We start from the raw sequence: 54896 nt of genomic DNA on the forward strand, positions 1-54896 counted from the left end.
CCGGCTGGGCCCCCCCCCCCCCCCGGCCCCCCGCCGCGGGCGGCCCCGCTCCCCCCCCCCCCCCCCCCCGGGGCCCCCCCCCCGCGCGGGCCCCCGCCCCGGCGGAGCGATGAGTCGCTCAGGCGTCGGCCGAGTCCTCGGTCAGGTTCTTCACCAGGTTCGGGTCGACCGGAACGCCCGGGCCCATCGTGGTGGTGAGAATGACCTTGCGGAGGTACTTGCCCTTGGCCGCGGACGGCTTGGCCCGCAGCACCTCGTCGAGCACCGCGGCGTAGTTGTCCACCAGCTGGCTCTCCGAGAAGGAGGCCTTGCCGATGATCAGGTGCAGGTTGGAGTGCTTGTCCACCCGGAAGGTGATCTTGCCGCCCTTGATGTCCTGCACCGCCTTGGTGACGTCCATGGTCACCGTGCCGGTCTTCGGGTTCGGCATGAGACCGCGCGGGCCCAGGATCCGCGCGATCCGGCCGATCTTGGCCATCTGGTCCGGCGTGGCGATCGCCGCGTCGAAGTCGAGCCAACCACCCTGGATACGGGCGACCAGCTCGTCAGTGCCCACCTCGTCCGCACCCGCCGCGGCGGCCTCCTCGGCCTTCGCGCCGCTGGCGAAGACGATCACGCGGGCGGTCTTACCGGTGCCGTGCGGCAGGTTGACCACACCGCGGACCATCTGGTCCGCCTTGCGGGGGTCGACGCCGAGGCGCATGGCGACCTCGACCGTGGCGTCGAACTTGACGTTGGTGGTCTCCTTGGCCAGCTTCACGGCCTCGGCGGGGGTGTAGAGCTTCGACCGGTCGATGACGTCGGCGGCCTTGCGGTAGCTCTTGCTGCGCTGCATTGCTGATTACTCCTGTGGTCTCTGGCGGGCCGCTCGGCGCGAGCCCTCCCACGATCGGGTCGTCGGCGGAGGCCGACGTCAGTCGTTGACGGTGATGCCCATCGACCGGGCGGTGCCGGCGATGATCTTCTCGGCCTGGTCCAGGTCGTTGGCGTTGAGGTCGGCCATCTTCTTCTCGGCGATCTCACGCAGCTGGGCGCGGCTGACCGAGCCGACCTTGGTCGCCTGCGGAACGCCCGAGCCCTTCTGCACACCGGCGGCCTTGATCAGCAGCCGGGCGGCGGGCGGGGTCTTCAGAACAAAGGTGAAGGACCGGTCCTCGTACACGCTGATCTCGGCGGGGACGATGTCGCCCCGCTGGGACTCGGTCTGCGCGTTGTAGGACTTGCAGAACTCCATGATGTTCACGCCGTGCTGACCGAGCGCGGGGCCGACCGGCGGCGCCGGCGTGGCCTGGCCCGCCGGCAGCTGAAGCGTGAACGTCTTGACGAGCTTCTTCTTCGGAGGCATGTCACTTCCTGGGGCTTGGAGCTTGGGAAAATGCGGCCGTCGCCGCCGCGGCGGGGCGCGCACGGTCAGCGCGATGCGACAGCGGCGACGTTCAAGAGTAGCGCACGCCGCAGCCCGCTCGTCCGCCGAGGTCGAGCGGGAGGGCGTACGCCGACGTCGGCGGCGGGCTGGGCCCGCCGCCGACGACCATCAGATCTTGGCGACCTGGTTGAAGTTGAGCTCCACCGGGGTCTCCCGGCCGAAGATCGACACCAGCACCTTGAGCTTCTGCTGGTCGGCGTTGATCTCACTGATCGTGGCCGGCAGCGAGGCGAACGCGCCGTCGGTGACGGTGACCGAGTCGCCGACCTCGAAGTCGAGGACCTTGATCTCCGGCTTCGCCTTCTTCTGCTCGGTCTCGACGGCCGGCGCCAGCCACTTCAGCACCTCGTCGAGCGACAGCGGCGCGGGCCGGTCGGCCCGGTCGGTCGCGCCGACGAAGCCGGTCACGCCCGGGGTGTTGCGGACACACGAGTACGACTCGGCGGTCAGCTCCATCCGGACCAGGATGTAACCGGGGAAGACCTTGGCCTGGACCTGCGAACGCTTTCCGTTCTTGACCTCGACCTCTTCCCGGGTCGGCACCTCGACCTGGTAGATGAAGTCCTCCATGTCGAGGCTCGTGATCCGGGTCTCGAGGTTGGTCTTCACCTTGTTCTCGTAACCGGCGTACGAGTGCACCACGTACCAGTCGCCCGGCGCGTAACGCAGCTTCTGCCGCAGCTCGGCGACCGGGTCGTAGTCCTCGTCCGGCGCGGGCTCGGTGGTGGGGAACTCCGGCTCGCTGGCGGCCTCAACCGACTCGTCACCAGCCGCCGTCGCGACCGTGGACTGCTCGTCCACTTCTCCGGCGGTCTCGTCGTACTCAGGCACGCTCGCTCACTTCCGTCACTATCGGCTGGAGACAGCCGGTCAGTCCGAGTTGCCGAAGACGAACAACACGGCCTTGGCGAAGCCGTAGTCCAGCACGCCCACGATCGTCAGCATCACCGCGACGAACGTGACCACCACGGCGGTGTACGTCAGCAACTCCTTGCGGGTCGGCCAGATGACCTTACGCAGTTCGGCTACGACCTCGCGGAAGAACCGGGCGATGCGGCCGAACACGCCCACCCGACCGGTCTCCGACCTCGTGGTCGGCCGGCTGTCGGCCGATTCCGCCCGGGCGCGGGCCCGCGTCGCGGTGCCGCCCCGGGAGACCGGCTCGTCCGCGTCGTTGGCGTCGTCGTCGGCTACGTCGTCGACGATCTCATCGTCGAGACGATCGTCGCCGGCGTCCTCGCCGCGCCGCTTGTTGTCGGCCACTTCGCCCTCCGTCGCGGAATCTCGGGTCGCACGCCGGGCGGCGTACGCGGCGCTGGTCACGCCGGCCGGACCCAACCGTCCCGCGACGGGCCGCGGCCGGTGGTTCGACCGGGAGCCCCGATTGCCTCGGAGCCACCCCGCCGATGCCACCACCACGGGCCGGACGCCGCCTTGTCGGCGGCGCGACCCACGGGAACGGTCAGGCCTGAGGCGCAGGGGTGACAGGACTTGAACCTGCAGCCTGCGGTTTTGGAGACCGCTGCTCTGCCAATTGAGCTACACCCCTGTGCGGCAACACTCGCCCCACGCGGTCACAGACGACCGAGCAGGGGTCACTTGCCCCACGGCGGACCAGTGTACGGGTAGGCGCCCGACTTTCCCAACCGGTCTCCCCGCCACGCGTGGCGAAGCCGATCCAGCGCGCCGCGCGGCATCGGTTCAGCGAGCCGGGCCGCCTTGGTTTCGCGTGCGTCCGGCCTCGTTCAGCGCGCCGTGCGGATGACCGCGCGCGCCTGCGACAGCACCTTGTCGCCCAGGCAGGTCGCGGTCACGTCGAGCCGGGTGAGGCCGTCCTCGGTCACCTCGCGGACCCGCGCGGTCACCTCGATCTCGGTCCCCTGGTCGTCGTCGGGGACCACCACCGGCCGGGTGAACCGGACGCCGTACTCGACCACCGCGTCGGGCGCGCCGGCCCACTCGGTGACCGCCCGGCCGACCAGCGCCATCGTGAACATGCCGTGCGCGATGACCCCGGGCAGTCCCACCTTCGTGGCAACCCGGTCGCTCCAGTGGATCGGGTTGAAGTCGCCCGAGGCGCCGGCGTAGCGGATCAGGTCCGCCCGGGTCACCCGGAACGTCTTGGTTGGCAGTTCCATCTCAGGCCTCTCCACGGATGACGTACCGGGCCCAGACGGCGACCACCTGCTCCCCGGCGACGGTGCTCACGTCCGTGCGGGTGGTGAGGAGGCCGTGCCCGCCCCGGTTGCTGACCTCTTCGATGGTGTTGACGCAGACCAGCTCGTCGCCCGCGACCACCGGCCGGTCGTACGCGAACCGCTGGTCGCCGTGGACCAGCCGGCTGTAGTCGACGCCCAGGTCCGGGTCCTCGATGATCTGACGGGTCGCGGCCATGGTGACGATCACCGGGAAGGTCGGCGGGGCGACCACGTCCGGGTGGCCCAGGGCCTGCGCCGCGGCCGGGTCGTGGTGAGCCGCGTCCGTGGCGCCGATGGCCGTGGCGAACTCACGGATCTTTTCTCGGCCCACCTGGTAGGGGGCGGTCGGCGGGTACGTGCGGCCGACGAAGGAAGGGTCCAGGGACATGCCGCGAACCTACACGGAAAGCACAACCGCCGATCTGGTCGGCAGGCTGCGGCGACGCCGCGCCCGACCGGTCAGATCGGCGGTTGGAAAGGCTTCGACGACGGCCGGTGCGTGCCGGCCGGCGGTCAGCGGGTCTCGCGGTGAACCGTGTGCCGGCCGTCGCGCGGGCAGAACTTCTTCATCTCGATGCGATCGGGGTCGTTCCGGCGGTTCTTGCGCGTGATGTAGTTGCGCTCCTTGCACTCCACACACGCCAAAGTGATCTTCGGCCGGACATCGGTAGCCTTCGCCACGGCGGAGTGCCTTCCTCGCTAACGGAAACAACTACGACGCGTCAGCCTAGACGCTGACTGCGCGGACATGCAAAGTGGGCGCCAGTGGCGCCCATCTCAACGACCACCGGGAACCAGCCCGGAAGACGAGAGTAGCGGTGGCCGGACTTGAACCGGCGACACAGCGATTATGAGCCGCTTGCTCTGCCATCTGAGCTACACCGCCGCGGTGGGTCCAGCTGAACCCTCGAGCCCCCTTACGGAATCGAACCGTAGACCTTCTCCTTACCATGGAGACGCTCTGCCGACTGAGCTAAGGGGGCCTGCGCGATCTCCCCGTGGGGCGCGCAGAAGTAGAATACACGGCACGGGTCGGCAGGTGAAATCGGATCCCCAGCGGCCGGATCTGCCCAGCTCAGGGCACCACGCGCAGGCGTGGAAGCTCTCCTCCGGAGATCGTCTCCGGGTCCACCTGAGCGCCGAACCAGGCGGCCAGTCGCTCGTACGGCAGCGGCCGACTGAACAGGAAGCCCTGACCGATCTCGCACCCGATGTCCTGAAGAAGCTCCAGGGTCAGTTCGCTCTCCACACCCTCGGCGACCACGGCCAGGCCGAACTGCTGGGAGAGCGTCACCACCGCGTTGACGATCGCCAGGTCCCCCGGGTCGGTGGCCATGCCCTGCACGAAGGAGCGGTCCACCTTCACCTCGTGCACCGGCAACCGGCGCAGGTGGGCCAGCGAGGAGTCACCGGTGCCGAAGTCGTCCACCGACAGCCGGACGCCGAGGTCGCGGAGCCGACGCAGCGTCGGGATGGGCCGGTCCGTGCCGTCCAGCACCCCCGACTCGGTGATCTCCAGGGTGAGGCGTTGCGCCGGCACCCCGTACTCGGTCAGCAGCTCCTGCACCCGGTCCGGGAAGTGCTGGTCGGTGAGCGTGCGGGCGGCGAGGTTCACGGCGATGGGCAGAGGCTGGTCGGCCTCGGCCCAGTCCCGGCTGCGCCGCAGCCCCTCGCGGAGCACCACCTCGGTGAGCCGACTCAACTGGCCGGTGTGCGCGGCCACCGCCACGAAGTCCTCAGGAGCGACGGTGCCGTGCGTCGGATGCTCCCAGCGGGCCAGACACTCGACTCCGACCAGACGCCGGTCCCGCAAGGTCACCTTCGGCTGGAAGTAGACCTCCAGCTCGCCCTGGTCCAACGCCTGGCGCAGGTCGCCGGCGAGACCCAGCCGGCGCAACGACCGGGACTCCAGGCCCGGGTTGAACAACTGCACGCTGCCCGGCACCGATTTGGCGGCGTTCGCCGCCAGGTCGACCCGGAGCAGCAGGGTCGCGGCATCGCTGCCATGATCCGGGTGTACGGCCACACCCACGGCGGTGTTCACGTCGAGGGTGAGCGCGTCGAAGACCATCTCGTCACGGATCTGGTCGCGCAGCTGTTCGGCCAGTTCGAGTGCCGCCTCGGCGCTCTCCAACCGGAGGGTCACCAGGAACTCGTCGCCGCCCGCACGACCGACCAGAGCCGACGACGGAGCGCTCGCCCGCAGCCGGTTGGCGACCTCGACGAGCACCTTGTCCCCGGCAGCGTGGCCGAGGGACTCGTTGACCTGCTGCAACCCGTCGACGTCGAACAGCAGCAACGCCACCACCTCGTCGGGCGCGCCGATCTTGACCGACTCGTCCAGGGCGGCGGTGATGCGCCGTCGGTTGGGCAGCCGCGTCAGGGTGTCGTGGTACGCGTCGTGCCGCAGGCGGTCGACAAGTCGCGAATTCTCCAGCGCCACCGCCGCGTGCGCCGCCACCGTCTCGAAGATGGGGATGTCGCCGGGGGCGAAGTGCCCGATGTCGCTGAGCCGATTCGCCACCTCCAGGGTGCCGATCACGGCCTGGCCGGAGCGCAGCGGCACCACGATCACGTCTTTGATCTCGCTGGCGCTGATCTCGTGCCGGAGCGCCCCCTCGTCACCCAGCAGGCGCCCCATCGACAGGGTCTTCGCCAGGTCCCGCGCACGTTCGCGGAGGATCGACGGGGTCGGGGCGACGTCGAGCAGACCCGGCGTGTCGACCCGGGCCGTCAACAGCACCTCCGGATGCCGCCCCTGGGCGGGGAGCCAGAGCGTCGCGGACTCCGCCTGCATGAGAGCACGGACCCGGTCGAGCAGGACGTCGGCGAGCGCCCCGTCGGCGCCGCTCGTGGTGATCAACCGGGCCAGGTCGTACATCCCGGTCAGGGTGCGGTGCTGCCGGAAGAACTGGGCGTACGACCGGTAGACCAGGGCGAGCGCGGCGAACAGGGCCGCCAACAGCAGCGCCGACCACCAGGTCTTGCGCAACGCGATCAGCACGAGCAGACCGACGGAGGCGTTGATCGAGGTGGTGAGGAACACCGACGGGGTCGTCCGCAGCGCCTCCCGACCAGCCTGCCAGCCCTGGAGGAGGACGTGTACGCCGACCACCGAGACGAGACTGAACAGGGTGATGGCGTTGACCGCGAGGAAGAGACTGATCCACGTCCCGGGACCCACGTCGTGCAGCGGGGGCAGCCGCAGCAGGAGCAGGCCGGCCAGCGACGTGGCCGCCGCGGCCCGCGCGACGTTGAACCAGAACTTGGCGGGAGGGAAGCGCTGTCTGGCGCTGTAGACCAACGAGGCGAGCGTGTAGATCAGGACGACCGTCAACGGCGGCAGGAAGAACAGCGCCACCACGAGTGGGATCTCCGTGAGCGTCACGCCCACGGACTGCCGCCGGACGACGAAATTCAGCACCGGGATGCTGATCCCGGCCATCGCCAGGAAGATCAGGAATGCGAGCGCCCAGTTCCCGTAGGGACGGTCCGAGACGATGCTGATCGCGGTGCACGCGAGGATGGCGAACAGCACCATGGGGCCGGTGATGAGCCAAGCACGGTCCGTGGACTTACGCCGTTGGTCACGCTCGGCCATACCGCTCCCTCTGAAAGACGCCGCCCACTGGGGCTGCCCTCATGGGCTACGCCCGAGTCACCGTGCGGCCACACCCCACAGGACATCGCCCAGGCCGGCGCCCCAGATGACGTCGGACATCTGGACGTAGCTCCCACTCACGAGGGCGTCGGCGCCGATCAGTCCACCGAGGACAGCGGCGAGCACGAGGAGTGAGCCGAGTGACCGGCCCAGCCTTCGACCAGACATGTTGGCTCCTGTCGGGGAAGTGTCACAGGGATGGTGGAGGTTCCACGATCGTGCCACACGCAAGGTACGCAGGAAAGCGGTGATGTCCGTACCCGTCCGAGCGTTGGCGAGGTCGCGACCTTCGGCCTAGTGCGCCTCCACAAGCCGGGCCAGATCAGGGCCCCTTCCTGCGACATCAGCGCTTCACCCAGCGCTTGATGCGACCTACAGCACAATTCACCCAAGGGGTCGAAGGGGGGTCGCTGTCCAATCCCGTCCGGTCGCTCTCCGTGACGAATCCGATGGCCTGGAGGCGCACCGACGCGGCCCAGACATCGACCACCATACCTTCTTCCCGCAAAGACACAAGGAGGCTGGCGCGACCGATTCGCCCTCCTTCCGCCTCTGGTAGTAGTACCGCCCTTCGCCCGGGCGGCGAAGGTGCGGGATGAGCGCCGACGGCCAGCCGCTGCACCCCGGGACCGAGCACCGTCCTGGCCGGGTTCGCCTACTGAGGCGGAGGCGACGGCATGTCTGCCGGGCAGTCCTTGGCGTCGCAGGACCCCTTCGATGGCGGTATCGATCTGCTGCATTGTCGTACCGATCGCTTGGTGCAGATGCGACGGCCTCCTCTCGGCTCTGCCGACGACGGCAGCGCCGCTCCTCGACGTAGCGCGGCGCGACCCGTGCCACCAGCGACCCCCATCGCGAATCGAATGCGGTGGTCCCCAGTGCAGGTCCGTCGGTACTGTCCGGGCTCACCAGGAATCCGAGTGGCGAGGTCGACATGAACAGCGATGACGGTACGACGGTGCTGTGGCGCCCAACCGGGCCGCAGGAGCTGGATCTCGTCCGCGAGTCCGGATGGCGGACGTGGCCACCACGTCTGGCGGATCAGCCGATCTTCTATCCGGTCCTCAACGAGGACTACGCGGTCATGATCGCCCGGGACTGGAACGTCCCCGCGTCCGGCGTCGGCTACGTGACCCGCTTCCGCGTCGAGACGGAGTTCCTGAGCCGGTACCCGGTGCGCCAAGTCGGGGGGAAGACCATCCTGGAGCTGTGGGTGCCGGCTGAGGAGTTGGACGACTTCAACGCCCACATCGTCGGACTGATCGAGGTCGTGCACGAGTTCCGGTAGCCCTACCTCAACGACAACGGCCCCTGATCAGCATCTCTGCTGGTCAGGGGCCGTGTCTGCACCTGGTGGCGGGTAGAGGATTCGAACCTCTGTAGCTTTCGCGACGGATTTACAGGGCGTCAGCGATCTTGACCAGGCCACCCCCACTGACCTGCGGCATCCCGCTCAAGAGAGGGGACTGAAGTCGAGAGCGCCCACCATCTGCCCACGCCCCACGCCCCACGGCCAGGTCTAACGTTACACATCTAACCTTCGCCGTTTTTTTAAAAGCCGGCAGTCCCTTGGCCAGCGCGTCGACGACGGTCCGGATCCAAGTCGGCCCGACTTGGCCACGGGATTTTTTTAGGTTGGCGAGCTCTCCCTGCGCACCTGGCTCGAAGACCACCACCCCGGCTGCAAGAAGCGCGGCAACGGCAGTCATAGCCAGTTGAGACCGCGACGGCGCCTCAGCGAAGCCGGCAGACGCCGCTGTCCATGCGGCACCCCCAGTCAGGAGCGCCCTCACGCCCTTCCACACCCGTGGTCGATCGATTGGCACGAAGCGAGTGTGGCAGGCAGGTTCAACATCAGCGGAGAGCCTCGCCGATCTTGTCCGTTCATGGTGTCTCCCCCGTCGATGCAGTTGGCGCAGACGCGGAGCAGGACGGCGACGCCGTGGCCCAGGCGCCGGGCGACCTCGGTCGGCGGGACGCCGGCATTCAGCCACCGCGAGGCCGCCGCATGCCGCAGGTCGTACGGCCGGCACACGAGCCGCGGATAAGCCAGCGACAGCGGGGGCGCGCTGCCGGATCATGTAGCAATGCTCGGTCAGGCTGCCCTCGCTCGCCTCCAGGACGCCGCTGTCTTCTGGAGCGTCGGTTCTGGCACCGCAGCCCAGGTGATCGAAGCAGCCTGCGACTGCCTCATCTCGGGCATAGACAGCCCGACTCTCCAGATCCTCGCCGGCATCTCGCCGGTGAAGGGCGAGGAGAATGACGAGCTGCGGCGTTGGCTCGAAGGCGCACTGTCGGAACTCTCTCTGGTGTACTACGCCGAGGAAAGCCGAGAGAGTGAGGAGGAAGCCCTCCGAATCATGGCCCGGCGACTGCTCGCACAGACCATCGCGCCTCGTGATCTCACCTCTTGGGCATACCGATTCATCTCCTACGACGGCACTCCCCTGGCAGCCGAACTGATCGCATTGGACAACGCCTACGACGTCGTAGAGGCCGTCCACGACTGGCAGCCGCCGTACACCAGCACCGAGACCAGGGATATCGACGTGGACGTCGTCGGCGAAGCTCGGCGCCTTCTCGGTGACGCGGCGACCGCCCAGAAGGACTGAAGCACGGGCGCTCATCCGAGCGCGTCGCCGATCTTGTCGTTCATGGTGTCGTCGCCGCCGTCGATGCAGTTGGCGTAGACGCGGAGCAGGACGGCCACGCCGTGGCCCCGGCGTCGGGCGACCTCGGTCGGCGGGACACCGGCATTCAGCCAGAGCGAGGCCGCCGCGTGCCGCAGGTCGTAGGGCCGGCGGACGAGCGGCGAGGCAACCTGCGATTCGGTCAACGCCTGCTCGCGAGCGAGCTTCCACCATCGGTCGTAGACCGACTCGGAGAGCGGCCCACCGTGCAGGCCCCGGAAGAACCGACCGTCCGGGCCCACCCCGTGATTCTCGACGTGCGCGCACAGCAGCTCGACGAGCCGAGGCGGGATCGGGACCGTCCGAGTCTCGGCTCTCCCCCGGTGCTTGAGTCCCCGCCGCTCGTGGGAGCCGCCGTCATCGGTCCAGTGCGACCCGGCGCGCGGCGAGGTACCGGCGAGCACCAGGCGACCCCAGCGATATTCGATCTTCTCGTGCTCGCAGGACCGGGATGGCTTGACCGCCGCCAGGTCGTCGAAGTCGGCCCCGCAGTCGGCGCACCGGCCGGCAAGGTCGCAGTCCTCTCGCCGTAGGTCCGCGGCTTCCGAGGGACGCATCCCCGCGTAGTAGAGACAGCCGAAGAAGGCCGTGACCTTGTCGGCGCGTTTGCCGAGAGATTTCACCGCCTCCAGCAGCGTGGCGACCTGGGCCGGGTTCGCCACCACCCGCCGGTCGATGGACTGCGCGACCTCGGGAGCGGTCCACTGGACCCGGTCGACCGGGTTGGAGGCGATCAGCTCCAGCTCGACGGCATACCCGAGGACGTTGTAGAAGGTGGCCCGCTTCCGCTGGACGGTGGAGGCAGCCGCGGGCTTGCCGTCGAGGCGTACACACAGGCTGTCGAGGACCCGGCGGACCATCGCGGGCGAGTCCAGCTCGACGACCGGGAGGGACGCGGTTTCCAGCCAGGCGAGCGCCGCCGCGTGGTCGGCGGGGATCTCGTCGGACCAGCGGCGGGGGTTGAGGCCGTAGAGGTACAGCGCCTCACGGAGCACGAGGTCAGTCGGTCGGCCCCGCTTCGCCGGGCGGGTCAGTGTCACCGTGATCGAGGTCAGCGCTTCGACGATCGAGCGTCGGGTCTTGGCCGCCGCCCGGGGCCACTTCATCTCGACGTACGCGCGGCTGTGCGCGTACCAGGTGGTGGGGTTCTTGGTTCTGGCCTCGGAGACCGGGCGGCCGGTGGCCGGGTCGAAGGGCTCCCCCGCGTTGGCCGCCTGGACCAGCTCGGCGCGGAACGAGTGCGCCAGGGCCTTGGTACGGAACATGTCCTCGAAGCGTTGGCCGCTCACCGCCCAACGAACCCGCCACGGCCGAGCCTTCCGGTCGGCGCGCTTGGCGATCTCCCAGATCTGAACTTCGTAGCTCTTCATGCGGCGTCCTGCTCCAGGTCGCCGAGCCACCGACCGAGCGCCGACCGGCGGACCCGGAGCTGCCCGTTCGGGAGCTTGATCACCCGCGGTCCCTTGCCGGTCTGCCGCCAGTAGAACCAGGTCGAGCGCGGTACGCGCAGCTCGGCGAGCACTTCCGGCACGGTCAACAACTCCTCGTTCACTGCGTTTCCTCCCCGTCGTGCTGTGCGCTGTGCTGAGTTGCCGAAAGATCTGAGGGCCCCTGCGCGGCCCGGTCCTTGGCGGCGAGCAGTTCGGAGCGCCAGCGGGCGCGTTCGCTGATCGACCGCATGAGCCGGTGGGTCATCGGGCCGACGTCCGGGTCATCGGGCCGGGCCAACTCCCAGGCGTGCCGGACCCGTTCGGTGGTGGCGCCCTGGTCGTCGACGAGCTGCGTGCCGTCGGTGGTGACGCCGAGCAGCGCCCGCACCCAGGCCCGCGCGTCGTGCTTGTGGTCGGCGAGGGTCTTGCCGGACCAGTCGCGGGAGATGAGGATGCGCCGACCGCCGATGCCGAGGGTGTCGCGCTGGTGGACCTTGCCCTTGCAGCGGCCGGGCTTGAGCTTGGCGTGCGCCTTCTTGGGTTGAACCCCGTAGAGCAGCCAGTTGGCGCACCGCTCGGTGCAGGGGGTGAGTTGGAGTTGCTGCCAGAGCCGGTCGAGGTGCTTGCGTTGCCGGTCGGTGGTGGCCTTGTGGCAGTCGCCGGTGTGCTTGGTGATGTATTTCGTGACGTACCGGATGGTCCGTTCGGCGTCCTCGGTGCCGGGCATGACGCCGCGGGCGTCGACCTGGGCGCCGAAGCGGACGACGTGCACAGGATCGGCGTCCGGGTCGTCGTCGATGGCGTCGAGGGCTTCCGTCCAGGTGGTCAGCGGCTCCCGGGTGCCCGGGTCGACCCACGCCGCCGCCTGCTCGTCCCAGCTCGGCAGCCGGTCGAGGGTGTAGCGCTGGACGTCGACCGAGGGCCACCACACCTGGTGATAGGTGGCCGCCGCCACGGTGCGCAGCACGTCCCGAGGGATGGTGCCCCGGATGGCGAAGTGAGCGTGCGGGGCGAGACGGCGTTGCGGCTCGACGCAGCCGGCGTACTGGACGTTCCAGCCCTCGCACCGTCGGAGGTTCTGCCAGAACCGGTCGAGGAGCCGGGGGAAGTGCACGGCGTCCCAGGCGGCGCGGCGGTAGTCGTACCTGGCCGGGTTGACGGGGGTGCCGTCGGGACGGACCGGGCCGTACGAGTCGAGGGTTAGCGTGAGCCACATCGACGGTTGGTAGGTGGAGCCGTCCGGGGCGGTGTAGGTCTTACCGACGGTGCGCCGTTCGACCTTGCGCCGGGGCAGTTCGGGGGCATCCTGGCGTCGCTTGGTGGAGCGCTTGCGCCGTGGGCCGGGCTCGTCGTCCTGGTCCTCGTCGTCGCTGGCGTGCGGTGGTCCGACGCGCCCGCGTAGGCCCTCGGCGGCGATGGCTGCCTCTACCTCGCGGATTGCCTCGTCGAGGTCGGTCACTTGGTCCCACTGGGCCGCCCTCACCGCCTCGTCGCGGGAGAACTCCAGGTGTGCGCGGAACAGGATCAGTGACTTCTGTGCCTCGGTCGCGGGTTCCGGGCCGGGTAGGGGTTCGTCGTCGCGGTGCCAGCCCTCGCGGATCTGGGCCTGCCGCAGTCGGCGGTTCTTCTTGGCGCACGGCGGGCACTTGTCCTCGCGGGTCGCGCCGCAGGGCAGGTCGATGACTTCGGTCAGGCCAGTGTCGAGGTCGATGCGGCGCATGGCGAGCGGGCGGACGCAGACGCCGTACTCGATGGCGATGTCCTTCAGGACGTCGATCGAGCGGGGTAACGCCATGCGGGCCGCCCGCGACCCCGCCCGAGGAGCAGCCGGGGTCGCTGTGGGTTCGAGGCCGGGCAGGGTTGGTGCCGTCATCGGATGATCCCGACGACCTGCGGACGATTGGACGGGACGACAACGGCCGGAGGTAGCACCGGGACTGATGCCGGCGGCATCACCGGAGCCGGCGGCGCGGGTTCGACCGGCTGCGGCTCGTCGTACAAATCGGCCTGCGGCTGATCGGGCTCGGGTATCGGCGCGGCGGTCGGTGCACTGGACAGGACAACCTTCACCAGGGCGAGGAAGGCCAGCGACGGCACGGCCGCGACGATCCAGCCCCAGACGGAGGGTTCGGCTTCGGCGACCTGGGCGGCGAGGGAGAGCAGCGCGAACGCGATCAGGAGCACGCCGACCAGGCCGACGGGTCGACCATCACGGCGACGGGCGCGGATCTCCAGGCCGAGGTAGATGGCCATCAGCTCGACGGCTACGGCGTTGGCCCAGCCGATCCAGTCGGGTTGGCCGTGGGCGACGGTCAGGTCGTGGACGTGGGTGAAGGCGGCGGCGCCGGCCATGGCGCCGATGGCGAGCAGGATCAGCACGCGAATGCCCGACTCGGCTCGGTGGCGGATCACTCGAAGTCGCCTTCCGGGATGCGAACGGTGACGGTGATGCGGATGCGCTGCCCGTCGAGGTCACTGCGGCGGCGGACCATGTGCGCCAGGCCGTGCAGGGCAGCGGCGAGTCGATCCGGGGAGCCGTTGAGGTCGATGTGCAGGGGCTTGAGGCGATGGGTGCCGAGGAAGAAGCTCTTGAGGGACATCGGTTACCTCCGGGCCGGGGCGACGCGGGTACGGATGTGCTCGGGTGGCTCGCCGAGGGAGGCCACCGCTTCGGAGAGGCAGCGCCACAGCGCCCACGCCTCGTCGGGGGTCAGGTACATGCGGCGCCGGCCGCCGCCGACGGCGAGATAGACCGGGTACGGGTCGGGCCGGTCGGGGTCGACGCGGACGGACACCGCCGTACTGGTGGAGCCGTCGGTGCCCGGAGCGCGCAGCCGGTAGAAGGTCGGGGCGGTCACCGCGGCTCACCCCCGTCGGCGTCCCGGTCGAGGAAGTTCAGCAGCGAGTCGGGCAGCAGTGGTCCGCGACGTTGCCGGGGCAGGGGCGGCCGGGCCGGTTCGGTGGCGGTTTCCCGGCCGACCTGGGCGAGGATGTCCGCCGCGTCGGCCGGCGCCGGGTACTCGGCGGCCAACTTTCGGATGTGGTCGTCAGAGATGTAGGAGAAGCGGACCCGGGCCGGCTCGGGAGTGCCGTCGAGGATGACGTAGCCGACGCCCTTGGCCCAGCGCGGCATCTGGTCGGCAAGGGCGCCCCGGTTGCGGGCACCGTCGCCCAACACGAGGTCGACCTGAGCGGCCTCGGTCAGCCCGAGCGCGATTCGGGTCGGGAACAGGTCCCGGAACGGCAGCACCTCCTTCCGGGGGTCCTGCAACGCGGCCACCACCAGCACGCCGACACCGGCCCCCTGCGACAGCAGCAGCCCGAGGGATCCGGCGATGCGCTTACGCAGGTCGACGTCCTGGAGGTACGCGGTCAGTGCCGCCATCTCGTCGATGACCACCACGACCAGGGGGTCATCCAGGGTCGGAGTGTGGACCCGCACCGCGCCAGCAAGGCGGGTCTGCCGCTCCCGCATCACCGTCACGGCCTCGTCGAGCAAATCGGCCATGGCCTCGAACGACTTGCAGGCGAACCGGGCGAACAACGGCCGGCCCATGGCGAACTCCATGCCGCCCTTGGGATCAATCACCCACAGCCGAACCAGCCCGGAGGAGATCCCACCGGCCAGGACCCGGACCAGCGACCACAGCACGGAGCCCTTCCCGGAGCGGGTGGCGCCACCGATGAGGACGTGCGTGGCCAGCAGATGCAGGCACCAATGCCGCAGGTCTTCACGACGCGCCAGGGGCAGCGCGGTGAAGTCGGGCACCGACGGGACGTCGAACGGGTCGACCAGGGTGCGCAGCGCATCCGTGCGGACCACCACCAGGTAGACCACCGACGGCCGATCCCGGAACCGCAGCCGGTCCACCGCGCCCAGGACCAGCGCCCAGTAGCCCGACCGGATCGGCGGCTCATCGGGACGCTCGGAGTAGACCCGGGCGTGCCGCCGACCGAAGGCGTACCCGAGGTTTGCCGTCGCCTTCTGGAACTCCTCCGGTGTCTGGCCGCGGACCATGCGGATGGTCAGCACGTCGAGCGCCTGATCCGAGCGGACCCGCAGCAGCTCCGGTAGGACCGTGCGGTGGTCATACACCTTGGCCAGGCCGCAGAGGGTCATGGCCTCGCGCCAGGCCCGCCGGTAGACGAAGAGCTGACGGAACCGGCCGAGGATCGGACCGGCGAACCATGTCCACCAGGACGACTCGTGCCGCCACCGCCACAGCGCCGACACGGCAGCGGCCAGGACCACGGGCACGATCACGCCGACCCGGCCGAACTCGCGGTAGAGGCTCACCCCGGCCACGACCAAGCCGACGGCGACCGGATGGCGAAGACACCACCACAGACCCCGCCACAACCACCGCAGCACCAGGCCGAGCGCGATCAGCCAGACCGGCAACTCAAGACGGCGCGGCCGGATCACCATCAGATCCCCGGCGGTGGTCATCACGACCTCGCCGCGCGGCCGGCGCATCACCGCGCACCCGTCACAGTGGGCCGCCGCAGGACGGCAGACATACGCTTGGACATGTCACTACCTCTCTCGACAGAGCAGGGGAAAGAGACAGAGGGCGGGGCTGCCGTCCGCCAAGACCTGACAGCCCCGCCCCACCACATGCGGCTACTGCGCCGCCTTCGCAGCCACGCCCGCCGGGGCACGCATCCCGGTCGCCCGCAGCGAGTACGCCATCCGGTTGTTGTTGGTCACGTACGGCGTGACGGTCATGCCCTCGAACTCCACCGCCTCGAACGGGGCACCCGTCGGCGGGACCGGCTGGTAATCCGCCGAGATCTTCACCGTCGTCTCCCGCGACCGCTTCCCCAGCTCCGGATCCAGATCCATGACCCGGACCTGCCACACCCGCTGGCCGGTCACCTTGTCCTTCGCCGGGCTACGCCGACCGGTCTTCTCGTCGTAGTCCTCGACCTCGCCCAGAGACTCGGGCACCAACGCGCACCCCGCCGGGAACACGTCCTCACACCGCACCGCGAACCTCGTACCGCCGCGCAGAGCCATCGCTCAACCCCCAACTTGTTAACTTGTCTGCCAAGTTGTGGTCCAAGGTAGACGGCACTTGGCAGACAAGTCAACAAACTTCGAAGCCGAACGACTCTCACTTGCGCTAGCCGCCACCCAATGTCCGCGCCCTACCTGCAGGAAGAGGGGCGATTTCGTCGGAAAATGACGAAGCATCCAGGGTGTCCGCGCCCCAGCGTGGGGTAACGTGCACTCGTGCTCATCAGATTTGAGGCCAGCAACTACCGGTCGATCGCCAAGAGCGTTGAGTTGTCGATGGTGGCTGTTGACCGTGGGCGGGAGGCAGCTCGGGAGGCCCCTAACCTTGGGGAGAGCCTTCTGACATTAGGTGCGATCTACGGACCGAACGCCTCCGGCAAGTCGAACGTTGTCGGTGCACTCGCCTGGCTGCGCGACGCCGTGGAAGATTCGGTGCGCTTCTGGGAGGAAGAAATCCCACTAGAGCCCTTTGCGTTCGGCTCAGGACCAGCCAGACCTAGCGAATTCGTCGTCGAAGCCACGGTTGACGGCGTGCGTTTCGAGTACGTCCTCGAACTTGATGCTAGGCAGGTCCTTTATGAAGGACTTTTCCATTATCCGGAGAGAAAGCGCCGCAGAGTTTTTGAGCGCGAGGGCTCCGAACTGAAGCTTCAGCGCGGCTTGGGAGCATTGTCCGGCACCCGCGAACTAATGACGGAAAGAACGCTAGCACTATCCGCCGCACGGCGATTCGATGAGCCTCTAGTTTCGAATTTTGTCAGAGATCTCCTGCGCATTCAGGTCCTCGGTCACGTGCCCCGCCGAGGACGCTCGGGAGGTTTTTTCGGCAGGCAACGGCGCTATTCTCCGAGGGCGGATACGATGCGCTGGTTCGATAGTCCGGACAGCGATCAGCCCTCGCTCTTCTCCCTCGTAGAAGACGAGGGAAAGTGGTCCAATTTGAGCAGGCGCGAACAGGCGCTGGCAATGCTACGGCTTGCCGACCTAGGCATCGAGGACGTTGTTATCGATGAGCAGGAAGTTTCTTTTTCCAGCTCGGGCGGCGAGACCCGCACCCAGCGCCGACTAAGACTTGTTCACCGGTCAGGCGAAAGCTCGGCTCCACTCGATTTCTCGACCGAGTCAGAAGGGACGAGAACATGGTTCGGGCTAATTGGTGCAGTGCTGATAGCACTGCAGTCGGGGTCGATTGTCATCTTTGACGAGTTGGACGCCAGCCTCCATCCGACGCTGTCTGCGGAGTTGCTACGAGTCTTTCAAAGCCCAGTTACGAATCCGTACGGGGCACAACTCATCTTCACCTCACACGACACCAGCCTGCTCAACCATCTGAACCGAGATGAGGTATGGCTTACTGAGAAGCGACTCGACGGCTCCACTCGACTCGGCGGGCTAGCCGAATTCGCGGGCGAGCGGGTGCGCAAGTCACAGAACTTGGAGAATGCCTATCTGCATGGCCGATTCGGCGCACTCCCCCAAGTCGATCAGACTGAGTTCCTGCGAGCGCTCGGGCTGATCGGCTGACCGACGATGACACCACGCCGCCGCGGACCGAAGCCCCTCAAGCGCACGATCGCCCAGCGTCCAGAGCTACACACGGTCGTGGTCTTCTGCGAGGGCAGAAACTCCGAGCCCGACTACATCAACGGGTTAAAGAGGCTGCCCGAGATCGCTGCCAACACGGCCCTCAATCTCGAAATCCATCCCGAGCAAGGCGTACCACTGACCCTTGTGAAGATGGCCGTTGACCGGCTGGCCGATCCGGAGGTAGAGGAATGCTGGTGCATCTTCGATGTCGAATGGCCGAAAAACCATCCAAATCTCTTCGAAGCTAAGCAGCTTGCTCAGGCCAAGGGTGTCGGGTTAGTCATTTCGAATCCGTGCTTCGAAATTTGGCTAATCCTGCACCATCGCGACTTAACCAAGTTTCTCAGCACTGCCGAGGCGGAAAGCATGAGTCGCAAGCTCGACGGCCGAGCCGGAAAAAGCATCGACAGCGCCATCTACATGCCGCTACTGAAGCAGGCAGCTCGCCGAGCCGAACAATTGGAACAGCGCCACACACGTAACAGCACCGCCTTCCCTGATGACAATCCGTCATCGGGGATGCACCACCTACTGCGGGCACTCGGACAGCGGTAGGGGCCTGCCGCGCATCCACGAGAAGAACGGAAACAGGAGATAGACAATCACGGCACGCCAAGTCGACTTAACGGAACGAGAGGGTCTTGCAGATGGGCCTGCGGGGTGAGACTGATTCACTGGATGAGGAACACTCGCGACAGGCGGGTGTAAACGATGCGACCGTCGAGGCGTTGGGCGAGCTGAGCAAGGCGCTTGAGACGGTCCATCGGGTACGCGGTCACCTGTACTCGGCACACCAGCTCGTTGGCGGCGCAGATCTCACCCTTGACCGGGTCGTAAAGCTGCTCCGCGAGGCCGGGCACGACGAGATGGCCGACCGGGTCGAGCACGAGCTGTTGGGGCGCAACGTGCTACCCGGCCGGTGGACCTTCCAGATCGTCGAGGAGTTCGACGACGGCTACTACGCCGCGTTCCAGGAGATCGAGCGGGACGCGCGGGAGAAGCTGGCCGGCGGTCGGCGGCACATCTTCGAGGCGGAGATGAAGGAGCGGCGGCGCACCCACGGGATGCCGGGGCACGAAGCTACGCCGTAGTGCTGCCGCCGAAGCCGTTCGGGATCATCGAGGCCAGGGCGTTGGCGCGGGCCTCGATGATCCTCATCCGAGCCTGATACTCGGCCGGTTCCCGGTGCGCGGCCTGGCTGGTCACCTGGCCGGGCCACTTGCGGTAGAGCAGCCCGTACTCCCGGGTGAAGTAGCCGGCGCTGACCGCGTTGGCCGCGAGTAGAAGGCCGGTGTCCTCGGAGGCGGGAAGGGCCATCCAGCCGCCCAAGGCGAAGACGAGATCCCGCCGTAGACACAGCGTCGCCGGGTGCACCGATGCTCGGTAGTCGTTGGCTTGCCAGAACGACAGGACCGCACCGCGGTCGACGACCCCGCCGGCTGGATCCTTGTCCCATCCGGAGGTCGACCCGTCGGGGAGCAGATCGAGTACCCGCGAGGTAGTCCAGCCGATCTGCGGGTGCGCGTCGAACGCGGCGACGTCCCGGGCGAGCGCACCCGGGGTCAACTGGTCGTCAGCGTCCAGGACCTTGATGAGTTGCCCGGAGACCCGGGCAAGCGCGAGGGTACGGGCAACGCCAGGCCCGCCGGGACGGCCGGTGCCGAGACTGATCCGGGGATCGTCGGGCAGCACGTCGACCAGGGCACCGGTCTGCCCGTCCTCCTGGACCAGCCATTCCCAGTCCCAGCCGTCAGGCATCTCCTGATTGGCCAACGACTCGTAGGCCCCGGCCAGGTGCTCGATGCTAGGCGCGTGGACCGGGGTGATGACCGAGACGAGCTGCGTCAAGTTTTCCACCGCTGGAGTTTGTGGGAGTAGACAAGCTCGGTGCGATCGCCCGGCATCACCACTTCGGCGACCTCGACGACCCGGCCGGTGGTGTCGGTCGAGGTCTTCCGCACGGTGAGCACGGAGACTCCCGGGTCGATGTCCAGCAACTCGGCCTCATCCGGCGACGGCGGACGTGCCCGGATCTCGTCGTCAATCCGGTCCAGCTCGATGCCGAGCGTGTAGAGCTGATGCTGTGTGCCGCCGGGCCACGGTTCCTTGCTCTCGTCGAGCAGGTCCGGATTCGCGGCCACCAGGTCGTACGGCAGGTAGGAGTACGACATGGTCAGCGGCGCGTTCTCGTGCTTGGAGGACGTCCAGTAGACCCGGCGCAGCAGCGGCGTACCCGGCTCGACCTGCAAGGCCGCCGCCATCTCCGCATCAGCTTCCACCCGGGAGTACTCGGCGTGGAACTTGAGGTCATCGACGGTCAGGCCGGTGTCATGTTCGGTGGCGCCGGTCTTGAGCCGCTCGTCCTCGTCGAGCAGGACGCGTTCCTTCTCCCACTGGTACCGCTCGGTGTTGCGGCGGCGTACCCGTTGGCGGGGTGCCCGCACGTAGGTGCCGCGCCCCTGCTCCGCGCGGACCAGGCCCCATTCCCGGAGCTGCCGGATGGCGTTGCGGACGCTCGTGCGCGACAGGCCCGAGGTCTCGGCCAACTCGGTCTCGCTCGGCATCAGCGTGCCGGGTGCCAGCTCACCGCCCATGATCTTTGCCCGCAACTCCTCCGCGAGTTGCAGGTAGCGAGGGCGCCAGTCCCGGCCATGCACACCGGTCACCGTACCCCCTAGACGTTCCAACGTCTGCCAGGCGGTACCGCCGGCCGGCCGCTCCGGCACGGGAGGCACGACGACCGCCGGTCGCGGTTGTCGCCCAGGGCGTGACCCGGGGGTACGAGGTAGAGCCACACCCGGACGTCTGTTGGTGTTCACCGCGTCTCCCCCGCCTGCTGGCCTCCATCAGCCCGGGTCAGCATCTCCAGGCGGGCGTGCGTCAGCTCGTCAATGAGCCGGTCCACCTGCGCGGCGGACAGAAGCGCGGTCTGCGTCGCGCCGTAACGGGTCACGTCGAGCTTCACGGCCAGGTCCCGGCGGGCGAACCGGTCCACGAGCAGTTGAACAGAGACCCACCCGCTGCGCTCGCGTCCGATCGTGGCGAGGAGCCCGCGGTGCATCGGGTCGCTTGGTCCGCAGCCCCGACACCACACCGGGCAGACGACCGCAGCGGTCAACGACGACGGTTGGTCCTCCATCAGCGGGGCGCCTTCACTCATCGTCGGCCCTCGACTCCCCGAGTACCTGCTTCACGAGAGCATTAAGTTGCTCGGCCAGTTCGATTGTCTGTAGCAACGACAACTCGGCCCAGGCGATCCCGCTACGGCATGTCACGTGAACACCGACCAGGGCACCACCCGAAGCCTCAGCAGCGATGAGGTACGTGACGACCAGGCCAGCCGCGCGGCCGTCGCCAACTCGCTGCATCGGGCCGCGATGACGGCGGGCCATGTGTGCCATCACCGGCGGCACCAAGTAGCCGCAGCGTTCCGGGTCGCACCAGTCCGGGTGGCTTGTGACCTCAGATGGCTTGTTCGTGCGGCTCACCGCGGCCACCGCCCGCCGTTGCCTCGGTGGAACTGCGCCCGGGTCATCAGCGGCGCAAACCGGAGCACGGGCAACTCACGGGTTACCCCAATTGACCACCGCGGCGAGATCGTCGCGGTAGCCGTGCGTGGACCTGGCGGCTGATTGCTGCTAGCACTCAAGGCAGATGGTCGCCTCCAGAGCTGCCAGGACGAGAACCAGCGGCTCCGGCGATGAGAACCAGACATCGCACCTCCACAGGTAGACGGGGACCGGTGGCCGACCACGGGGGAATGCAGCCGGCCACCGGCCCGGATGAAGGCACGGCGCACCGTCCGACGCCGGACGGGTCGGGTATCGCCGAGCCAACTTGTACGCGCGGCTACCGCAACCGGTCCGACAGGACGCCGCGCATCGGGTGCGACCAGGGCCGGCGCGAGGCCACCCCTGACACGAGCCGTCACCCCAGCCGCACATCATGAAACGTATCTACAAGTGGACGAGTTGTCTAGACGTCGAAACGGGTCACTTGGTTGGCACTTGGTAAGACAAGTGCCAGGTACGGTGAGCAGGTGCCCACCCCGCACTACGGCCAGCCCCGCTACCACGTCATCGCCGACGCGCTGAGAGAGCGCATCGAAAGCGGCGTCATCCCACCAGGCACGCTGCTGCCGACCGAAAGTGCACTGACCGCCGAGTTCCGAGCAGCTCGCGGCACTATTCGCCAAGCAATTGGGTTACTCCGCGAGACAGGTTGGGTGTCAACCGAGCACGGCCGAGGCACATATGCGAATCTTGGCCCATTTGGCAGCCCGCCGAGCGAGACCTCTGAATTAAGGCGGCGGCGTCGTGTAGTCCCCGATCGCGAGCTTGCAACTCTCTTTGCGGTTGACGAAGGCGCGACTCTACTCGAAGAGCAATTCGTCACAAAGGTGGATGGAAACGTGCGCGAAGTCGTCAGGAGATATCGCCTGACACCGCCAGCGTTGTAGTACAGGAAGTTCGCCAAATGGATAATAGCCGCCGGTGGACGACTAACAATCATAACGGCTAACTGGGAAAAGGTGCCTAAGCGATACGCATCAAGAAACCCATGCGCCTACACGATTCGAGGAGACCGACAAGTCATCTACCCTTAACCCATGACTGAAAAGCATGAACTCACGCCCAACTTTTTGCGTCTGCGCCGTATGCGAAATGCTATACCTCAAGCATCGATGCAGGGGGTACAAATTCCGCACGCGCTCATCGACGTCATAGGTCAAGATCCAGGGCTGCCGGGTTTTAGTGAGTGCGCTAGCGACCTTTTCGTGATCCTCCCATGAATGAGAACTCATGTAGAGCTCCTCACCCTTAACGAGGTAAGGCGGATCGACGTAGAGAAGTGTTGATGCCCTTCGGCGAGAGCAAGATGCAATAAAATCCAGCGCGGGTTTCTGCGAGACGGTGATACGTGAAGCGAGGCCTTTAATGTGCCGGATTCGTGCGACCAGTCCAACTCGGTTGAAGCGAGCGTCGATCTTCCAGTTTCCCGTTTGAGCGAGGCCACCAATAGGTCGAGCCGTCAAGATGCCCGACCTATTACACCTATTGAGGAAGAATGTCGAGAACCCGAGATCGAGGTCATCCCTTCCGTCCGGACTGAGATAACGAGCCCTATGCTGATGCCATGCATCCAGCGAGATATCCTCCCGCTCGATGCGTTCGACAAACTCTTCCGTGCGATTGATAATTGCGCGCCAAAAGGCAGCTATCCCAGGATTCAGATCATTAATCAGCAATTGCTCGATGTGGCCTTCCGACAACAGAAAGAGGCCTGCGCCAGCGCCTCCAGCATACGGCTCGGCGTAGGCGGTTATCGGGGCCGGCTGACTTGCGAGAATCCGGGCAAAGAAGGGCCCAAGCTTCGCTTTGCCCCCAGGATACCTGAGCGGGGAAATGAAAGCGGTTTTCACAGAGCATTATCCAGGCGCTCAAGCAGAGGTCGATACGCGGCGCTATACCGTCGGGCAAGATGAGGGTCAGGAATTACATCCGGGTTGTGCACGAAGCCATTTAGGTACTCCATGCCCAAGCCGGAAGCATCTAGGTAGGCCTGCTCCAAAGTTTTGTCCCTCTTCCTTGCATCCTCAATGTTAGGATCAAGGAATTTTAGCATAGCGATGATCTTCTTTTTCAGTGAGTCCCGCTCCTGCACGCCGGAAAGTCTTAGAGCTTCGGGGGTAGAAAGAGCAAGCTCGACAGTGATCCGCACCATAACGCATACGACACTAGACATATCGTCAATTTCAAGTAGACGACATTCCTTCAACAGCTTCTGGATGCGTCCCGGATGATTTGGAAGCCTGAGCCCTTGGAACATGTACTTCTCGGGCTTAGCCTCGTTGCGACCCCGCGTTCGTGCATTTGTGCTGTTTGTTCCAGACGAAGCCTCTCCGTTGCCGCCGGCAGTCGAGGAATTCTCAGGACCAGTCGACGTTCCGCCGCCACCGTCGGTACTTGCACCCGGTCCGCTATGGCTCGCCTCGCCTGACGGAGCCTGTCCATCGGTTGCAGTACTTCCGTCAGCGGAGGCATTTTCGGATCGGCCCCCCTCGGCTAGCCGGAAGGGATGCGCGGTCGCATCAGAATCAAGTGGAAGCAGGTTGGCAACAGACAGCAGCGCGGTCTTCCTAATGGCCTTGTTCTTGTATGCGTCGACAGGCTTCTCCAAGATGAGAGAGAATGCCCACCAGAAGAATGGACGCAGCGTGTCGCGGTCATGATGCACCCAGAGACTTCGCTCACGTGAACTGCCATCTCCGTCCGCCCGCAACGAGAAGTGAAGCCGGTCTAGGACATCAGGCGAGAAGAATCGGCCGATATTCGTAAGCTTGCTATTCCGGGTCTTGACGACTAGATCAACCAAGTCCGGGTCCGTTGAATATGCTTCCACGAGTTCGTCGGCCATCGCCATTGAGCGAATGGTGCCCGAGTCCACGGACTTGTTGTTTCGGCGCCTGTGGGTTGCTGACTGAGCAGCACTCCATCGCTTTATACCACGGCCGTTATTCTCGCCTGTATGCCTCAACACAATCCAGTAGTCGGCCTCTTCCCTACTGTCCGCTATCAGGGTAAAGACACTCTTGGGGGGTGCACCTAGGGCTGCTGCGCGACGAAACGCTTTCTGATGCACCTCGTCGTCAGCAAGAATAGGATCAGCTAGCAATTTCAAGGCGGCGAAACGGCGGTTGCCCTCTAAAACGAGATACTTCGACTTGTCTTTAATTACGATAGGCAGCTCGGCAGGGTTTGTTTGGCCAGACTTTGCCATGTCACGAGCCAGAGCGATGAGGTCGTCGGCGTCATCGTCAAGAAGACGGTTGATCGCCTCCCGGTCACTGGTAGTACCGTCCGGGAGTCGGGGATTCTCGGGGTCAAGTACCACCTGTGACGGCCGCAGAGACAAATACTTGTGGGCCATCATCCGCTCCCTCGTTAGCATTTTCACCAGACGGTATCGACAGTCTGTAATCCGCGCAACACCCGATGCCCGGATTACTCACACGAGTACCCATGCTGCGACGTGAAGATACCAATAGAGGGCTGGGCAAGCCAGACTCCGTTCGGACCAGTTGGGCGTCCCCCTTGCCGTTGGGCAATCTCGACCGATGTCGCCGCCTGCCGACGTAGGCCCAGGATTTGCACGGCATGCGCCGCTGCTATGTACCACCCGCCTAGGCAATAGATCAGTCAGAATTCGGACACGCCGATGCTTGTTCATGCTCGTCACGAGAGACAACACCTCTTGCAACAGGGCATTGCCGATTCTCTCTGTTCTGAATCAAGGCGCCGCGCTCCGCACGGCGCGAGGCGGTAACCCGGCCGGCGGCAAGCCGCCCCGGCCGCCTTCGGCGCCGGGGCGGAGAGCCACCGACTGCCGCCGGACCGCCGCCCCGAGTCTGCTGATCCGGCCAGCGTCACGATCACGGCCAGGCGGAACGGAAGCCAACCGGTCGGCCTCGTCGACGGTCAGGGCTTCCGACTGCCGCGCCAGTCCAACCCCGGGACTGGCTTGCCCCCGGTCCCTCTCCCGCAGCCGGCGACACCTCACCGCGGACCCTCAGCCGTTCCCCACACGCACGGACTCCGCCAGACCGGACCCCAGAGCACCTACCCCAGCGCTCGCAGCCCCAGAAGGTCACTCAACGGGCAAGATCGACCTGCCCACCATCTGCCCACAACCAGTCGTCAACGGCTGGACTCAGCCGGACTCGGCTAGATCAACGACAACGGCCCCCGATCAGCATCTCTGCTGGTCAGGGGCCGTGTCTGCACCTGGTGGCGGGTAGAGGATTCGAACCTCTGTAGCTTTCGCGACGGATTTACAGTCCGCTCCCATTGGCCGCTCGGGCAACCCGCCAGGGCACCCCACCGCGTCGCAACGCGGCGGCGGAAGCAAGGATAGCGGCTCGCCCCGGGACCGGCGCAACCGGGTACCGTCAGGGGGTCGTGCCGCTGGTCGGCGGCCGACTGCAGGCCCCAGACCGCCGGACAGCAGGAGCAGAAGCATGCCAGCGAACCCGTCTTTCGACATCGTGAGCAAGGTCGACCGTCAGGAGGTCGACAACGCCCTCCGGCAGGCGGAGAAGGAGCTCGCGACGCGGTTCGACTTCCGCGGCACGGGCGCGGAGATCTCCTGGTCGGGTGAGGAGGCGATCGGCCTTCAGGCGGAGACCGAGGAGCGGGTCCGTGCGGCTCTGGACGTGTTCAAGGAGAAGCTGGTCAAGCGGAACATCTCGCTGAAGTCCCTGGACGCGGGTGAGGCGCGCCCGTCCGGCAAGGTCTTCAAGATCGACTGCAAGGTGATCCAGGGCATCGAGACGGACAAGGCCAAGGCGATCAGCAAGAAGATCCGCGACGAGGGCCCGAAGGGCGTCCAGGCGCAGATCCAGGGCGACCAGCTGCGCGTCACCGGCAAGAAGCGGGACGACCTCCAGGCTGTCATCTCGCTGCTCAAGGGTGAGGACTTCGGCGTCGCCCTCCAGTTCACGAACTACAGGTAAGCCCCGGCCAGCGGGTCGTTCACCCTTTGTGACCTGGGCAGACGTCGTCGCCAATGGTCGTCGTTCGTCACTACTGTCTGACGGCCGACGGCCTGGCCAGCCGCCTGATCCGCCCTGAGAGGTCGGCCTGGCAGTGGCCCTCTCTGGGCGACCCCATTATTCCTCAAGCCATGAGTGGGGCTCGATCAACCATGGCTGGTCGGGGTTCCCGCGGTAGGCCACCTGGCCGATCGGAAGGCTTGCCAGCTGCGCCACCGACGAGTTCAGCTCAATGGCGTGGTTGATGCACGTCACGACCACAGCGCCGGGCTGGTTCGGGTCGTTCACGCCGTCGCCGACGATCCAGGAGTTGTCGCCGGTATGGATGACCTCACGTGCTGGCTCTGCACCCTCGAGCACGGTTCGTTGGACGACCGCCCCAAGGTTGTCGGGGAATCGGCCGTCGCTGAAGGGGAAGGGCAAGGACCGGAACACCTCATGCCGGTCCGAGTGCTCGTGAGCCTCGACGTCGCGATCGTCCACCGCGACACCATAGATGCGCCACGCCTGCTCCACTTCAAGCAAGTCGTCTCCGCGCGCCCTGCCCCGCCCCAGTCCGTCGATCACGGAGTTGTGGTGGGCGACAAAACGCCCTGTCAGTCTCCAAACCCGGCACCACGACTCCATGATCGACGAGGTCGGGCGGTCGTCACCCGCGATCTTGCACTTCCTGCGGCGGCATAAGGGACATCTCGCTCATCCCAACGACAGAAAGTGCAAGATCGGCGGGGCGCGGGGCGCGGGGCGGTGCCGCTTGACCCCTCGCCTGTAAATTCTGGGCGCTCCGCCCGGCGGGGTCCGTTCACGTCTGCGGCCTTGGGCGGGTGTCCGAGGTCGGCTTCCCTCGTCCCGGCCAGCTGCTGTCGACGCTGCTGCCGCAGACGCCTCAGTGTCACCCACGTCCCGAGACTGATTTGTCACGAACGTCCGGAAACCCGACATCGTCGGCAGCCGGCGGTGTCCTTCGTCGACTGATGCGCGACGCTCGTCCGCCAACTGATCTGCGGCACCTCCGGACGCTGGTCGCGGCAGATCCCGGCGCCAGATCTTGGCGAGACATATGGCAGGCAGGAAGGCGCCACCGACGGTTCGGCTGGGCCGCTTTGGATGCCGGGTCATCAGCCGATCGGATGGCCAGAGACGATGATCGGCTATTTCCATGTGCGACGGACACCCTGCGACGCCTAGGAAGGAGGCATGACCAACGAGCGGACCGTTCCCCTGCTGCCGTGCGCATCCATTGACGACATCGAAGCCTTTTACGGAGTTCTCGGTTTCCGCACCACGTACAAGCAACGCAAGCCCAACGCGTGTATGGGGGTTCAGCGGGAAGACCTGCACCTGCAGTTCTTTGAGATCGCCGGATTTGACCCGGAGCAGTCCTATGGCTCCTGTCTCGTACTCACTGCAGACATCGAGGGACTACACCGGGCCTTCGCAGCCGGTATGCGGGCCGTGTACGGCAAGGTGCTGGTGTCCGGAACGCCGCGGATGACCCGGCCCAGGGCGCGGAAGAACTCCGACGGGTTGGGCGGGTTCAGCGTCATCGACCCGGGCGGCAACTGGATCCGCGTCTTTCGGGACGCCGCCACCGCGAGCATGCCGGCCGCCACGCCTGCCGGGCGGCTGGCCAAGGCCCTGGCGAATGCTGTCGTGCAGGCCGATTCCAGGGGAATTGTCGAACAGGCGGTTCGGATCCTCGACAGCGCGTTGGCCCGCCCGCAAGCCGACGACGACCCGGTCGAGCAGGTAGAGGTCCTGGTCTACCGCGCCGAACTCGCGATGGTGCTGCACGATCCGAAGACTGCGGCCGAGATGCTGGCCCGCGCCCAGTCCGTCACGCTCACGGACCAGGAATCCGAAAGGGCGGCACCCGCGTTCGACAACGCCACCGAACTCGCAGCAGCACTGCGGTGACGCAAGGCGGTGTCGGAGTACCTGGGCCACGCTGACCCCGAATTCACCCTGCGCACCTGCACCCACCTGATGCCGACGAGCGAGGACCGCACACGGCGCGCTGTCGACAAGGTGCTCGGGTCACCCTCGGACGGCCTGGCGGCGGCCTAACAGCGATCATGGCCGCGTTCTGGCTGGTAGCGGGCGGCGCCTCGCTGACGTACGGCGAGACCGCTACGGTCGCGTCGTGGATCCTCGATCTCGGCGGGCGGACAGCGGACGGATACTTGGCACGCTGTCGCTCATCGTTGGCTTTCTGATCTCGCTACTCAACCTGTCAGCGGGCTACGACGGCATGGCGCCGCACTTCGTCGCGTTCCTCCTCGTGCTGACCGGCATCGGCCTCCGGATCGAAGCGGCGATCACCGACCGGAGGCCGTAGCCCTCGCCGTGGCCGACCGGGGGTCGGTGGAGAGCCCGCACCGCCCGTACCCGCGCCGATCCGTCAGCGGTCGACGCGGTACCAGTGGGCGGTCTCCCCGGCGATCGGCGTCAACCGGACCCGCGCGCCACCCGGGTCGTCGAACATGGGCACCCCGTCACCGAGCAGCACCGGCGCGAAGAAGATCAGTATCTCGTCGAGGAGGCCGGCCCGCAGGCACTGCTTGGCGACGTCGGCGCCGAGCACGTTGACGTACCTGTCGCCGGCGGCCTCCTTGGCCTGCGCGACGGCGCGGTGCAGGTCGTCGGCGAAAGTGACGCCTTCGGGCGGGTCGGCGGGCGGACGGTGGGTCAGGACGATCACCGGCCCCTGGTACCGGCCGCCGAAGGCGCCTTCGCTGTCGGTGCCACGGTTCGGGTCGTCGCCGCCGAAGGTGCGGTTGCCGGCGAGGATCGCGCCGATGTTGGCCAGCAGACGGTCGGCGGTCGGGTTGTCGCCGCTGAGGTGTTCGGTGAGCCAGGACATGTCACCGCCGGGGCCGGCGATGTAGCCGTCGAGTGACGCGGTCGCCGAGTAGAGCAGCTTGGCCATGGTTCCCCTCTCGTCGACGCCCAGTCTGGCGCACCCCACCGACATCGCCGGAAACCGTCGGAGGAGGTCAGATCGGGACGGGCTCGTCGGCGCGTACCGCCTGGTTTTCCGCTCGGGCGATGGGCCCGGCGGGCAGCGCGGCGACCGCGGCCCCGACGGCCACCGCCGCGCCCGCGAAGACGAAGGCCCACGGCACGCCGCCGGCGTGGTCCACGATCAGGCCGGCCACCGCGCCGCCGGCGGCGCTCGCCGCCACGGCCACCGTGACCACCCAGGTGTACGCCTCGTTCAGCATGCCCGCCGGGGCGATCCGGCCGACCAGGGTGTTCTCCAGGGTCAGCGCCGGCGCGATGGTGGCCCCACCGACGACCAGGGCGACGCCCAGCGCCAGCGGCGTGGGCATGAGCGCGAACACCACGAACGTGCCGGCCAGCGCGGCGAGCAGCAGGGCGAACTGGCGGGTCATGTTCGGCGAGGGCCGGCGGACGCCGAACCAGAAGCCGCCGATGGCGCTACCGACCCCCCAGACCGCCAGTAGCAGCCCGGCGAGGCTCTCCGGGTCGTCGGTGGTGGCGTTGCCGGCGTACGCGGGGACGATCACACCGGCGGCGCCGAACGCGATGCCCAGTCCGGCGACGCAGAGCAGCAGTGCCGGGAAGCCGGCGACCCGCAGCGGACCGAGTCCCCGGGCGTGGTGTTCGCGCGGGTGGGGCCGCCAGTCGCGCATCACCCGGCCGAGGGCGACGGCGGTGGTGCCGACCAGGGTGACGACCGCCGCCCCGATCAGCGCGGCCGCCGCGTCGGCGACCAGTACGAACCCTGCCACGAGCAGCGGGCCGAGCACGAACACGATCTCGAACAGCGAGGTCTCCGCCGCGAGGGCGGTGTTGCGCAGGGCGTACCGGCCGGAGGCGGGGCTGGTCAGTTCGTTCCAGGCGCCGCGGATGGCGGCGGTAAGCGGCGGGTACGTCGCGCCGGCGACGCCGGCCGTCAGGTAGATGGCGGCGAGGGCGTCGTCGCCGGAGCGGCTGGCCAGCAGCAGCCCGGTGAGCGCCAACGGGTGGGCCACGGCGGTGACCAGCAGCACCGGGCTCGGACCGACCCGGTCGGCGATGCGGCCGGCCACCGGGCTGAGCGCGGCGCCGGCGACGGCGTAGATGCCGCCCGCGATGGCGGCCAGGGAGTAGCGCCCGGTTACCTGCTCGACCACCAGCAGCAGCGCCAGCGGCGTCATGCCGATGCCGAGCCGGCCGATGATGCCGGTGACCAGCAGGATCGGCGCACCGGGGATCCGCCAGACACCCAGGTACTGGCGCAGTGCGGCCACGAGGTGTACCTCCGCTGGAACAGGTAACGGGTAGAAGCCCTGTCGACCCTAACGCCCGAGGTCAGGCCGTGGATGGTCGTTCCGCTCACAGCAGCGCGGAGGCCGGGACTGACCGAGCGGTCACAAAGGGGGTAGGTTGCTGATCGAATTGGGTCCATACGCCGGCACCGCACGATGAGGCAGGAGGTCCGATGTCCGGGACTACCACCGCACCTCTGCGAGTCGAGATCTATTCGCTGTACGGCGACGCCAAGCCCAGTGAGGCCGCCTCGCCCAGCCTGCGCGGCTCCCTGCCCGCCCGGGCCGTCCAACAGTGCCCGCCGGTCGCCATCGCCTCGGGGTTCGGCTGGTACGTCTACCCGCCGACCGACTTCGCGCTGCGCTGGGACGGGCAGGACACCGAGTGGACGCTGCTGACGGAGAACGAGCCGGCCCAGTGGCGTTCGCTCGCCGGTGGTTACGACGGCAAGCTGCCGGACGCGGCCGGCCAGTTGCAGGCGGCGCCCGAGCAGTTCCACGGTGACCTGGACATCTTCGACAGGTACGGCGCGAGCATCCCGTTCCTCGACGCCGACCCGCGTGCCGCCAACACGATCGAGCTGGTCACCGGCGTGGTGGCGCGTACGTCCCCGGGCTGGTGCCTGATGGCCCGGGGCGTGCCGAACTGGCCCGCCCAGCGCGGCGTGCAGCTCTACGAGGGCGTGGTCGAGACCGACTGGTACACCTCGCTGCTGCCCACCATCCTGCGGCTCACCGAGGTGGGGCAGGTGGTGCGCTTCTACCGGAACATCCCTCTCATGTGCCTGCAACCGGTGCACCGGTCGACGCTGGAGGCCTTCCGGCAGGCCGAACTGGTCACCGGGGAAGGGCTGCCGGCGTGGCCGGAGGACGTCTGGTCGGACTTCGTGGCGCTGCGCCGCCGCCGCCAGGATCCGGAGATCCGCAGCAGCTACCGCCGGGAACAGGCCCGCCGGGTCCGGGAGAACGCCGCCTACCAGCCGATCGGGGTAGCGGAAGCGGATCAGCCAATCTGATGCCCGACACCGACGCACAGCTCACGCCGTCGCCCGGTTACCGAGCGCTGTTCCGGCATCCGGTCGCTTCCCGGCTGGTCATCGCCCGGGGCATCTCGGAGCTGGGTGACTTCGTGGGCCTGGCCGCTCTGCTGCTGCTCGCGTACGACCAGACGAACTCGGTCCTCGGCCCGGCTGCGGTCTACGCCGCGCGTACGTTGCCGGCCCTGCTGGTCGCGACCGTCTTCAGCGGCTGGCTGGACGTGCCGGCCCGCCGTACCCTGCTGGTCTGGCTGTCGGTGGCCGGCGCCGCGCTGATCGCCGTGCCCGCGGCGGTCCCCGAGCCGCTGCCGGCGATCGTGGCGGCGGGCCTGCTGGGCGCGGTACGGGCCGCCTACGCGAGCGTCAACGTGGCCGTCGCCGCCGAGGCGGTGGACGCTCCGCTGCGGCTGCCGCTGTTCGGCCTCAGCGCCTTCGCCAACCAGGCGGGCCAGGTCGTCGGCCTGCTCGCGGGGGCCAGTCTGACGGTGGCCCTCGGCTCCCGGGTGGCGCTCCTGATCGACCTCGGGTCGTTCCTGATCGCCGCGGTCGTCCTGACCGGACTGCCGAAGCGCCCCCACCGAGTACGCGGGCCGCGTCCACCGGCGACCGCGGGCGTGCGCATCATCGCCCGCCATCCGGTGCTGCGGGGCGTCGCCCTGCTCACCCTGGCCACGGTGCTGTCCGGCGCGCTCCCGGAGACCCTCGCGCCGGATCTGGCCGGCGGGGCCTGGCGTCCCGCCGTGCTGGCGGCCTCGGCGTTGGGCGGTGCGGTCTTCGTGCTGGTGGTGGGCCGGTCCCGCTGGTTGGGCCGGTTGACCGGTCAGGTGGCGGTCGCCGCGGCGCTGGCCGGCGCGCTGGTGCTGACCGGTGTCCTGGTCGCCGTCGACGCGCCGCTGGGGGCGCTGACGGTCGGCAACGCGTTGATCGGCGCGGGCGGCGGTTGGTTGATCGGGGCGCAGGCCACGTTCGCCCGGCTGGCCCCACCCGAACGGATGGGGCAGGTCGAGGCGACGATCGTCGCGGCGAACATCGTCACCTCGGGGATCGGCATCTTCCTGCTGGGTGGTGTGGCCGCCGTGCTCTCGCCCGCCGCGTCGTACCTGACGGCGGGCGTCGTCCTGCTCGCCGTCGTGCTGCTGACCCGTCTGGGTCGGCCGCCCGCACCGGAGTGACTGGGAAACGACTCCGCCCGCGTCCGTAATCGGACGCGGGCGGAGTACGGGGTTCGGCGGGTCAGCGCTGGAACTGCACCGGCCCCGAGTTGGCGGCCATCCGCTCCAGGCGGGCGACCCGGTCCTCCATCTTCGGGTGGGTGGAGAAGAGGGCGGCCACCGCGCCACCGGCGAACGGGTTGGCGATCATCAGGTGGGCGCTGCTGGTGAGCGTGCCCTGAGCCGGCAGCGGGCGTCGCCGGGCCACGGCATCGATCTTGCGCAGGGCGCTGGCCAGGGCCAGCGGGTCCCGGCTCAACTCGGCGCCGGACTGGTCCGCCTGGAACTCGCGGCTGCGGCTGATCGCCAACTGGATCACGGTGGCCGCGATCGGGCCGAGGATCAGGGTCAGCAGCAGGACGGCCGGGTTCGGCGAGTCCTCGTCGTCCCCGCCACCCAGCGGGATGAACCAGGCGATGTTCGCCAGGAACGTGATGATGCCGGCCAGGCCGGCCGCGACGCTGGAGATCAGAATGTCCCGGTTGTAGACGTGGGACAGCTCGTGTCCGATCACACCGCGCAGCTCCCGGTAGTCCAGGATCTCGGTGATGCCCTGGGTCACGCAGACCGCCGCGTGCTGCGGGTTACGCCCCGTCGCGAACGCGTTGGGCTGGGCGGTCGGGCTCACGTACAGGCGGGGCATCGGCTGCCGCGCCTCGGTCGCCAGTTCGCGCACCATCCGGTACAACTCGGGGAACTGTGCCTCGCTGACCGGTTGCGCCCGCATCGAGCGCAGCGCGATCTTGTCGGAGTAGAAGTAGGAAATGCCGTTGATGCCCAGTGAGATGAGGACGGCGATGACCAGGCCGCCACTGCCACCGAACCCGTAGCCCACCGCGAGGATCAGCGCGGTGAGCAGGCCGAGCAGCGCGGCGGTCTTCAGACGGTTGTGGTGCACGATCTCTCCTTCGGTGCGCGGGTCGCCTCGATCCGCTGACCGGTACAACAACCCGATACCCGTCAACCATCCGTCGGAACGCTGAGAGTTGACTGAGACCCGCTCAGCGGGCGGCGAGATCCAGCACGAGCTGCGGGGCGACGCCGAGCACCACGGCGGCCACGGTGGCCACCGCCAGCACCACCGCCACCACCCCCACCAGGGGTACGGCGACCACGCCGTCTCCGCCCGGCGAGGACCGCGGCGTCCACAGGCCGGCCGTCACCCGCAGGTAGTAGGCGAGCCCGAGCACCGCGTTCAGCGCCACCACCAGCGCCAGCCAGGCCGCGCCGCCGTCCAGCAGCGAACGGACCACCGTCACCTTCGCGAACAGCCCGGCCAGGCCCGGCGGCAGTCCCGCGAGACCCACCAGCGCGAGGCCGAGGGCAGCGCCGCGCCACGGGTGCCGGCGCGCGGCCCCGCGCAGGTCGTCGAGCGTGCCGCCGTCCGCCCCCGCCGGGCGCAGCGCGGTCACCCCGGCGAACGCCGCCAGCTCCAGCACCACGAAGAACACCGCGTACGCCACGGCGGCGGCGTACGCGGCCGACCGCGCCTCGCCCGTGCGGCCGGCCGCCAACGCCAGCGCGCCCAGCGGGGCGAGGATGTAGCCGGCCTGCGCGACCGACGACCAGGCGAGCAGCCGGACGGTACGCCGCTGACGCAGCGCCACCAGATTGCCGACGGTCATCGTGAGCACCGCCAGCAGGGCGAGCACCGGACCGGTCCGGTCCGCCGGCAGCGCCCGCTGCACGACTGCCAGCACCGCCACCAGGCCGCCCAGCTTCGACGCCGTCGACAGGTACGCGGCCACCGGCAGCGGGGCGCCGTCGTAGGTGGCCGGCGCCCAGGCGTGGAACGGCACCGCCGCCACCTTGAAGGCCAACCCGAGCAGCAGCAGCGTCACGGCTGCGGTGGTCAGCGGCAGGTCGCGCAACTCCGGCCGCTCGGCCAGCAGCGCCCCCACCCGGTCGAGGTGCAGCCCGCCGGTCACCGCGTACAGCAGCGCCGCGCCGAGCAGCGTCAGCGTGGTGGCGACCACGCTGACCACGAAGAACGTCACCGCCGCCTCGGCGCTGGCCAGGCTGCCACGACGCAGGCCGACCAGCACGTACAGCGGCAGGGTCAGCGTCTCCAACGCCACGATCAGGGTGATCAGGTCGCCGGCGGCGCCGAGCACCACGCCGCCGGTCATCGAGCAGGCGAGCAGGAAGGCGTACTCCCCCACCGGCGACCGGCCGGCCCGCAGCGCCGGCACCGACAGCCCGAGCACGCCCAGAGTGAGCAGCGCCACCACCGCGCCGACCAGGGCCGCCCGCCCACCGAAGACCCACGAGCAGTCCGCGCCGACACAGAACGTCCGCCGCTCGCCGCCCGCGCCCACCAGCGCGGAGAAGACGGCCGTGCCGAGCGCCCCGAGCGCGGCCACCGCGATCGTGACGCGCGGCCGCGCCAGCACGAGGTCGACCACCAACACGAGTACGGCGGTGCCGGCGGCCAGGTACGCCGGCAGCAACGCCACGCTGTCCACGCTCTGCACGACGCTCATCGGTCCGCCCTCGGTCGCGGCGCGCTTCTCGTGCTCACCTGTGGATCACCTCGATGAGGGCGTCGACGGGCGCCTCGGCGACGCCGAGGACAAGCGCCGGAACCAGACCGATCGCCAGCGCGAGCAGCACCAGCGGCGCCCACGCGGTCAACTCCGCGCCGGCCAGGCCCGCGCCGACGCCGCCCACCGCGGGGCTCGGCCGGCCGTGGGTGACCTGGCGCAGCAACCGCAGGAAGTACGCGGCCGTGAGCGCGCCGCCGACCGCCGCGAGCACTCCGAGGGTCAGCCACAGCGGACCACCCACCTGAATCGCCGCGACCACCGCGAACGCCTCCCCCCAGAAGCCGGCCAGCCCGGGTAGGCCCAGCGACGCGACGGCCGCGAACGCCAGCAGACCGGCGAGGCGGGGCGCGGTCTCCCGCAGCCCGGACAACTCGGCGAGAGCGCCCGTGCCGGTGCGGTCCTTCACGGCCCCGGCCAGGAAGAACAGCAGGCCGGTGATCACCCCGTGGGCCACGTTGCCGATCAGGGCCGCCTGGACGCCGGTGGCGGTCAGCGTGGCGACGCCCAGCAGGACGAAGCCCATGTGCCCCACGCTGGAGTACGCGATGAGCCGCTTCACCTCGACCTGGGCCAGGCAGACCAGCGAGCCGACCAGGATCGCGGCGACCGCCAGCACGCCGAGCACCGGGGCCGCCCAGCGGGCGCCCTCCGGGGCCACCCCCACGGCGACCCGGATCAGCCCGTACGTGCCCATCTTGAGCAGCACCCCCGCCAGCACCACGCTGCCCACCGTCGGGGCCTGCGTGTGCGCGTCGGGCAGCCAGGAGTGCAGCGGCCAGAGTGGACTCTTCACCGCGAACGCGAGCGCGAACAGCGTGAACGCGGCCAACTGGGTGTTCCGGGACAGCCCCGCCCCGCCGGTCAGGGCCACGATGTCGGCGGTGCCCGCGGCGGCGACCACGACGTACACGCCGACCAGCAGCAGCACCGAGCCGACGAGGGTGTACAGCACGAACTTGCGGGCCGCCCGACGCCGGTCGGCACCGCCCCAGCCGGCGATGATCGCGTACATCGGCAGCAGGACTACCTCGAAGAACAGGAAGAACAGCACCAGATCCAGGGCGAGGAACGTGCCGAGGATGCCCACCTCGACGACCAGCAGCAGCGCCACCAGCGCCCGTCCGCTGCCGCCGTCGGGCACCCGCCAGAGCGAGTACGCGCAGCAGAGCAGCGTGAGCAGCGCGGTCAGCACCACCAGCGGCCAGGAGATGCCGTCGACGCCGAGGTGGAAGCGCAGATCCAGGCCGGACGCCCAGGGCAGGTCCACCTGGTGCCAGGGGCGCACCGCCGGCGTACCGGCCGACCAGGCCAACCAGTCCCGTCCACCGGACACCAACGCCACGGCGGCCAGCAGGGTCAGCGCCGCCGCGGCCGTACCGACGATCCGCGCCGCCCGGTCCCGGGGCGTCGCCGCCACCCCGACCGCGCCCAGCGCCGGCACCACCAGCACGGCGACGAGCAGCACCTGTCCGAACGTCATGACACCGCCCCCAGCACGGCCGCCGCCAGGCCGATCAGCAGCGCGCCGGCCAGCACGCCGGCGGCGGCCCGGGGCAGCGCCGCCCGGTGCAACGCGGCCAGCCCGGCCCCCAGACCGGTGGCGGCCCGGCCGCTGCCCTCCACGGCCCCGTCCACCACCACCTCGTCGCCGGTACGCGCGAGGCGGGCCAGCGCCCGGACGGGGCGTACGACAAGGGTGTGCTGGACGTCGTCGAGCCGGAACGCGCGGGCGAAGACCGGCCGCAGCGGACCCAGCGCGGTCGCCGGATCGGCGGCCTCGTCCCGCCGCCAGCGCGCCCACACCAGCCCCGCGCCCACCAGCAGCAGCGCCAGCGGCAGCAGTAGCCCCGGCCCGACGTGGACCAGGCCGTCCTCCGCGCCCGCTACCGGCACGGTGGCGAACCGCAGCCGGTCGGCGAACGCGCCGACGAACCCGGCCAGGCCCAGCAGCGCGGCCGGCACGGCCAGCAGCAGCACCGGCCAGCGCAGCACCGCCGGCGGGTCGTGCGGGTGGACCAGCGGCAGCCGGGGCTCGCCGAAGAAGGTCCGCAGCAGCAGTCGCCCGGCGTACCAGGCGGTGATCGCCACGCCGAGCAGCCCGGCCAGCCAGACCAGCCAGCCCACCCACGACGGCGCGGGGCCGGTACCCTCCAGCGCGGCCGACTCGGCGACCGTCAGCACGCCGTCCTTGCTCCAGAAGCCGCCCAGTGGAGGCACCCCGGCCAGCGCGCCGAGACCGATCACCGTGCACCAGAACGTCGCCGGCATGGTCCGACGCAGCCCACCCATCTCCGACATCAGCGTGGTGCCCACCGCGTGGATCACCGCACCTGCCGCGAGAAACAACAGCGCCTTGAACGCGGCATGGGTGAGCAGGTGGAACAGTGCCGCCGACGGCGAACCGACGGCCAGCGCGCCGGTCATGTAACCCAGTTGGCTGACGGTCGACCAGGCCAGGACCCGCTTGATGTCGTCCTGCGCGGTGGCGGCGAGCGCCCCGAGCAGCAGGGTGATCGCGGCGAGCACCCCGAGCACCGTCAACGTCACCGGAGCGGCCGTGAACAGCGGGTAGAGCCGGGCCACCGCGTACACCCCGGCGGCGACCATCGTCGCGGCGTGGATCAGCGCGGAGATCGGCGTCGGGCCGGCCATGGCGTCCGGCAGCCAGGTGTGCAACGGGAACTGTGCGCTCTTACCGGCCACACCGGCGAGCAGCAGCAGGCCGGCGGCGGTCAGGGTCGCCCCGGAATGGTCGTGCGCGAGCACGTCGGCGATCCGGAAGCTGCCCGTCGACACCCCGAGCAACGCGATGCCGAGCAGGAAACCGACGTCACCGACCCGCGTCACCAGGAACGCCTTCATGGCGGCGGCCGGCGCGCCCGCCAACCGGCGGTCGTGGGCGATGAGCAGATACGAGCAGAGGCCCATCACCTCCCAACCCACCAGCAGCATGATCAGGTCGCCGGCGACCACCACCAGCAGCATCGCCCCCGTGAAGAGACTGATCTGGGCGGCGTACGGCGGATAGCGGTGGTCGACGTCGACGTCGTCGTGCGGACCGCGCCGCAGGTAGCCGATCGAGTAGACCTGCACGGCCAGGGCCACCGCGGCGACCGCCACGGCGACCAGCGCGGCGGCGCCGTCCAGGCGTACCCCCAGGGTCACCGCCAGCCCGCCGAAGTCGACCCAGGTCGTCGACGTCTCCGTCGGACCGTCGACGGTCAGCAGCAGGGCCACGGCCAGCGCCAGCGCGGCGGCGGCACCGGCCACGCCGATCGTCACGGCCGCCGTTCGGGCCCGGTCGCCGCCGACCGCGCCGCCGCGATGCCGGGGGGCCGGCGGCAGCAGCAGACCGACCAGACCGGCGAGCAGCGGTACGGCGGGCAGCGCCGCCCCGAGCAGCCCGGTCACCGGGTCGCCTCCGCGTCCCGCTCGACGGCGGCGGCCGGTTCGGTCAACGCCACATCGTCCACCGCCACCGTGGACCGCAGGCGGTAGAGCTGGAGCACGATCGCCAACCCCACCCCGATCTCGGCGGCGGCGAGCACGATGACGAACAGCGCGAACACCTGCCCGGAGTGCGGCAGGACCGCGCGGACCGTGGTGTCCGCGGTGACCAGGATCAGGTTCACCGCGTTGAGCATTAACTCGACCGACATGAGCACCAGCACGGCGTTGCGTCGACGCAGCACGCCGTACACGCCGAGGCCGAACAGCAACGCGGCGGTGACGTACGGGACGACCGGCCTCACCGACGCCCCCCGGAGGCCAGTTCCTCTGCCGGCGCGGGCGCGTCCTCGCCACGGCGGCCGATGTCGGGCCGGGACAGCACCACCGCGCCGACCAGGGCGGACAGCAGCAGGACGGAGAGCACCTCGAACGGCAGCACCCAGGAGGAGAAGATCTGCTCCCCCAGCCGCTCGGCCGTGCCCGCGTCGGGCAGCGCGACGGCGCTCCACCGGTACGCGTCGACCAGCAGCACACTCAGCCCTAGCCCGGCCCCGCCCCCGATCAGCGCGGCGGGCCAGCCGGGCCGGTCCAGGTCGTCGGACGCCCCGATCGGGGCCCGCGTCAACATCACCGCGAACAGCAGCAGCACCACCACCGCGCCCACGTAGATCAGCACCTGGACCCAGGCGACCAGCTCCGCGCCGAGCACCAGATAGTCGCCGGCCAGCGCGCCCAGGCACACCACCAGGTAGAGCCCCGCCCGGACCAGGTGCTTGGTGGTCACCACCAGCACACCGGCGCCGACCGCCACCGCGCCCAGCGCGAGCAGCAGCAGATCCGCGCCGGTCACCGGGCCGCCCCCGCGGCTCGGGCGGTCACGACGCCGGGCCCTCGTCGCCGGGGCGTACCGCCGGTGGGATCGACCGCGCGGCCTTGCGCGCGGCGGCGGTCTCCTCCTTGGCCGGCTCGCCGTTGGGGTCGTGCGCTGGCGGCGGCGGAACCGTCGCCATCCACTGGCCGAGGTGGTCCTTGTCGTGCAGCAGGTCCTTGATGTCGTACTCGGCGTACTCGAACTCCGGCGACCAGTAGAGCGCGTCGAACGGGCAGACCTCGATGCAGATGCCGCAGTACATGCAGAGCGAGAAGTCGATGTCGAACCGGTCGAGCACGTTGCGCTGGCGGGGACGGGCGGCGCCGGGCACCGCCAGCTCCTCCTTGTGCGAGTCGATGTAGATGCACCAGTCCGGGCACTCGCGGGCGCAGAGCATGCAGACCGTGCAGTTCTCCTCGGACAGCGCGATCACCCCACGCGAGCGCGGCGGTAGCTCGGGGGCGACGTCCGGGTACTGCTGCGTGGTCGAGCGGCTGGTCATCGTCTTGAGGGTGACCGCCAGCCCCTTCACCAGACCGGCGCCGGGCAGGCCGCGCTCGCTGGCGCCGCCGGCCGGATCGCCGCGCTCGCTGGAATCGGTCATGTGGACCATCCTGCCCTGTGGCCCCGGCGCGCGCGACCACCACCCACAGGTCCGCGGCGGTACCGTGGTCGCGGGGAGAACGACCGCACCGGAAAGGACCCGTCGATGACCGCCGCGCTGCACGACGACGTTCCGCCGCCGGGCGAGTGGACGACCGACGCCTTGGACGCCCTACCCGACGACGGCCGCCCACGCCCCGAACTCCTGGACGGAAACCTGCTCGTGTCGCCCTCCCCCAAGCGACTCCACCAGTCCATCGCGCTCCTGCTGGGCTCGGCCATGCTGGAAAGTTGCCCGAGCGACCTCGACGTGACGCAGGGTGTCGAGGTACGCATTTCGCGGAAGCGCTCCTTCATCCCCGATTTGCTGGTCACCTACCTCGACGCCGCGCAGCGGAATCCGTCGCATTATCTGCCGGATCAGGTCCTTCTGGTGGTTGAGATCGTTTCAGAGGGATCCCGCAGCATCGATCGAGTGCTCAAACCGGCCCTCTATGCCGAGGCGGACATCCCCTACTTCTGGCGAATAGAAACCGAGGCGGGCATCGTCGTGCACAGCTACAAACTCGACGCCATGAAGCAGGTCTACATCGAGCAGGACCGGCTCACCGACGGGATCCTCGTGCCGGAGCCCTGGGAGATGGACATTCCGCTGGAGAGAATCACGCCGCGGAGCCGCTGAGGCCGCCGGCCGGCGGCACCATCTCGACGCCGAGCTGCTGAAGGAGTTGGAGCAGCTCGTTGCAGCTCCACACGTCGATGATCCGGCCGGCGGTGTCGAAGCGCAGGAACGTCGCCCCCGAGTAGCTGACCACCTGCCCGGTCGGCGGCACCGGCCCGAACTGCCCGGCGTGCGTGCCGGCAGCCCGCCAGTGCACGGCCACCCGCCCACCCGCGGCGACCACGTCGACGATCTTGTAGCGGAGGTCCGGGAAGGCCTCCCGGCGCTCGCGGTGCCAGGCCAGCGTCGCATCCGGCCCCGTCCCGCCCAGCCCCGGACACTCCTCGGCGATCAGCTCGTACACCGACTCCTCCCGACGCGCGTTCCACACGTCGGCGATGAGGCGCCGGGCCGCCGTCTCCACATCCGTCATGACGGCAGGGTAGCTCCGGCCAGCACCGGAGACAGCCGAGGTTCGCCCGTACCGAGCCAGGTACCCGGATTTCGGCGAGGATGGGCGGTGAGGGCAACCGGAGCCGGAGGGCGGACGACGTGGCGCAGACAGGCGGGAAGTACGTCGAGCCGGGTGGCGAGTTCACCCGGGACCAGCGGTACATCGCCACGCGGATCACCGCGGACGGGCGGGACGGTTACCCGGTGGAGCCCGGCCGGTACCGGCTGGCGGTCAGCCGAGCCTGCCCGTGGGCCAACCGCCTCGTCATCGTGCGACGGCTGCTCGGCCTGGAGGACGCCATCTCGATGGCGATCGCCGGCCCCACGCACGACGCCCGGAGCTGGACCTTCGACCTCGACCCCGGTGGGCGCGACCCGGTGCTCGGCATCGAGCGCCTCCAGGAGGCGTTCTTCGCGCGCTTCCCCGACTACGAGCGGGGCATCACCGTGCCGGCGATGGTGGACGTACCCACCGGGCAGGTGGTGACCAACGACTACGCGCAGATGAGCCTGGACCTGTCCACCGAGTGGACGCCGTACCACCGCGAGGGCGCCCCGCAGCTCTACCCGTCGCACCTGCGCGAGCAGATCGACGAGGTCAACGACGTGGTGTTCCGGGACGTCAACAACGGCGTGTACCGGTGCGGGTTCGCCGGCAGCCAGGAGGCGTACGACAAGGCGTACCACCGGCTGTTCGACCGGCTGGACTGGTTGACCGAGCGGCTGACCAATCAGCGGTACCTGGTCGGCGACACCATCACCGAAGCCGACGTGCGGCTGTTCACCACGCTGGCCCGCTTCGACCCCGTCTACCACGGACACTTCAAGTGCAACCGGCAGAAGCTGAGCGAGATGCCGGTGCTGTGGGCGTACGCCCGGGATCTGTTCCAGACCCCCGGGTTCGGCGACACCATCGACTTCGACCACATCAAGCGGCACTACTACGAGGTGCACCGCGACATCAACCCGACGGGGATCGTTCCGCTCGGCCCCGACCTGTCGAACTGGCTCATCCCGCACGGCCGGGACGCCCTGGGCGGCCGCCCCTTCGGCGACGGCACCCCACCCCCACCCCCGGCCGAACCGGTAGACCCCACCCACACCCCGCTCCGCTAACCCGCCCGCGCCCCGCCCCGAGCCCGCCCGTGTCCCGCCCCGTCCCTGCCCTGCCCGCCCGTGTCCCGCCGATCTTGCACTTTCTGTCGTCGAGATGAGCGGGATGCCCCTTATGCGGCCGCAGTAAGTGCAAGATCGCGGGTCACCACCGCCCGGCCTCGTCGATCATGGACTTGTGGTGCCCGATTTGGGGATTGACAGGCGCTTTGTCACCCACCACAACTTCATGATCGAGGGGCGGGGCGGGGCGGGGCGGGGCGGGGCGGGGCGGGGCGGGGCGGGGCGGGGCGGGGGTGGGGGTGGGGGTGGATTAGAGGGCTACTCGGACTGCTGCGGTCAGGACCAGTTGGGCCAGGGAGGCGGGGACCAGGACCAGCCAGCAGAGGCGTTGGAGTTGGTCCTCGCGCAGGCGGGGGTAGGAGACCCGAAGCCAGATGATCACGAAGGCCACGGCGGCGATCTTGAGCAGGGTCCAGAGCCAGCCGAGCTGGTCGTCGGCGAACGGCCCCTGCCAGCCGCCCAGGAACAGCACCGTGGTCAGCGCGGCGATCACCACGATGCCGACGTACTCGGCGAGCAGGAAGAACGCGAACCGCAGACCCGTGTACTCGGTCATGTAGCCGAACACCAGCTCCGAGTCGGCCACCGGCATGTCGAACGGCGGCCGGCGGATCTCGGCCAGACCCGCGACGAAGAAAATGATCATCGCGGGCGCCTGCCACAGCAGCCACCAGGGCTGCCACGCCTCGACGATGCCGGACAGGCTGAGCGTGCCGGCCGCCATCGCCACCGACGCGGCGGCCAACACCAGCGGCAGCTCGTAGCCGAGGAGCTGGGCGGCCCCGCGCAGCCCGCCGAGCAGGCTGTACTTGTTTGCCGACGCCCACGCCGACATGAGCACCGCCACCACACCGATGCCGACGACGGCCAGCACGAAGAACAGACCGATGTCCAACGGTTGCCCGACCAGGTCGTTCGGGCCGAGCGGAATGACCAGCAGCACCAGCAGGTAGGGCACCAGCGCCACCGCGGGGGCCAGCCGGAACACCGCCCGGTCCGCCTCGCGCGGGGTGATGTCCTCCTTCTGCACGAACTTCACACCGTCCGCCACGAGCTGCGCCCAACCGTGGAAGCCGCCCGCGTACATCGGGCCGAGCCGGCCCTGCATGTGCGCCATCACCTTGTGCTCGGCCTGACCGACCAGCAACGGCAGGGTGAGGAACGCGACCACCACGCCGCCGATCCGGAGCACCAGCTCCACCCAGAGCGGCATCAGCGCGTACCCCCGTCGTCGTCGCCGTCGTCGCGCGCCGCCGGGTCCGCGACCGGCTCGAGCCGCGCGGACCCCGCCGGGCCGTCGGCGGCGTCGGCAACCCGGGGAGTACGCGCCGGACGGGCCCCCGGAGCGGGCCGCGCCGGACGGTCACCGGCCGGTCGGGCCGGGGTGCCGCCGCGCGGTCCCTCCCCGACGCCACCCGCGCCGGCCGGGGTGGGCGTCGTCCCCCACTCGCCGGGAGCGGGCACGCCCGGCGGGCGGATCGGCCGACGGCCACCGCCGGCCTCCGACTCACCCGGTTCCTTCGCGCCGGGCCAGGGCTTCGCCACCCTGGAGGCGAGCACGAACTCCTTGCGCAGCGGATTGCCCTCGAACTCCGGGGGCAACAGCAGCGGTCGCAGCTCACCGTGCCCGGCGAAGTCGATGCCGAACATCTCGTGGGTCTCCCGCTCGTGCCAGGCGGCGCCGGGGAAGATGTCCACCACCGAGGCCACCGAGGGCGCGTCGCGGGGCACCCGGGTGCGCAGCAGCACGCCGTGCCGCAGCCGCGTCGACCAGAGGTGCGCGACCACGTCAAAGCCCTCGGCCAGCTCGTCGACCGCCGACAGCCAGTCGAAGAAGTCGCAGGCCAACTCGGTGTCGTCGCGGGCGGCGCGGACGGCGGCCGACCAGCTCGCCGGCGGTACGTCGACGGTGGCCCGGGCGAACCGCTGCCCGCCGGAGACCGACGCGGTCGCCTCGACCGGCGCGAGCAACGCGACCAGTCGACCGCCGACCTCTTCTGACGTCATGCCGCTGATCCTAGGGTCTGTTTCAGGAGGGCGGTCGAGCCGAGGCGAGGTCCCGCCGCAGGCCGACCAGTTCTTGTGAGACGGACCCGGGGTGCCGAGCCGACCCACGGTCCACGACCGGCCTCCGGTGACCTTCCGGCTTTACCGGCGGTTGTCCCGCCCACGGGGAAAGATGAGGGCGTGCGCGCTGTGACGGTGAAACCCGGGCAAGCCAACTCGCTGAGCCTCGTCGAGGATCAGCCGGAGCCGGCGTCCGAGGAGGGCGCTGTCCTGGTCGAGGCCCTGGCCGTGGGCATCTGCGGCACCGACCACGAGATCATCGCGGGCGACTACGGCGAGGCGCCGCCGGGTGCCGATCGGCTCGTCATCGGGCACGAGTCGCTGGGCCGGGTGCTCGACGACCCGACCGGCACCCTGCAACCCGGTGACCTGGTGGCCGGCATCGTCCGGCATCCCGACCCGGTGCCCTGCCCCAACTGCGCGGTCGGCGAGTGGGACATGTGTCGCAACGGTCAGTACACCGAGCACGGCATCAAGGCGCTGCCCGGTTTCGCCCGGGACCGTTGGCGGATCGAGCCAGAGTTCGCGGTCAAGCTCGACCCGGCGCTGGCCCAGGTCGGCGTGCTGTTGGAGCCGACCAGTGTGGTGGCGAAGGCGTGGGACCACATCGAACGGATCGGGCACCGGGCCGAGTGGCAGCCGCAGACCGTCCTGGTGACCGGGGCCGGGCCGATCGGGCTGCTGGCGGCGCTGCTCGGCGCCCAGCGCGGGCTCACCGTCCACGTGCTGGACCGGGCCACCGACGGGCCGAAGCCGGAGCTGGTCGCCGGGCTGGGCGCCACCTACCACGCGGTGCCGGTCAACGACCTGCCCTTCGAGCCGGACGTGGTGATCGAGTGCACCGGCGCGCCCACGGTGGTCCTGGACGTCATGTGCAAGGCCGCGCCGAACGGGATCGTCTGCCTGGCCGGGGTGTCCAGCGGCGGCCGGAGCATCGACTTCGACGCCGGGGCGCTCAACCGGGCGCTGGTGCTGGAGAACAACGTGGTGTTCGGCTCGGTGAACGCCAACCGGCGGCACTGGAACATGGCGGCCCAGGCCCTCACGCGCGCCGACCAGGTCTGGCTGTCGTCCCTGATCACCCGGCGGGTGCCGGTGAACAGGTACGCCGACGCGTACACGGCCGGGCCGGACGACATCAAGGTCGTGCTCGAGTTCGCCTCGTAGCTAGATCCCCGGTAGCCGGCCGTTGCGGAACAGGTCCACGAAGAGCTGGTGGTCCTGCCGGGCGCGCACCCCGTACGCGTGCGCGAAGTCCACCAGATGGGTGACGAACCCCGACTCGTCGGCGTCCACGGCAGCGACGATCGCCTCCTCAGTGGAGTAGTCCACGAGGTCGTGGCTTGACTCGTCGTCGGCGACCGAGTGCATCCGGGCCACCGCCCGGCCGAGGTCGGCCAGCACCCCGGTCAGCTCGTCCGGCTCGTTCACGTCGGCCCAGTCCAGATCGCCGGCGTACGGGGAGACCTCGGCGACCAGTTGACCCGCCCCGTCCAGCTCGGTGTAACCCAGCCACGGGTCGGCGTGCGCCTGCAACGCGCGCTGCGACTCGGCGGTCCGGTGACCCTGGTGCCGGAAGTAGCCGGCCACCGACTCGTCGGTGCTGTAGCGGGCCACCGCCGGGACCTGCGCCTGCTTCATGTAGATCAGCACGTCGTTCTCCAGCGCCTGCGTGTGCCCCTCCAGCAGCAGGTTGTACGACGGCAGCCCCGCCGAGCCGATGCCCACACCCTTGCGCAGCACCACGTCCTTGATCCGGGCGGCCCCCGGACGCAGCCGGGCGGTGGCGGCGGGCAGGGTCTCCAGGTACTCCTCGAAGGCGGCGAGCACCCGGTCCCGGGTCGTGGCGTCGACCTCGAAGACGCCGTCGGTGACGGAGAACCGCCGCTCGTAGTTGTCGACGGTGGTCTGCGCGGCGAGCAGGTCGACCCTCGTGTTGAGGCGGGCCTGCTGGAGCACCCGGCGCAGCACCCCGTCGGCGTTGTCCAGGGTGATCGAGCCGATGGCGTCGTCCCCGCCGGCGGCGATCGCCCGCAACTCGGTCAGGTAGGCGCGGGCGAAGCCGGTGACCAGTTCTTCGATCACCGTGTCGGAGAGGGCCTTGCTGTAGCCGAGCAGCGCCACGCTGGCCACGAACCGCCGCAGATCCCAGGTGAACGGGCCGACGTACGCCTCGTCGAAGTCGTTGACGTTGAACACCAGTTGGCCGGACGCGTTCATGTACGTGCCGAAGTTCTCCGCGTGCAGGTCCCCGTGGATCCACACCCGGCCGGTCCGCTCGTCGAGGAACCGGTCGTCGGCGAAGTCACCCCGCTGGTCGGCGTAGAACAGCGCGGCGCTGCCTCGGTAGAAGGCGAACGGCGACGCGGCCATCTTGCGGAACTTGCGGCGGAAGGCCGCCGGGTCGACCGCCATCGACGCGCCGAACTCCGCGCTGAGCACATCGATGATGTGGTCCGAGCGCTGGTCCCCTGAGCTGCTCATAGTCCGCAGGCTAGCCCTGCCCGGCCACCCGGGGTCAGCCCGCGTCGGGTGGGCGTACGGGTGGGGCCGTGAGGGAGTCGACCGAGCGCGGGGCGCTGGCCTCGGCCGGCGCGGCGAGCAGGTCCCGCTGCGGCACTCCGCCGATGCCGGACTGCTCGGCGGCGATCTTCTCCTGAAGACGCAGGATGCCGTGCAGCAACGCCTCCGGACGGGGCGGGCAGCCGGGTACGTAGACGTCGACCGGGATGAGCTGGTCGACGCCCTTGGTCACCGAGTACGAGTCCCAGTAGGGGCCGCCGCAGTTGGAGCACGCGCCGAACGAGATGACGTACTTCGGCTCGGGCATCTGGTCGTAGAGCCGCTTGATGGCCGGGGCCATCTTGTCGGTCACCGTGCCGGAGACCACCATGAGGTCGGCCTGTCGGGGGCCGTGGGCGAACGGGATCACGCCGAGCCGGATGAAGTCGTGCCGGCCCATGCTGGTGGCGATGAACTCGATCGCGCAGCAGGCCAGGCCGAAGTTGAAGACCCAGAGCGAGTAGCGGCGCCCCCAGTTCAGCACGAACCGGATCGGCTCACCGAGCACTGCCGGTAGCTGCACGGACGTCCCCTCTCCTCACCCCACAGTGAATCACAGCCGGCTGTCACGGACCGGACAGGCAACCCCACCGGGTCCGACCGCAACCGGCGGGCACAGCCGAGTGTGTGACCGGTGCTGGCGAACACGCCGCCGGCGGTCACCACGGGGAGGACGAGTGCTTGTGACAGGAGAAGTACGGGTGGGCGGGCCGCCACCCGACCCACCGGGAAGCCCTCTGCCCGCGACCGCCGAACTGGTCTTCGACGACTTCTACCACGCCCACTTCCGATCGCTGGTGGTGCAGCTCACCGCGTACACGGGTGATCGTGGGCAGGCGCAGGACCTGGTTCAGGAGGCGTTCTGCCGGGCGTACGCGAACTGGGGTCGGCTCGCCCGGTACGACGACCCGCTGGCCTGGGTACGCCGGGTCGCCTGGAACCTCGGCCACAACCGCTGGCGGCGGCTGCGGACCGCGCAGGCCTGGCTGCTGCGGCAACGGGAGACACACGTCGCCGAGCCGAGCCCGGACCGGGTCGCCCTCGACACCGCGTTGGCCAAGTTGCCGCCGAAGCAGCGCCGGGCCGTCGTACTGCACTACCTCGCCGACCTGACGGTCGCCGAGATCGCCGCCCAGGAACGGGTCGCCGAGGGGACCGTCAAGTCCTGGCTGCACCGGGGACGGGCGGCCCTCGCGACGCACCTGCGCGACACCACCGAGGAGGTGCGAGATGTCTGAGCAGGAGATCCTCGACCTCGCCGAAGAGTTCGCCCACTACCGCCGTACCGTGCTGGAGGAGGTCGAGGTGCCCGGGCCGGCCGCCGTGCGGCGGACGGCGCGAGGCCGCGGCCGTCGCCGGTTCGCCACCACCACCGCGACGGTGCTCGCGCTGTTCGGCGGGGCCGCCCTCGGGTACGCGACGATGAACGGCCCGGACCGCGAGCCGGGGCCGGTGGATCCCACGCCCACGCTGTCCGCCAGCCCGTCGGCGACCGCGACCGTCAGTGCGACGGCCAGCCCGTCGACCACGGCCTCGAGCGGCGCCGCCAGCCCGACCCGCGCGGCCCCGGACGGCCGGATCAGCCGAGGCCAACTGCTCGCCGCGACCGTGTCGCTGCCCGCCTGGACCACCCCGGCGGACTGCCCGACCGGCCGGGTGCGGCTGGGTGCCGAACCCGCCCGGGACGACGTCAACGAGCTGGTGACACTCGACCACGGCGACCTGGACGGTGATGGCGCGACCGAGACGGTCGCCCTGGTCCGCTGCGTGTTCGGCACCCGTGGGCCGTTCCAGGTGGTCGCGTTCGACCGCGACGTGGCGGGGCGGGTCGTCACCCTCGGCCGCGTGACCGGCACCGCTTCCCCCACTCCCGGTTGGGTGACGGACCTGGACGTACGCGACGACGGCGAGGTCCGGGTCGAGGTGCTCGACGTCGCACCCGGCGGCGGCTGGCCGGAGAAGAACTCCCAACGGCAGTGGCGCGGGTACCGCTGGACCGGCGACGCGTTCGAGCAGGTGTCCGGCCCGACCTCGTTCGGTCCCAACCCGCGCTCGACGGACCTGTCCGTCACCGCCACCGACCTCGTGTTGACCGCCGCGTCGGACGGGTCCCGGTCAGGTGCGGTCACCGTACGGATCCGCAACGAAGCGGATCGGACGGCACCCGAGGCGATCCTGACCATGGAGCTGCCGAAGGCCCTGCGACCCGTCGGGGACGGCTGGACGGGCTGCGACATCGAGACGGGGAGCACCGTGCGGGTGTCCTGCCGCCTGAGCGCCGTACGGGGGCACAGCGAGGTGCGGCGGACCCTGGAACTGGGGGTGGCCGCCGGGGCCAGCCTGTCCTCGGGGCAGGCGGAGTTGCGGATCTGGCCAGCGGACCCGGACTGGGACCCCTGGCTGGACAACGACGACAGCGACAACGAGTCGACGTTCGACTATCGCTGAAGGCGCGCGGGGGCGGCCGGTCACCGACCGGCCGCCCCCGACGCAGACCGTCTCAGGCCAGGACGACGCCCGGGCCGGGACCGATCTCACCCGGCGCACCCGGGCCAGGGCCGATCGCCAGCACGACGCCCGGTCCCGGGCCGATCTCACCCGGCGCACCCGGGCCGGGACCGATCGCCAGGGCTGCCGTCGCCACTCCACTCACGCCGAGGGCCAGTCCGGCCGCCGCAGTCAGCCCGGTCATCAGGATCTTCCGCATCGTCATTGCCGTCTCCCGTGTCGTTGGTTGATGAATTGACCGTACGGAAACGGCGAATACCACAAAACCCCCGTTTAGTGATACTTGTCTATACATAAGACTGTTGATTCGTTACGGATCGTGTGCGGCGTTCTCGGACGCTTCAGCGTTGTCCCGGAACAGTCAGTTTCGCGGCAGAAGAGGGCGCAACCACGTCCGCCGTCGGGGAGTGTTACCGGCGCCCGGGGGCACCGGCCTGCGGGCAAACGGGGAGGGGCAGTGACAGCAACGATGGGAGCCCGCGCCAACGAACCGCCGGCGGTGCTGACGTCCGGAGGGTCGAACACGGCGGCGATCGCCTTCGACGACTTCTACCACGCGCACTTCCGCAGCGTCACGGCCCAACTGTGCGCGTACACCGGGGATCTGGGCCACGCGCAGGACCTCGCCCAGGAGGCGTTCTGCCGGGCGCTGGCGCGCTGGGACCGCCTCGTCCGGTACGACGATCCGGTGGCCTGGGTCCGCCGGGTCGCCTGGAACCTGGCCCGCAGCCGCTGGCGTCGGCTCCGCACGGCACGCAACCACCTCCAGCGGCAGCGACGCGTCGAGGCCGAGGTGGACGGCCCGACACCGGACCGGGTGGCCATCGACGCGGCGCTCACGCAACTGCCGCCCAACCATCGACGGGCCGTCATCCTGCACTACCTGGCCGACCTGTCGGTCAGTCAGATCGCCCTGCAGGAAGGAGTGGCCGAGGGCACCGTGAAGTCCTGGCTGCACCGAGGCCGGACCGCCCTGGCCGGACTGCTGGACGAGAACACCGAGGGGGTGTCCGATGTCTGATCTCGACCCACGGCTGCGCGAACGGTTGACCGCGTACCGTACGGACGTCACCGCCCGGGCCGTCGGCCCCGGTCCCGACCAGGCCCGCCGAACCCTGCGCCGTCGGCGGCGGACGAGGGTCGTGGCGGTCGCGGCGGCCGCGGTCGTGCTGGTGTTGGCACCGGTCGTCGCCAACGCCGCGCTGAAGGGCGACCGAACGCCACCGGTACCGGCCGAGTCCGTCGACCCGACACCCCCGCCCACCAGCGCACCGCCGCCCACGCCGTCCGCCACGCCGTCGCCGGACTCCACGCCGTCGGCCGAGTCCGACGCCCCGGACGGCCGGATCAGCCGGACCCAGCTGCTCGCCGCCCGACTGGACCTGCCGGACTGGCCGCAGATCGTGCCGTCGACCTGCACCACGTCGGACGTACGCCTGGTGACCAGCGCGACCGAGACCTGGATTCCGCTGCTTGCGGCTGCGCCGGTGAGCCACGCCGACCTGGACGGGGACGGCGCGCAGGAGACGGTCGCCCTGATCGCGTGCCGCTACGGCGAGTCGCTGGCAAAGCAGGTCGTCGCCTTCGACCGGGACGAGGACGGACGGATCGTGACGCTCGGCCGGGTCGTCCGGACCACCGACGGCATCGAGGACATCCTCGGCTTCACGGTCAGCACCGCCGGTGCCGTGCAGGTACGGGTCGCCGACCTTCAGCCGTGCTGCGACACCCCGGCGTACTGGCCGCAGGAGCAGCGGCGCACCTACCGCTTCCAGGGTGGCCGGTTCATCCAGACCGACGGCCCCACGAAGTTCGGCAAGGATCCCCGGCTCACCGACCTGCGGTTGACCATGACGCACACGCTCGTCGACGCACCGGGCGGCCGCAAGCTGACCACCGTCTTCACCGTCACCAACGGGGGGCGGGTCGATGCGGCACAGGTCGAGTTCCGGGGCTTCGACGTCGGTGAGCCGGCAGGCGGCGACTGGCCCAAGTGCGAGCCGGAGGGCGCGAGTCAGGACGTCAACCGGGTCTGCGTCGTGCCGGGGGTGCCGGCCGGCGAGTCACGGCGCTACACCTTCGTCGACCTGGTGCCCGACCGCTCGGGTGCCGCCGCGATGAAGCGCAGCTTCCACGTCGGGCACATCGACGCCCAGGACCGCCGGTGGCGCGACCTCAACGACAAGGACAACAGGGTGGAACTGCCCGGCGTGCTCTGAGCCGGACATCCGGTGCCCCACCTCGACCGAGGTGGGGCACCGGCGCTCACTCGCCCGAACTCCAGTCGGGGCGTTGCAGGAGGCCGACGAACTCGACCAGCAACCTCTCGCGCAGCGCCGGTGGAGCGGCGTCGAGCAGTGTGTTCACGACCGCCATCCGATCCGGCAGCGGGCCGGCGCTCTCGCCGCCGCCCAGGCCCAGTCCGGCAGCCAGACCGGCCACCACCTCCGGGGTCAGTGCCTCCGGGGTGAGGATGCCGACCAGGGACGCCACCTCGGCGGGCAGCCGCACCGGGCCGCTCGCATGGGTCGCCGCCACCGCGGCGGCCAGATCCGGGCCGAACTCGGCCACCCGGGGCGCGACCGAGGCAGTCACCGTGAGGTGCACACTTGCCGGCAGATCGGCGTACGACAGTTGGGGCTGGGTGTGCCAGCCCCGGGCGGTCAACTCGTCGACCAGGACGAACAGGTCCGGGCCGCCCTCGGTGGCGGTGAAGCAGACCACCGTGGACTCCGGCTCGGCCATCAGCCGCAGCCCGTCGACGGCGCGGACCGCGTCGGCCAGGCCAGCGACCGCGTCCCGGGTGGCGGCGGCCAACCGCAGGTAGCCGGCGTCGCCGAGGTGTCGCAGGGTGGCGTACGCGGCGGCGATCGGCCCGCCCGATCGAGTCGAGGCGATCACCGGGTTGATCATCGTGTAGCCGGGCCAGTCGGCGTACGCGAAGTACTGCGGCGCGCGTCCGGCGGCGTCCCGGTGCAGCAGCACCGACACGCCCTTCGGCGCGTACGCGTACTTGTGCAGGTCGACCGAGATGGACGTGACGCCGGCAACGGTGAAGTCGAACGCCGGCACCGGCTCGCCGAGGCGACGCAGGTACGGCAGGGCCCAGCCGCCGAAGCAGGCGTCGACGTGGCAGCGCACTCCGGCCTCGGCGGCGACGGCGGCGATCTCGGCGACCGGATCCACCACCCCGTGCGCGTACGAGGGCGCGGAGCAGGCGACAAGTACCGTGTCCGGCCCGATCGCTTCGGCCATCGCGGCGGGTTCGGGACGTAGCGTGTCCGTCGACACGGGCACCACGTCCAGCGCCACCCGCAGGTAGTGCGCCGCCTTGGCGAACGCGGCATGCGCGGTCGACGGCACGACGATCCGGGGCGCGGCGATCTCCGGGTGGGCGTCCCGGGCCGCCTTGACGGCGAGGATCAGCGACTCGGTGCCGCCGCTGGTGACGCTGCCGACCACGTCCGGGGCGGTCGTGCCCGGGCCGCCGCCGAGCACCCGGCCGGCCGCGCCGACGAGCGCGTTCTCCATGGCCAGCAGGGACGGGAACGCGGTGGGATCGAGCCCGTTGACGTGGGCGCTTTCGCGGTGCGCGGCGGCGGTGAGGTCGTCGAGCCCCGGCACCGCCGGGTCGTAGACGTAGGCGAACAGCCGCCCGCCGTGAGTGGGCCGATCAGCCGAGCGCAGCCGCCGAACCTCATCCAGCACCTGTTCCGCGCCGACCCCGTCGCGGGAAAGCGCGCCCGCCTCAACCGTGTTCTCGTCGATCATGGAGTCATGGTGCCCTTCTCATAACGGTCAACGGCTTTTGTCTCCCACCACAACTCCATGATCGACCCCGAGGATAGGGGTGGGGGTGGGGAGGGTGTAGTGGCGGAGCAGGAGGATGGGGGGAGCTATCAGGAGGGCTGGGATCAGGGTGAAGCCGAGCAGGACGCCGAGCCTCGCCGTGTCGGACTGGGCGGCGGCCGTTCCGGTGTCGGAGGAGACGTAGCCGGAGAACTGCAGCACGAGGCCGTAGATGCCGGGACCGAGCGCCAGGCCGAAGGTCTCCCCGGCGGTCCACAGGCCGGTGAACACGCCCGCCTGCCGTCGACCGGTGCGTGCCGTCTCGTACGCGATGCAGTCGGGGAGCATGGCCAGCGCGAACACCTGTTGCCCGGCATACCCGACGCCGAGCACCGCGACCACCAGATAGACGGCGACCGGCGGCAGCACCGGGGCCGCGACCAGGGCGAACGCCCCGGCGGCGAGGATCAGCCCGGCGACGACCAGGGCGGCCCGCTTGCCCAGCCGGGCGCCGACCCGGGCCCAGAGCGGCATCACCAGCAGCGCCGGCCCGACGAAACAGGCGAAGAGCAGCGTCGGCCCGTTCCGGTCGTCGCGCAGGATCTGCCCCGCGAAGTAGTTGACCCCGGCGAGGATGGTCGCCACCCCCACGGACTGCACCACGAAGCAGATCAGCAGCGCCCGGAACGGCCGGTTGGCCCCGGCCACGGCGAGCTGCGCACGCAGCGTCGGTTCGCTGACGTCGACCACCCCGGCGGGTGCGGACCGGGTGCCGAGGAACGCGCCGAGCACGCCGACGACGATGAGCGCCGCCACGAACAGGCCCATCCAGCGGTGTCCGGGCACGCCGTCGCCGCCGGCCGTCACCACCAACGGGGCGACCGCACCGGAGATCAGGATGGCCAGCGCCAGCACAGCGATCCGCCAGGTCATCAGCCGGGTGCGTTCGGTGTGGTCGTCGGTCATCTCGGCGGGCATCGCCATGTACGGCACCTGGAAGAAGGCGAACGCGGTGGCCGTGGCCAGGAAGGCGAGCGCCACGTACGTCGCGGCGGCCGGCCCGTTGTCGAACGGCGCCGCGAAGATGGCCGCGAAGAGCGCGGCGAGCGCGAGACCGGCGACGAG

General features: G+C 69.5%; 59 protein-coding genes, 4 tRNA genes and 1 pseudogene (1 of these 64 running past the window's edge). 18 read left to right on the forward strand and 46 right to left on the reverse strand.

Features of this window, described 5'->3' with window-relative positions; all coding sequences use genetic code 11:
• Positions 1-118: 118 nt before the first annotated feature.
• The 12 genes from rplA to ABZ272_RS30090 form a co-directional block, all read right to left on the reverse strand.
• Positions 119-835 carry a 50S ribosomal protein L1 gene (gene rplA / locus ABZ272_RS30035; protein ID WP_355053306.1) on the reverse strand — a complete coding sequence of 239 codons (717 nt, stop codon included), beginning with the start codon at positions 833-835 and terminating at the stop codon, positions 119-121.
• Positions 836-913: 78 nt separating this feature from the next.
• On the reverse strand, positions 914-1345 hold the full coding sequence (rplK, locus tag ABZ272_RS30040) for a 50S ribosomal protein L11 (protein ID WP_355053307.1): 432 nt from the start codon (positions 1343-1345) through the stop codon (positions 914-916).
• A gap of 189 nt (positions 1346-1534) precedes the next feature.
• A complete protein-coding gene (nusG, locus tag ABZ272_RS30045) occupies positions 1535-2257 on the reverse strand; it encodes a transcription termination/antitermination protein NusG (protein WP_355053308.1) in 723 nt (240 codons plus the stop codon).
• 39 nt (positions 2258-2296) lie between these two features.
• A complete protein-coding gene (gene secE / locus ABZ272_RS30050; protein ID WP_355053309.1) occupies positions 2297-2689 on the reverse strand; it encodes a preprotein translocase subunit SecE in 393 nt (130 codons plus the stop codon).
• Positions 2690-2902: 213 nt separating this feature from the next.
• Positions 2903-2975 (reverse strand) — tRNA-Trp (locus ABZ272_RS30055).
• Between the two features lie 196 nt (positions 2976-3171).
• A complete protein-coding gene (locus ABZ272_RS30060) occupies positions 3172-3564 on the reverse strand; it encodes a MaoC family dehydratase (RefSeq protein ID WP_355053310.1) in 393 nt (130 codons plus the stop codon).
• A 1-nt stretch (position 3565) separates the two neighbouring features.
• Positions 3566-4012 (reverse strand): MaoC family dehydratase N-terminal domain-containing protein, encoded by a 447-nt coding sequence (locus tag ABZ272_RS30065; protein ID WP_355053311.1) that lies wholly within the window; start codon positions 4010-4012, stop codon positions 3566-3568.
• Positions 4013-4137: 125 nt separating this feature from the next.
• Positions 4138-4305, reverse strand: coding sequence for a 50S ribosomal protein L33 (rpmG, locus tag ABZ272_RS30070; protein WP_341717669.1), 168 nt, complete (start codon positions 4303-4305; stop codon positions 4138-4140).
• A 132-nt stretch (positions 4306-4437) separates the two neighbouring features.
• Positions 4438-4510: transfer RNA gene (locus ABZ272_RS30075), tRNA-Met, on the reverse strand.
• A 24-nt stretch (positions 4511-4534) separates the two neighbouring features.
• A tRNA-Thr gene (locus ABZ272_RS30080) sits at positions 4535-4607 on the reverse strand.
• A 92-nt stretch (positions 4608-4699) separates the two neighbouring features.
• Positions 4700-7225, reverse strand: coding sequence for a bifunctional diguanylate cyclase/phosphodiesterase (locus ABZ272_RS30085; protein WP_355053312.1), 2526 nt, complete (start codon positions 7223-7225; stop codon positions 4700-4702).
• Between the two features lie 57 nt (positions 7226-7282).
• Positions 7283-7453: a hypothetical protein gene (locus tag ABZ272_RS30090; RefSeq protein ID WP_355053313.1), complete on the reverse strand. Its 171-nt coding sequence runs from the start codon at positions 7451-7453 to the stop codon at positions 7283-7285.
• Positions 7454-8219: 766 nt separating this feature from the next.
• Here ABZ272_RS30090 and ABZ272_RS30095 point away from each other — a divergent pair.
• The gene (locus tag ABZ272_RS30095) at positions 8220-8573 is read left to right on the forward strand and encodes a hypothetical protein (protein ID WP_355053314.1); all 354 of its coding nucleotides are present in this window, start codon (positions 8220-8222) and stop codon (positions 8571-8573) included.
• Between the two features lie 501 nt (positions 8574-9074).
• Here the strand turns inward: ABZ272_RS30095 and ABZ272_RS30100 are convergent.
• Positions 9075-9323 (reverse strand): annotated as a pseudogene (locus tag ABZ272_RS30100) (hypothetical protein); the annotation flags it as partial.
• Between the two features lie 49 nt (positions 9324-9372).
• Here ABZ272_RS30100 and ABZ272_RS30105 point away from each other — a divergent pair.
• On the forward strand, positions 9373-9897 hold the full coding sequence (locus ABZ272_RS30105) for a hypothetical protein (protein ID WP_355053315.1): 525 nt from the start codon (positions 9373-9375) through the stop codon (positions 9895-9897).
• 11 nt (positions 9898-9908) lie between these two features.
• Here the strand turns inward: ABZ272_RS30105 and ABZ272_RS30110 are convergent, their stop codons facing one another.
• The 8 genes from ABZ272_RS30110 to ABZ272_RS30145 form a co-directional block, all read right to left on the reverse strand.
• The gene (locus ABZ272_RS30110; protein ID WP_355053316.1) at positions 9909-11345 is read right to left on the reverse strand and encodes a tyrosine-type recombinase/integrase; all 1437 of its coding nucleotides are present in this window, start codon (positions 11343-11345) and stop codon (positions 9909-9911) included.
• Entirely contained in the window at positions 11342-11527 is a 186-nt protein-coding gene (locus ABZ272_RS30115; protein WP_030329852.1) for a helix-turn-helix domain-containing protein, read from the reverse strand. The genes ABZ272_RS30110 and ABZ272_RS30115 overlap by 4 nt, the downstream gene beginning before the upstream one ends.
• The gene (locus ABZ272_RS30120) at positions 11524-13278 is read right to left on the reverse strand and encodes a replication initiator (RefSeq protein ID WP_355053317.1); all 1755 of its coding nucleotides are present in this window, start codon (positions 13276-13278) and stop codon (positions 11524-11526) included. The genes ABZ272_RS30115 and ABZ272_RS30120 overlap by 4 nt, the downstream gene beginning before the upstream one ends.
• Positions 13275-13817: a DUF2637 domain-containing protein gene (locus ABZ272_RS30125; RefSeq protein WP_355053318.1), complete on the reverse strand. Its 543-nt coding sequence runs from the start codon at positions 13815-13817 to the stop codon at positions 13275-13277. Before ABZ272_RS30125 ends, ABZ272_RS30120 begins: the two co-directional genes overlap by 4 nt.
• The gene (locus tag ABZ272_RS30130) at positions 13814-14005 is read right to left on the reverse strand and encodes a hypothetical protein (RefSeq protein ID WP_355053319.1); all 192 of its coding nucleotides are present in this window, start codon (positions 14003-14005) and stop codon (positions 13814-13816) included. The genes ABZ272_RS30125 and ABZ272_RS30130 overlap by 4 nt, the downstream gene beginning before the upstream one ends.
• Positions 14006-14008: 3 nt before the next feature.
• Complete coding sequence (locus ABZ272_RS30135; RefSeq protein ID WP_355053320.1) at positions 14009-14263, reverse strand: hypothetical protein; 255 nt, start codon at positions 14261-14263, stop codon at positions 14009-14011.
• Complete coding sequence (locus ABZ272_RS30140) at positions 14260-15882, reverse strand: FtsK/SpoIIIE domain-containing protein (RefSeq protein WP_355053321.1); 1623 nt, start codon at positions 15880-15882, stop codon at positions 14260-14262. The genes ABZ272_RS30135 and ABZ272_RS30140 overlap by 4 nt, the downstream gene beginning before the upstream one ends.
• Positions 15883-16029: 147 nt before the next feature.
• Positions 16030-16425 carry a transcriptional regulator gene (locus ABZ272_RS30145; protein WP_355053322.1) on the reverse strand — a complete coding sequence of 132 codons (396 nt, stop codon included), beginning with the start codon at positions 16423-16425 and terminating at the stop codon, positions 16030-16032.
• A gap of 216 nt (positions 16426-16641) precedes the next feature.
• Between ABZ272_RS30145 and ABZ272_RS30150 the strand changes: the two genes are divergently transcribed.
• The 3 genes from ABZ272_RS30150 to ABZ272_RS30160 all read left to right on the forward strand — a co-directional run bounded on the left by ABZ272_RS30150 (position 16642) and on the right by ABZ272_RS30160 (position 19103).
• Positions 16642-17949: an ATP-binding protein gene (locus ABZ272_RS30150; protein WP_355053323.1), complete on the forward strand. Its 1308-nt coding sequence runs from the start codon at positions 16642-16644 to the stop codon at positions 17947-17949.
• A gap of 6 nt (positions 17950-17955) precedes the next feature.
• Positions 17956-18567, forward strand: a complete 612-nt coding sequence (locus ABZ272_RS30155) for an RloB family protein (protein ID WP_355053324.1) — start codon at positions 17956-17958, stop codon at positions 18565-18567.
• A 92-nt stretch (positions 18568-18659) separates the two neighbouring features.
• The gene (locus tag ABZ272_RS30160) at positions 18660-19103 is read left to right on the forward strand and encodes a hypothetical protein (protein ID WP_355053325.1); all 444 of its coding nucleotides are present in this window, start codon (positions 18660-18662) and stop codon (positions 19101-19103) included.
• Here the strand turns inward: ABZ272_RS30160 and ABZ272_RS30165 are convergent.
• From ABZ272_RS30165 to ABZ272_RS30180, 4 genes are all read right to left on the reverse strand, one after another.
• On the reverse strand, positions 19093-19869 hold the full coding sequence (locus tag ABZ272_RS30165; protein ID WP_355053326.1) for a glycosyltransferase: 777 nt from the start codon (positions 19867-19869) through the stop codon (positions 19093-19095). The genes ABZ272_RS30160 and ABZ272_RS30165 overlap by 11 nt on opposite strands.
• Positions 19857-20678 (reverse strand): GntR family transcriptional regulator, encoded by an 822-nt coding sequence (locus ABZ272_RS30170; protein WP_355053327.1) that lies wholly within the window; start codon positions 20676-20678, stop codon positions 19857-19859. Before ABZ272_RS30170 ends, ABZ272_RS30165 begins: the two co-directional genes overlap by 13 nt.
• A gap of 149 nt (positions 20679-20827) precedes the next feature.
• Positions 20828-21172 (reverse strand): precorrin-4 C11-methyltransferase, encoded by a 345-nt coding sequence (locus tag ABZ272_RS30175; RefSeq protein ID WP_355053328.1) that lies wholly within the window; start codon positions 21170-21172, stop codon positions 20828-20830.
• Complete coding sequence (locus tag ABZ272_RS30180; protein ID WP_355053329.1) at positions 21165-21500, reverse strand: hypothetical protein; 336 nt, start codon at positions 21498-21500, stop codon at positions 21165-21167. Before ABZ272_RS30180 ends, ABZ272_RS30175 begins: the two co-directional genes overlap by 8 nt.
• A 551-nt stretch (positions 21501-22051) precedes the next feature.
• Here ABZ272_RS30180 and ABZ272_RS30185 point away from each other — a divergent pair.
• Complete coding sequence (locus tag ABZ272_RS30185) at positions 22052-22471, forward strand: GntR family transcriptional regulator (protein ID WP_355053330.1); 420 nt, start codon at positions 22052-22054, stop codon at positions 22469-22471.
• A gap of 90 nt (positions 22472-22561) precedes the next feature.
• On the opposite strand, the gene ABZ272_RS30190 is transcribed toward ABZ272_RS30185, so the two are convergent.
• From ABZ272_RS30190 to ABZ272_RS30200, 3 genes are all read right to left on the reverse strand, one after another.
• Positions 22562-23434: a DNA adenine methylase gene (locus ABZ272_RS30190; RefSeq protein ID WP_355053331.1), complete on the reverse strand. Its 873-nt coding sequence runs from the start codon at positions 23432-23434 to the stop codon at positions 22562-22564.
• Positions 23431-24942, reverse strand: coding sequence for a hypothetical protein (locus ABZ272_RS30195; RefSeq protein ID WP_355053332.1), 1512 nt, complete (start codon positions 24940-24942; stop codon positions 23431-23433). Before ABZ272_RS30195 ends, ABZ272_RS30190 begins: the two co-directional genes overlap by 4 nt.
• 855 nt (positions 24943-25797) lie before the next feature.
• Positions 25798-25881, reverse strand: a tRNA-Tyr gene (locus ABZ272_RS30200).
• Between the two features lie 148 nt (positions 25882-26029).
• Between ABZ272_RS30200 and ABZ272_RS30205 the strand changes: the two genes are divergently transcribed.
• A complete protein-coding gene (locus ABZ272_RS30205) occupies positions 26030-26524 on the forward strand; it encodes a YajQ family cyclic di-GMP-binding protein (protein WP_355053333.1) in 495 nt (164 codons plus the stop codon).
• 156 nt (positions 26525-26680) lie between these two features.
• Here the strand turns inward: ABZ272_RS30205 and ABZ272_RS30210 are convergent, their stop codons facing one another.
• Entirely contained in the window at positions 26681-27130 is a 450-nt protein-coding gene (locus tag ABZ272_RS30210; protein WP_355053334.1) for a hypothetical protein, read from the reverse strand.
• A gap of 630 nt (positions 27131-27760) precedes the next feature.
• Between ABZ272_RS30210 and ABZ272_RS30215 the strand changes: the two genes are divergently transcribed.
• Both ABZ272_RS30215 and ABZ272_RS30220 read left to right on the forward strand, forming a co-directional pair.
• Entirely contained in the window at positions 27761-28480 is a 720-nt protein-coding gene (locus tag ABZ272_RS30215) for a VOC family protein (RefSeq protein ID WP_355053335.1), read from the forward strand.
• A gap of 226 nt (positions 28481-28706) precedes the next feature.
• Positions 28707-28901 carry a hypothetical protein gene (locus tag ABZ272_RS30220; RefSeq protein ID WP_355053336.1) on the forward strand — a complete coding sequence of 65 codons (195 nt, stop codon included), beginning with the start codon at positions 28707-28709 and terminating at the stop codon, positions 28899-28901.
• Positions 28902-28964: 63 nt separating this feature from the next.
• Here the strand turns inward: ABZ272_RS30220 and ABZ272_RS30225 are convergent, their stop codons facing one another.
• Entirely contained in the window at positions 28965-29492 is a 528-nt protein-coding gene (locus tag ABZ272_RS30225) for a dihydrofolate reductase family protein (RefSeq protein ID WP_355053337.1), read from the reverse strand.
• A 67-nt stretch (positions 29493-29559) separates the two neighbouring features.
• Complete coding sequence (locus tag ABZ272_RS30230; RefSeq protein ID WP_355053338.1) at positions 29560-30819, reverse strand: MFS transporter; 1260 nt, start codon at positions 30817-30819, stop codon at positions 29560-29562.
• A gap of 191 nt (positions 30820-31010) precedes the next feature.
• Between ABZ272_RS30230 and ABZ272_RS30235 the strand changes: the two genes are divergently transcribed.
• Both ABZ272_RS30235 and ABZ272_RS30240 read left to right on the forward strand, forming a co-directional pair.
• Positions 31011-31853 carry a DUF6065 family protein gene (locus ABZ272_RS30235; protein ID WP_355053339.1) on the forward strand — a complete coding sequence of 281 codons (843 nt, stop codon included), beginning with the start codon at positions 31011-31013 and terminating at the stop codon, positions 31851-31853.
• Complete coding sequence (locus tag ABZ272_RS30240; RefSeq protein WP_355053340.1) at positions 31853-33046, forward strand: MFS transporter; 1194 nt, start codon at positions 31853-31855, stop codon at positions 33044-33046. The genes ABZ272_RS30235 and ABZ272_RS30240 overlap by 1 nt, the downstream gene beginning before the upstream one ends.
• 61 nt (positions 33047-33107) lie before the next feature.
• Here the strand turns inward: ABZ272_RS30240 and htpX are convergent, their stop codons facing one another.
• From htpX to ABZ272_RS30275, 7 genes are all read right to left on the reverse strand, one after another.
• Complete coding sequence (htpX, locus tag ABZ272_RS30245; protein WP_355053341.1) at positions 33108-33983, reverse strand: zinc metalloprotease HtpX; 876 nt, start codon at positions 33981-33983, stop codon at positions 33108-33110.
• A 103-nt stretch (positions 33984-34086) separates the two neighbouring features.
• Complete coding sequence (locus ABZ272_RS30250) at positions 34087-35568, reverse strand: proton-conducting transporter membrane subunit (protein ID WP_355053342.1); 1482 nt, start codon at positions 35566-35568, stop codon at positions 34087-34089.
• A gap of 34 nt (positions 35569-35602) precedes the next feature.
• Positions 35603-37111 carry an NADH-quinone oxidoreductase subunit M gene (locus ABZ272_RS30255; RefSeq protein WP_355053343.1) on the reverse strand — a complete coding sequence of 503 codons (1509 nt, stop codon included), beginning with the start codon at positions 37109-37111 and terminating at the stop codon, positions 35603-35605.
• On the reverse strand, positions 37108-39042 hold the full coding sequence (locus ABZ272_RS30260) for an NADH-quinone oxidoreductase subunit L (RefSeq protein ID WP_355053344.1): 1935 nt from the start codon (positions 39040-39042) through the stop codon (positions 37108-37110). The genes ABZ272_RS30255 and ABZ272_RS30260 overlap by 4 nt, the downstream gene beginning before the upstream one ends.
• Positions 39039-39383 (reverse strand): NADH-quinone oxidoreductase subunit NuoK, encoded by a 345-nt coding sequence (gene nuoK / locus ABZ272_RS30265; RefSeq protein WP_355053345.1) that lies wholly within the window; start codon positions 39381-39383, stop codon positions 39039-39041. The genes ABZ272_RS30260 and nuoK overlap by 4 nt, the downstream gene beginning before the upstream one ends.
• The gene (locus ABZ272_RS30270) at positions 39380-39931 is read right to left on the reverse strand and encodes an NADH-quinone oxidoreductase subunit J (protein ID WP_355053346.1); all 552 of its coding nucleotides are present in this window, start codon (positions 39929-39931) and stop codon (positions 39380-39382) included. Before ABZ272_RS30270 ends, nuoK begins: the two co-directional genes overlap by 4 nt.
• A gap of 25 nt (positions 39932-39956) precedes the next feature.
• The gene (locus tag ABZ272_RS30275) at positions 39957-40565 is read right to left on the reverse strand and encodes an NADH-quinone oxidoreductase subunit I (RefSeq protein ID WP_355053347.1); all 609 of its coding nucleotides are present in this window, start codon (positions 40563-40565) and stop codon (positions 39957-39959) included.
• 96 nt (positions 40566-40661) lie between these two features.
• Between ABZ272_RS30275 and ABZ272_RS30280 the strand changes: the two genes are divergently transcribed.
• Positions 40662-41237 carry a Uma2 family endonuclease gene (locus tag ABZ272_RS30280; RefSeq protein WP_355053348.1) on the forward strand — a complete coding sequence of 192 codons (576 nt, stop codon included), beginning with the start codon at positions 40662-40664 and terminating at the stop codon, positions 41235-41237.
• Here the strand turns inward: ABZ272_RS30280 and ABZ272_RS30285 are convergent.
• A complete protein-coding gene (locus ABZ272_RS30285; protein WP_355053349.1) occupies positions 41218-41649 on the reverse strand; it encodes an ester cyclase in 432 nt (143 codons plus the stop codon). The genes ABZ272_RS30280 and ABZ272_RS30285 overlap by 20 nt on opposite strands.
• Positions 41650-41729: 80 nt before the next feature.
• On the opposite strand from ABZ272_RS30285, the gene ABZ272_RS30290 reads away from it, so the two are divergent.
• Positions 41730-42785 carry a glutathione S-transferase C-terminal domain-containing protein gene (locus tag ABZ272_RS30290; protein WP_355053350.1) on the forward strand — a complete coding sequence of 352 codons (1056 nt, stop codon included), beginning with the start codon at positions 41730-41732 and terminating at the stop codon, positions 42783-42785.
• Between the two features lie 310 nt (positions 42786-43095).
• Here the strand turns inward: ABZ272_RS30290 and ABZ272_RS30295 are convergent, their stop codons facing one another.
• The gene (locus ABZ272_RS30295) at positions 43096-44058 is read right to left on the reverse strand and encodes a complex I subunit 1 family protein (protein WP_355053351.1); all 963 of its coding nucleotides are present in this window, start codon (positions 44056-44058) and stop codon (positions 43096-43098) included.
• Positions 44058-44852, reverse strand: a complete 795-nt coding sequence (locus tag ABZ272_RS30300; protein WP_355053352.1) for an NADH-quinone oxidoreductase subunit C — start codon at positions 44850-44852, stop codon at positions 44058-44060. Before ABZ272_RS30300 ends, ABZ272_RS30295 begins: the two co-directional genes overlap by 1 nt.
• A 180-nt stretch (positions 44853-45032) precedes the next feature.
• Between ABZ272_RS30300 and ABZ272_RS30305 the strand changes: the two genes are divergently transcribed.
• Positions 45033-46079, forward strand: coding sequence for a glucose 1-dehydrogenase (locus ABZ272_RS30305; RefSeq protein WP_355053353.1), 1047 nt, complete (start codon positions 45033-45035; stop codon positions 46077-46079).
• On the opposite strand, the gene ABZ272_RS30310 is transcribed toward ABZ272_RS30305, so the two are convergent.
• Together ABZ272_RS30310 and ABZ272_RS30315 are read right to left on the reverse strand one after the other, a co-directional pair.
• Positions 46080-47396, reverse strand: a complete 1317-nt coding sequence (locus tag ABZ272_RS30310; RefSeq protein WP_355053354.1) for a DUF2252 domain-containing protein — start codon at positions 47394-47396, stop codon at positions 46080-46082.
• A 34-nt stretch (positions 47397-47430) separates the two neighbouring features.
• Positions 47431-47997: an NADH-quinone oxidoreductase subunit B family protein gene (locus tag ABZ272_RS30315; RefSeq protein ID WP_355053355.1), complete on the reverse strand. Its 567-nt coding sequence runs from the start codon at positions 47995-47997 to the stop codon at positions 47431-47433.
• Positions 47998-48175: 178 nt separating this feature from the next.
• Here ABZ272_RS30315 and ABZ272_RS30320 point away from each other — a divergent pair, with 178 nt between their 5' ends.
• Together ABZ272_RS30320 and ABZ272_RS30325 are read left to right on the forward strand one after the other, a co-directional pair.
• A complete protein-coding gene (locus ABZ272_RS30320; protein ID WP_355053377.1) occupies positions 48176-48712 on the forward strand; it encodes a SigE family RNA polymerase sigma factor in 537 nt (178 codons plus the stop codon).
• The gene (locus tag ABZ272_RS30325; protein ID WP_355053356.1) at positions 48705-49922 is read left to right on the forward strand and encodes a hypothetical protein; all 1218 of its coding nucleotides are present in this window, start codon (positions 48705-48707) and stop codon (positions 49920-49922) included. Before ABZ272_RS30320 ends, ABZ272_RS30325 begins: the two co-directional genes overlap by 8 nt.
• 52 nt (positions 49923-49974) lie before the next feature.
• Here ABZ272_RS30325 and ABZ272_RS30330 read toward each other — a convergent pair whose 3' ends face one another.
• The gene (locus ABZ272_RS30330; RefSeq protein WP_355053357.1) at positions 49975-50187 is read right to left on the reverse strand and encodes a hypothetical protein; all 213 of its coding nucleotides are present in this window, start codon (positions 50185-50187) and stop codon (positions 49975-49977) included.
• A 264-nt stretch (positions 50188-50451) separates the two neighbouring features.
• Between ABZ272_RS30330 and ABZ272_RS30335 the strand changes: the two genes are divergently transcribed.
• Entirely contained in the window at positions 50452-51003 is a 552-nt protein-coding gene (locus ABZ272_RS30335) for a SigE family RNA polymerase sigma factor (RefSeq protein WP_355053378.1), read from the forward strand.
• Entirely contained in the window at positions 50996-52201 is a 1206-nt protein-coding gene (locus ABZ272_RS30340; RefSeq protein ID WP_355053358.1) for a hypothetical protein, read from the forward strand. Before ABZ272_RS30335 ends, ABZ272_RS30340 begins: the two co-directional genes overlap by 8 nt.
• A gap of 46 nt (positions 52202-52247) precedes the next feature.
• On the opposite strand, the gene ABZ272_RS30345 is transcribed toward ABZ272_RS30340, so the two are convergent.
• Both ABZ272_RS30345 and ABZ272_RS30350 read right to left on the reverse strand, forming a co-directional pair.
• Complete coding sequence (locus ABZ272_RS30345; protein WP_355053359.1) at positions 52248-53753, reverse strand: aminotransferase class V-fold PLP-dependent enzyme; 1506 nt, start codon at positions 53751-53753, stop codon at positions 52248-52250.
• A 27-nt stretch (positions 53754-53780) separates the two neighbouring features.
• Positions 53781-54896, reverse strand: partial view of an MFS transporter gene (locus tag ABZ272_RS30350; protein ID WP_355053360.1) — the 3' portion only. The gene runs 279 nt beyond the window's last position; only the last 1116 of its 1395 coding nucleotides appear in the window; the start codon falls outside the window, past its right edge; it ends in the stop codon at positions 53781-53783.

It is taken from the genome of Micromonospora sp. NPDC005979, from assembly GCF_040614415.1.
In the GTDB taxonomy this organism is placed as follows: domain Bacteria; phylum Actinomycetota; class Actinomycetes; order Mycobacteriales; family Micromonosporaceae; genus Micromonospora.

Bases quoted from the DNA above. Each gene is read 5' to 3' on its own strand.
- ABZ272_RS30065 (WP_355053311.1), bottom strand. From the start codon at position 4,012: ATGTCCCTGGACCCTTCCTTCGTCGGCCGCACGTACCCGCCGACCGCC.
- ABZ272_RS30145 (WP_355053322.1), bottom strand. From the start codon at position 16,425: ATGGCTCTGCGCGGCGGTACGAGGTTCGCGGTGCGGTGTGAGGACGTG.
- ABZ272_RS30300 (WP_355053352.1), bottom strand. From the start codon at position 44,852: ATGACGTCAGAAGAGGTCGGCGGTCGACTGGTCGCGTTGCTCGCGCCG.
- ABZ272_RS30345 (WP_355053359.1), bottom strand. From the start codon at position 53,753: ATGATCGACGAGAACACGGTTGAGGCGGGCGCGCTTTCCCGCGACGGG.
- rplA (WP_355053306.1), bottom strand. From the start codon at position 835: ATGCAGCGCAGCAAGAGCTACCGCAAGGCCGCCGACGTCATCGACCGG.
- ABZ272_RS30275 (WP_355053347.1), bottom strand. From the start codon at position 40,565: ATGGTCCACATGACCGATTCCAGCGAGCGCGGCGATCCGGCCGGCGGC.
- ABZ272_RS30285 (WP_355053349.1), bottom strand. From the start codon at position 41,649: ATGACGGATGTGGAGACGGCGGCCCGGCGCCTCATCGCCGACGTGTGG.
- ABZ272_RS30235 (WP_355053339.1), top strand. From the start codon at position 31,011: ATGTCCGGGACTACCACCGCACCTCTGCGAGTCGAGATCTATTCGCTG.
- rplK (WP_355053307.1), bottom strand. From the start codon at position 1,345: ATGCCTCCGAAGAAGAAGCTCGTCAAGACGTTCACGCTTCAGCTGCCG.
- ABZ272_RS30340 (WP_355053358.1), top strand. From the start codon at position 50,996: ATGTCTGATCTCGACCCACGGCTGCGCGAACGGTTGACCGCGTACCGT.
- ABZ272_RS30240 (WP_355053340.1), top strand. From the start codon at position 31,853: ATGCCCGACACCGACGCACAGCTCACGCCGTCGCCCGGTTACCGAGCG.
- ABZ272_RS30250 (WP_355053342.1), bottom strand. From the start codon at position 35,568: ATGAGCGTCGTGCAGAGCGTGGACAGCGTGGCGTTGCTGCCGGCGTAC.
- ABZ272_RS30175 (WP_355053328.1), bottom strand. From the start codon at position 21,172: ATGAGTGAAGGCGCCCCGCTGATGGAGGACCAACCGTCGTCGTTGACC.
- ABZ272_RS30205 (WP_355053333.1), top strand. From the start codon at position 26,030: ATGCCAGCGAACCCGTCTTTCGACATCGTGAGCAAGGTCGACCGTCAG.
- ABZ272_RS30105 (WP_355053315.1), top strand. From the start codon at position 9,373: ATGCTCGGTCAGGCTGCCCTCGCTCGCCTCCAGGACGCCGCTGTCTTC.
- ABZ272_RS30310 (WP_355053354.1), bottom strand. From the start codon at position 47,396: ATGAGCAGCTCAGGGGACCAGCGCTCGGACCACATCATCGATGTGCTC.
- ABZ272_RS30255 (WP_355053343.1), bottom strand. From the start codon at position 37,111: ATGACGTTCGGACAGGTGCTGCTCGTCGCCGTGCTGGTGGTGCCGGCG.
- ABZ272_RS30195 (WP_355053332.1), bottom strand. From the start codon at position 24,942: ATGGCCCACAAGTATTTGTCTCTGCGGCCGTCACAGGTGGTACTTGAC.
- ABZ272_RS30095 (WP_355053314.1), top strand. From the start codon at position 8,220: ATGAACAGCGATGACGGTACGACGGTGCTGTGGCGCCCAACCGGGCCG.
- ABZ272_RS30155 (WP_355053324.1), top strand. From the start codon at position 17,956: ATGACACCACGCCGCCGCGGACCGAAGCCCCTCAAGCGCACGATCGCC.
- ABZ272_RS30330 (WP_355053357.1), bottom strand. From the start codon at position 50,187: ATGACGATGCGGAAGATCCTGATGACCGGGCTGACTGCGGCGGCCGGA.
- ABZ272_RS30060 (WP_355053310.1), bottom strand. From the start codon at position 3,564: ATGGAACTGCCAACCAAGACGTTCCGGGTGACCCGGGCGGACCTGATC.
- ABZ272_RS30225 (WP_355053337.1), bottom strand. From the start codon at position 29,492: ATGGCCAAGCTGCTCTACTCGGCGACCGCGTCACTCGACGGCTACATC.
- ABZ272_RS30160 (WP_355053325.1), top strand. From the start codon at position 18,660: ATGGGCCTGCGGGGTGAGACTGATTCACTGGATGAGGAACACTCGCGA.
- ABZ272_RS30140 (WP_355053321.1), bottom strand. From the start codon at position 15,882: ATGCGCCGGCCGCGCGGCGAGGTCGTGATGACCACCGCCGGGGATCTG.
- ABZ272_RS30295 (WP_355053351.1), bottom strand. From the start codon at position 44,058: ATGCCGCTCTGGGTGGAGCTGGTGCTCCGGATCGGCGGCGTGGTGGTC.
- ABZ272_RS30280 (WP_355053348.1), top strand. From the start codon at position 40,662: ATGACCGCCGCGCTGCACGACGACGTTCCGCCGCCGGGCGAGTGGACG.
- ABZ272_RS30325 (WP_355053356.1), top strand. From the start codon at position 48,705: ATGTCTGAGCAGGAGATCCTCGACCTCGCCGAAGAGTTCGCCCACTAC.
- ABZ272_RS30215 (WP_355053335.1), top strand. From the start codon at position 27,761: ATGACCAACGAGCGGACCGTTCCCCTGCTGCCGTGCGCATCCATTGAC.
- ABZ272_RS30090 (WP_355053313.1), bottom strand. From the start codon at position 7,453: ATGTCTGGTCGAAGGCTGGGCCGGTCACTCGGCTCACTCCTCGTGCTC.
- ABZ272_RS30110 (WP_355053316.1), bottom strand. From the start codon at position 11,345: ATGAAGAGCTACGAAGTTCAGATCTGGGAGATCGCCAAGCGCGCCGAC.
- ABZ272_RS30335 (WP_355053378.1), top strand. From the start codon at position 50,452: ATGGGAGCCCGCGCCAACGAACCGCCGGCGGTGCTGACGTCCGGAGGG.
- ABZ272_RS30130 (WP_355053319.1), bottom strand. From the start codon at position 14,005: ATGTCCCTCAAGAGCTTCTTCCTCGGCACCCATCGCCTCAAGCCCCTG.
- ABZ272_RS30120 (WP_355053317.1), bottom strand. From the start codon at position 13,278: ATGACGGCACCAACCCTGCCCGGCCTCGAACCCACAGCGACCCCGGCT.
- ABZ272_RS30085 (WP_355053312.1), bottom strand. From the start codon at position 7,225: ATGGCCGAGCGTGACCAACGGCGTAAGTCCACGGACCGTGCTTGGCTC.
- ABZ272_RS30290 (WP_355053350.1), top strand. From the start codon at position 41,730: ATGGGCGGTGAGGGCAACCGGAGCCGGAGGGCGGACGACGTGGCGCAG.